55 protein-coding genes and 1 tRNA gene (1 of these 56 running past the window's edge) are annotated in these 55028 nt (G+C 66.8%); 32 read left to right on the top strand and 24 right to left on the bottom strand.

Annotated elements, in window-relative coordinates:
• Positions 1-265: 265 nt before the first annotated feature.
• Positions 266-973 carry a molybdate ABC transporter permease subunit gene (gene modB, locus L0976_RS24720; protein WP_234189624.1) on the top strand — a complete coding sequence of 236 codons (708 nt, stop codon included), beginning with the start codon at positions 266-268 and terminating at the stop codon, positions 971-973.
• On the top strand, positions 970-2043 hold the full coding sequence (modC, locus tag L0976_RS24725) for a molybdenum ABC transporter ATP-binding protein (RefSeq protein ID WP_234189626.1): 1074 nt from the start codon (positions 970-972) through the stop codon (positions 2041-2043). The genes modB and modC overlap by 4 nt, the downstream gene beginning before the upstream one ends.
• Before the next feature lie 3 nt (positions 2044-2046).
• Here modC and L0976_RS24730 read toward each other — a convergent pair whose 3' ends face one another.
• The gene (locus L0976_RS24730) at positions 2047-2406 is read right to left on the bottom strand and encodes a winged helix-turn-helix domain-containing protein (protein ID WP_203317962.1); all 360 of its coding nucleotides are present in this window, start codon (positions 2404-2406) and stop codon (positions 2047-2049) included.
• A 57-nt stretch (positions 2407-2463) separates the two neighbouring features.
• Complete coding sequence (locus L0976_RS24735) at positions 2464-3801, bottom strand: aspartate aminotransferase family protein (protein WP_234189629.1); 1338 nt, start codon at positions 3799-3801, stop codon at positions 2464-2466.
• Positions 3802-4040: 239 nt separating this feature from the next.
• On the opposite strand from L0976_RS24735, the gene L0976_RS24740 reads away from it, so the two are divergent.
• Positions 4041-4589: a cupin domain-containing protein gene (locus L0976_RS24740; RefSeq protein ID WP_203317964.1), complete on the top strand. Its 549-nt coding sequence runs from the start codon at positions 4041-4043 to the stop codon at positions 4587-4589.
• A 39-nt stretch (positions 4590-4628) separates the two neighbouring features.
• On the opposite strand, the gene L0976_RS24745 is transcribed toward L0976_RS24740, so the two are convergent.
• Positions 4629-4811, bottom strand: coding sequence for a YegP family protein (locus L0976_RS24745; protein ID WP_234189630.1), 183 nt, complete (start codon positions 4809-4811; stop codon positions 4629-4631).
• 98 nt (positions 4812-4909) lie between these two features.
• Positions 4910-4983: transfer RNA gene (locus L0976_RS24750), tRNA-Gln, on the bottom strand.
• A 237-nt stretch (positions 4984-5220) separates the two neighbouring features.
• Here L0976_RS24750 and L0976_RS24755 point away from each other — a divergent pair.
• Genes L0976_RS24755 through L0976_RS24765 form a run of 3 tightly spaced genes read left to right on the top strand, consistent with a single transcriptional unit; the run spans position 5221 to position 7879 of the window.
• Complete coding sequence (locus L0976_RS24755; RefSeq protein ID WP_234189631.1) at positions 5221-6768, top strand: Ppx/GppA phosphatase family protein; 1548 nt, start codon at positions 5221-5223, stop codon at positions 6766-6768.
• Positions 6765-7496 (top strand): RlmE family RNA methyltransferase, encoded by a 732-nt coding sequence (locus L0976_RS24760; protein ID WP_203317967.1) that lies wholly within the window; start codon positions 6765-6767, stop codon positions 7494-7496. The genes L0976_RS24755 and L0976_RS24760 overlap by 4 nt, the downstream gene beginning before the upstream one ends.
• Positions 7496-7879, top strand: a complete 384-nt coding sequence (locus tag L0976_RS24765; protein WP_203317968.1) for a VOC family protein — start codon at positions 7496-7498, stop codon at positions 7877-7879. The genes L0976_RS24760 and L0976_RS24765 overlap by 1 nt, the downstream gene beginning before the upstream one ends.
• Before the next feature lie 192 nt (positions 7880-8071).
• Here the strand turns inward: L0976_RS24765 and L0976_RS24770 are convergent, their stop codons facing one another.
• Positions 8072-9481 (bottom strand): DHA2 family efflux MFS transporter permease subunit, encoded by a 1410-nt coding sequence (locus L0976_RS24770; RefSeq protein ID WP_234189632.1) that lies wholly within the window; start codon positions 9479-9481, stop codon positions 8072-8074.
• Positions 9482-9673: 192 nt separating this feature from the next.
• Here L0976_RS24770 and L0976_RS24775 point away from each other — a divergent pair, with 192 nt between their 5' ends.
• From L0976_RS24775 to L0976_RS24795, 5 genes are all read left to right on the top strand, one after another.
• On the top strand, positions 9674-10669 hold the full coding sequence (locus L0976_RS24775) for an MBL fold metallo-hydrolase (protein ID WP_234189634.1): 996 nt from the start codon (positions 9674-9676) through the stop codon (positions 10667-10669).
• A 292-nt stretch (positions 10670-10961) separates the two neighbouring features.
• A complete protein-coding gene (guaB, locus tag L0976_RS24780) occupies positions 10962-12458 on the top strand; it encodes an IMP dehydrogenase (RefSeq protein WP_234189636.1) in 1497 nt (498 codons plus the stop codon).
• 146 nt (positions 12459-12604) lie between these two features.
• A complete protein-coding gene (locus L0976_RS24785; RefSeq protein ID WP_255696188.1) occupies positions 12605-12964 on the top strand; it encodes a hypothetical protein in 360 nt (119 codons plus the stop codon).
• Positions 12965-13066: 102 nt separating this feature from the next.
• Positions 13067-13486 carry an MAPEG family protein gene (locus tag L0976_RS24790; protein WP_234189638.1) on the top strand — a complete coding sequence of 140 codons (420 nt, stop codon included), beginning with the start codon at positions 13067-13069 and terminating at the stop codon, positions 13484-13486.
• 81 nt (positions 13487-13567) lie between these two features.
• Complete coding sequence (locus L0976_RS24795) at positions 13568-14443, top strand: dienelactone hydrolase family protein (RefSeq protein WP_234189639.1); 876 nt, start codon at positions 13568-13570, stop codon at positions 14441-14443.
• Positions 14444-14541: 98 nt separating this feature from the next.
• Here L0976_RS24795 and L0976_RS24800 read toward each other — a convergent pair whose 3' ends face one another.
• Positions 14542-15096, bottom strand: a complete 555-nt coding sequence (locus tag L0976_RS24800) for a GNAT family N-acetyltransferase (RefSeq protein WP_234189642.1) — start codon at positions 15094-15096, stop codon at positions 14542-14544.
• A gap of 11 nt (positions 15097-15107) precedes the next feature.
• Positions 15108-16061 (bottom strand): LysR substrate-binding domain-containing protein, encoded by a 954-nt coding sequence (locus L0976_RS24805; protein WP_203317975.1) that lies wholly within the window; start codon positions 16059-16061, stop codon positions 15108-15110.
• Between the two features lie 281 nt (positions 16062-16342).
• Here L0976_RS24805 and L0976_RS24810 point away from each other — a divergent pair, with 281 nt between their 5' ends.
• Positions 16343-16633 carry a DUF1127 domain-containing protein gene (locus L0976_RS24810; RefSeq protein WP_234189644.1) on the top strand — a complete coding sequence of 97 codons (291 nt, stop codon included), beginning with the start codon at positions 16343-16345 and terminating at the stop codon, positions 16631-16633.
• Positions 16634-16772: 139 nt separating this feature from the next.
• Positions 16773-17258, top strand: coding sequence for a GNAT family N-acetyltransferase (locus L0976_RS24815; protein WP_234189645.1), 486 nt, complete (start codon positions 16773-16775; stop codon positions 17256-17258).
• Between the two features lie 25 nt (positions 17259-17283).
• Here L0976_RS24815 and L0976_RS24820 read toward each other — a convergent pair whose 3' ends face one another.
• The 6 genes from L0976_RS24820 to L0976_RS24845 form a co-directional block, all read right to left on the bottom strand.
• Positions 17284-18126, bottom strand: coding sequence for a DUF937 domain-containing protein (locus tag L0976_RS24820; protein ID WP_234189646.1), 843 nt, complete (start codon positions 18124-18126; stop codon positions 17284-17286).
• A 92-nt stretch (positions 18127-18218) separates the two neighbouring features.
• Complete coding sequence (locus tag L0976_RS24825) at positions 18219-19592, bottom strand: glutamate--cysteine ligase (protein ID WP_234189649.1); 1374 nt, start codon at positions 19590-19592, stop codon at positions 18219-18221.
• 137 nt (positions 19593-19729) lie between these two features.
• Positions 19730-20467 carry a 16S rRNA (uracil(1498)-N(3))-methyltransferase gene (locus tag L0976_RS24830; protein WP_234189650.1) on the bottom strand — a complete coding sequence of 246 codons (738 nt, stop codon included), beginning with the start codon at positions 20465-20467 and terminating at the stop codon, positions 19730-19732.
• Between the two features lie 13 nt (positions 20468-20480).
• Positions 20481-21983, bottom strand: a complete 1503-nt coding sequence (locus tag L0976_RS24835; protein WP_234189651.1) for an inorganic phosphate transporter — start codon at positions 21981-21983, stop codon at positions 20481-20483.
• 173 nt (positions 21984-22156) lie between these two features.
• Positions 22157-22669 carry an NUDIX hydrolase gene (locus L0976_RS24840; RefSeq protein ID WP_234189692.1) on the bottom strand — a complete coding sequence of 171 codons (513 nt, stop codon included), beginning with the start codon at positions 22667-22669 and terminating at the stop codon, positions 22157-22159.
• Between the two features lie 81 nt (positions 22670-22750).
• A complete protein-coding gene (locus L0976_RS24845) occupies positions 22751-23545 on the bottom strand; it encodes a FadR/GntR family transcriptional regulator (protein ID WP_203317981.1) in 795 nt (264 codons plus the stop codon).
• A 146-nt stretch (positions 23546-23691) separates the two neighbouring features.
• Between L0976_RS24845 and L0976_RS24850 the strand changes: the two genes are divergently transcribed.
• Positions 23692-24969 carry a DUF3422 family protein gene (locus L0976_RS24850; protein WP_234189652.1) on the top strand — a complete coding sequence of 426 codons (1278 nt, stop codon included), beginning with the start codon at positions 23692-23694 and terminating at the stop codon, positions 24967-24969.
• 9 nt (positions 24970-24978) lie between these two features.
• Here the strand turns inward: L0976_RS24850 and L0976_RS24855 are convergent, their stop codons facing one another.
• Complete coding sequence (locus L0976_RS24855; protein ID WP_203317983.1) at positions 24979-25875, bottom strand: LysR family transcriptional regulator; 897 nt, start codon at positions 25873-25875, stop codon at positions 24979-24981.
• Positions 25876-26032: 157 nt separating this feature from the next.
• On the opposite strand from L0976_RS24855, the gene L0976_RS24860 reads away from it, so the two are divergent.
• From L0976_RS24860 to glcF, 3 genes are all read left to right on the top strand, one after another.
• Entirely contained in the window at positions 26033-27469 is a 1437-nt protein-coding gene (locus tag L0976_RS24860) for an FAD-linked oxidase C-terminal domain-containing protein (protein WP_203317984.1), read from the top strand.
• Positions 27466-28665: an FAD-binding protein gene (locus L0976_RS24865; RefSeq protein WP_234189653.1), complete on the top strand. Its 1200-nt coding sequence runs from the start codon at positions 27466-27468 to the stop codon at positions 28663-28665. The genes L0976_RS24860 and L0976_RS24865 overlap by 4 nt, the downstream gene beginning before the upstream one ends.
• Positions 28666-28843: 178 nt before the next feature.
• Positions 28844-30166 (top strand): glycolate oxidase subunit GlcF, encoded by a 1323-nt coding sequence (glcF, locus tag L0976_RS24870; RefSeq protein WP_234189654.1) that lies wholly within the window; start codon positions 28844-28846, stop codon positions 30164-30166.
• A 213-nt stretch (positions 30167-30379) separates the two neighbouring features.
• Here the strand turns inward: glcF and L0976_RS24875 are convergent, their stop codons facing one another.
• Genes L0976_RS24875 through L0976_RS24880 form a run of 3 tightly spaced genes read right to left on the bottom strand, consistent with a single transcriptional unit; the run spans position 30380 to position 32032 of the window.
• Positions 30380-31090 (bottom strand): L,D-transpeptidase, encoded by a 711-nt coding sequence (locus L0976_RS24875; RefSeq protein ID WP_203317987.1) that lies wholly within the window; start codon positions 31088-31090, stop codon positions 30380-30382.
• A 52-nt stretch (positions 31091-31142) separates the two neighbouring features.
• Positions 31143-31271, bottom strand: a complete 129-nt coding sequence (locus tag L0976_RS28670) for a hypothetical protein (RefSeq protein WP_255696189.1) — start codon at positions 31269-31271, stop codon at positions 31143-31145.
• 23 nt (positions 31272-31294) lie between these two features.
• Positions 31295-32032 (bottom strand): L,D-transpeptidase, encoded by a 738-nt coding sequence (locus tag L0976_RS24880; protein WP_234189655.1) that lies wholly within the window; start codon positions 32030-32032, stop codon positions 31295-31297.
• 215 nt (positions 32033-32247) lie between these two features.
• Between L0976_RS24880 and L0976_RS24885 the strand changes: the two genes are divergently transcribed.
• Together L0976_RS24885 and L0976_RS24890 are read left to right on the top strand one after the other, a co-directional pair.
• A complete protein-coding gene (locus tag L0976_RS24885) occupies positions 32248-32877 on the top strand; it encodes a DNA-3-methyladenine glycosylase I (RefSeq protein ID WP_234189656.1) in 630 nt (209 codons plus the stop codon).
• A gap of 154 nt (positions 32878-33031) precedes the next feature.
• A complete protein-coding gene (locus L0976_RS24890; RefSeq protein ID WP_234189657.1) occupies positions 33032-33250 on the top strand; it encodes a hypothetical protein in 219 nt (72 codons plus the stop codon).
• A 257-nt stretch (positions 33251-33507) separates the two neighbouring features.
• Here L0976_RS24890 and L0976_RS24895 read toward each other — a convergent pair whose 3' ends face one another.
• Positions 33508-33882: a DUF305 domain-containing protein gene (locus tag L0976_RS24895; RefSeq protein WP_234189658.1), complete on the bottom strand. Its 375-nt coding sequence runs from the start codon at positions 33880-33882 to the stop codon at positions 33508-33510.
• 58 nt (positions 33883-33940) lie between these two features.
• A complete protein-coding gene (locus L0976_RS24900; protein WP_234189659.1) occupies positions 33941-34267 on the bottom strand; it encodes a hypothetical protein in 327 nt (108 codons plus the stop codon).
• A 234-nt stretch (positions 34268-34501) separates the two neighbouring features.
• Here L0976_RS24900 and hisS point away from each other — a divergent pair, with 234 nt between their 5' ends.
• The 6 genes from hisS to L0976_RS24930 all read left to right on the top strand — a co-directional run bounded on the left by hisS (position 34502) and on the right by L0976_RS24930 (position 43341).
• Positions 34502-36016, top strand: coding sequence for a histidine--tRNA ligase (gene hisS, locus L0976_RS24905; protein WP_234189660.1), 1515 nt, complete (start codon positions 34502-34504; stop codon positions 36014-36016).
• A gap of 166 nt (positions 36017-36182) precedes the next feature.
• A complete protein-coding gene (locus L0976_RS24910; protein ID WP_234189661.1) occupies positions 36183-37316 on the top strand; it encodes an ATP phosphoribosyltransferase regulatory subunit in 1134 nt (377 codons plus the stop codon).
• Positions 37313-38008, top strand: coding sequence for an ATP phosphoribosyltransferase (hisG, locus tag L0976_RS24915; protein WP_234189662.1), 696 nt, complete (start codon positions 37313-37315; stop codon positions 38006-38008). Before L0976_RS24910 ends, hisG begins: the two co-directional genes overlap by 4 nt.
• 286 nt (positions 38009-38294) lie before the next feature.
• Positions 38295-39002: a glutathione binding-like protein gene (locus L0976_RS24920; protein ID WP_234189663.1), complete on the top strand. Its 708-nt coding sequence runs from the start codon at positions 38295-38297 to the stop codon at positions 39000-39002.
• A 139-nt stretch (positions 39003-39141) separates the two neighbouring features.
• Positions 39142-40359, top strand: coding sequence for an FAD-dependent oxidoreductase (locus L0976_RS24925; RefSeq protein WP_234189664.1), 1218 nt, complete (start codon positions 39142-39144; stop codon positions 40357-40359).
• A gap of 183 nt (positions 40360-40542) precedes the next feature.
• Positions 40543-43341, top strand: a complete 2799-nt coding sequence (locus L0976_RS24930; RefSeq protein WP_234189665.1) for an EAL domain-containing protein — start codon at positions 40543-40545, stop codon at positions 43339-43341.
• 33 nt (positions 43342-43374) lie between these two features.
• On the opposite strand, the gene L0976_RS24935 is transcribed toward L0976_RS24930, so the two are convergent.
• The 3 genes from L0976_RS24935 to groES form a co-directional block, all read right to left on the bottom strand.
• Positions 43375-43821, bottom strand: a complete 447-nt coding sequence (locus L0976_RS24935; protein ID WP_203317999.1) for a hypothetical protein — start codon at positions 43819-43821, stop codon at positions 43375-43377.
• A gap of 478 nt (positions 43822-44299) precedes the next feature.
• Positions 44300-45937, bottom strand: a complete 1638-nt coding sequence (gene groL / locus L0976_RS24940) for a chaperonin GroEL (RefSeq protein WP_203318000.1) — start codon at positions 45935-45937, stop codon at positions 44300-44302.
• 54 nt (positions 45938-45991) lie between these two features.
• Positions 45992-46288, bottom strand: a complete 297-nt coding sequence (gene groES, locus L0976_RS24945) for a co-chaperone GroES (protein WP_119254427.1) — start codon at positions 46286-46288, stop codon at positions 45992-45994.
• 319 nt (positions 46289-46607) lie between these two features.
• On the opposite strand from groES, the gene L0976_RS24950 reads away from it, so the two are divergent.
• From L0976_RS24950 to L0976_RS24975, 6 genes are all read left to right on the top strand, one after another.
• The gene (locus L0976_RS24950; RefSeq protein ID WP_234189666.1) at positions 46608-47456 is read left to right on the top strand and encodes a TIGR01459 family HAD-type hydrolase; all 849 of its coding nucleotides are present in this window, start codon (positions 46608-46610) and stop codon (positions 47454-47456) included.
• A 19-nt stretch (positions 47457-47475) separates the two neighbouring features.
• A complete protein-coding gene (locus L0976_RS24955) occupies positions 47476-48456 on the top strand; it encodes a bifunctional riboflavin kinase/FAD synthetase (protein ID WP_234189667.1) in 981 nt (326 codons plus the stop codon).
• Between the two features lie 7 nt (positions 48457-48463).
• On the top strand, positions 48464-48817 hold the full coding sequence (locus L0976_RS24960) for a hypothetical protein (RefSeq protein WP_234189668.1): 354 nt from the start codon (positions 48464-48466) through the stop codon (positions 48815-48817).
• Between the two features lie 265 nt (positions 48818-49082).
• Entirely contained in the window at positions 49083-51974 is a 2892-nt protein-coding gene (ileS, locus tag L0976_RS24965; RefSeq protein WP_234189669.1) for an isoleucine--tRNA ligase, read from the top strand.
• A gap of 176 nt (positions 51975-52150) precedes the next feature.
• On the top strand, positions 52151-52765 hold the full coding sequence (locus L0976_RS24970; protein WP_203318005.1) for a hypothetical protein: 615 nt from the start codon (positions 52151-52153) through the stop codon (positions 52763-52765).
• A gap of 3 nt (positions 52766-52768) precedes the next feature.
• On the top strand, positions 52769-53254 hold the full coding sequence (locus L0976_RS24975; protein WP_234189670.1) for a GNAT family N-acetyltransferase: 486 nt from the start codon (positions 52769-52771) through the stop codon (positions 53252-53254).
• Between the two features lie 5 nt (positions 53255-53259).
• Here L0976_RS24975 and L0976_RS24980 read toward each other — a convergent pair whose 3' ends face one another.
• Together L0976_RS24980 and L0976_RS24985 are read right to left on the bottom strand one after the other, a co-directional pair.
• Positions 53260-53556: a hypothetical protein gene (locus L0976_RS24980; protein WP_234189671.1), complete on the bottom strand. Its 297-nt coding sequence runs from the start codon at positions 53554-53556 to the stop codon at positions 53260-53262.
• The gene (locus tag L0976_RS24985; RefSeq protein WP_234189672.1) at positions 53556-54005 is read right to left on the bottom strand and encodes a nucleoside deaminase; all 450 of its coding nucleotides are present in this window, start codon (positions 54003-54005) and stop codon (positions 53556-53558) included. Before L0976_RS24985 ends, L0976_RS24980 begins: the two co-directional genes overlap by 1 nt.
• A 70-nt stretch (positions 54006-54075) precedes the next feature.
• Here L0976_RS24985 and L0976_RS24990 point away from each other — a divergent pair, with 70 nt between their 5' ends.
• Positions 54076-55028, top strand: partial view of a pseudouridine synthase gene (locus tag L0976_RS24990; RefSeq protein ID WP_234189673.1) — the 5' portion only. 859 nt of this gene lie beyond the right edge of the window; 953 of the gene's 1812 nt are visible here — the first part of the coding sequence; its start codon is at positions 54076-54078; the stop codon falls past the right edge of the window.

A 55028-nucleotide genomic window follows, 5' to 3' on the forward strand; every position in this document is an offset into this window, starting at 1 on the left:
AGCCGAAGATCGTCGCCATCGTCGCGACCATGCGAAAGCTCCTCACCATCCTCAACGCCATCATCCGGGACGGAAAACCATGGCAAAGCGCTTGACTGACAAGACAGTCGCTCTCCCCGCAAGCGGGGAGAAGGGATTTGTGGCGGGGGCGTGCCCGATCGGGTATTCGGAAAACAGTGCGGCACCTTCTCCCCGCTTGCGGGGAGAAGGTGCCGGCAGGCGGATGAGGGGCTGTCTGGCTCGGCTTCCGCCGCCATCTTGAGGAATGAGTGTGGACTGGTTTGCCTTGAGCGCTGAGGAATGGACGGCGATCCGGCTGAGCCTCAGGGTCTCGACCGTCGCGGTCCTTGTCAGCCTGCCGCTCGGCATTCTCGTCGCGCTGGCGCTGGCGCGCGGCCGCTTCTGGGGCAAGTCGCTTCTGAACGGCATCGTCCACCTGCCGCTGATCCTGCCGCCGGTCGTCACCGGCTTCATCCTGCTCATCCTGTTCGGCCGGCGCGGGCCCATCGGCTCGGTGCTCGCCGAATGGTTCGGCATCGTGCTCTCCTTCCGCTGGACCGGTGCGGCGCTTGCCTGCGGCGTCATGGGCTTTCCGCTCATGGTGCGCTCCATCCGCCTTTCCATCGAGGCGGTCGACCGCAAGCTGGAGGAAGCGGCCGGCACGCTCGGCGCCAGCCCCGCCTGGGTCTTCCTCACCGTCACCCTGCCGCTCATCCTGCCCGGCGTCATCGCCGGCATGATCCTCGCCTTCGCCAAGGCCATGGGCGAGTTCGGCGCGACCATCACCTTCGTCTCCAACATTCCCGGCGAGACACAGACGCTCTCGGCCGCCATCTACACCTTCACCCAGGTGCCGGGCGGCGATGCCGGCGCCATGCGCCTCACCGTCGTCGCCATCGCCATTTCCATGGTCGCGCTCATCGCCTCGGAAATCCTCGCCCAGCGCCTCGGCCGCAAGGTGAACCTCGAATGAGCCTGGTCGTCGAAGCACGCCACCGGCTCGGCACCTTCACCCTCGACGCCGCTTTCACTTCCGATGGCGGGGTCACGGCGCTCTTCGGCCGTTCCGGCTCGGGCAAGACCTCGCTCATCCGCATCATCGCCGGCCTGACGCGCCCGGCGGAAGGCGTCGTGCGCCTCGGCGGCGACGTGCTGGTCGATACGGCGCGCGGCATCTTCGTGCCGCCCCATCGCCGCCGCTTCGGCTACGTCTTCCAGGAGGCGCGGCTCTTCCCGCACCTGACGGTCCGGCAGAACCTCAACTACGGCCGCTGGTTCTCGCCGAAGGGCACGCGCCCGGAAAGCCCGGACCGTGTCGTCGGCCTGCTCGGCATCGGCGACCTCCTCGACCGCCAGCCGGCCAACCTTTCCGGCGGCGAGAAGCAGCGCGTCGCCATCGGTCGCGCGCTGCTCGCCGCGCCGCGCCTCCTGCTGATGGACGAGCCGCTCGCCGCGCTCGACGAGGAGCGCAAGGCGGAGATCCTGCCCTATCTGGAGCGCCTGCGCGACGAGGCAGGCATTCCCATCGTCTATGTCAGCCATTCCGTCGCCGAGGTCGCGCGGCTTGCCGACCGGGTCGTGCTGATGGTGGATGGCCGCGTCGAGGCGGTCGGGCCGGCCTCCGACGTGCTCGGCGGCCCGCGCCTTGCCTCCGCCGCCGACCGCCGCGAGGCGGGCAGCGTGCTGTCCGGCCGCGTCGAGGCGCGCGATGCGGCGCATGGCCTCGCCACCGTCCGCCTCGACGGCGGGGCGGCTATCCTGGTGCCCGGCGCCGCCGTTTCGCCCGGCGAGACGGTGCGCCTGCGCATCCCGGCCCGCGACGTCATGGTGGCGACGGTGCGGCCGGAGGGCCTTTCCGCGCTCAACATCCTCGAAGGCACGGTGGAGACCATCGAGCCGGACGGCGAGGGCATGGCGAGCCTGCGCATCGCCTGCGGCGGCGATCACGTCCGCGCCCGCATCACGGCATTCTCCGTCGAACGGCTCGGCCTTGCGCCCGGCCTGCCGGTGCATGCCGTCATCAAGACGGTGGCGCTGGAATAGGGATCAGTCCGCGAGGTTCGCGACCAGCCAGCCGATCTCCTCGGCAAGCGCCACGCGCGCCTTTTCCTCCATGGCATGGTAATGCGCGATCAGCGCCTCGCCGAAGGGCGTCAGCACCGCGCCGCCGCCCTGCTTGCCGCCGCGCTGGGATTCCACCACCGGCTGGCGGAACAGCCGGTTCATCTCGTCGACCAGCAGCCAGGCCCGGCGATAGGACATGTCCATCGCCCGCCCGCCCGCCGAGATCGAGCCCGTTTCCCTTATATGCGAGAGAAGCTCGATCTTGCCGCGACCGATGCGCCCCTCCGGCTCGAGCTGGATCCGGAAGATGATCTTCGGTTCGGTCTTGGCGACTGCTGACATGAAACTGGCCCGTATGGATACGGGCCAGTTATAACAGCGTTTTCCGCGGATTAAAGCTCAGGCTGCCCGCTTCAGCGCATCGCCGAGGATCGAGACGATGTCTTCGAAATGCTTCTTCTCGGCGATCAGCGGCGGCGAGAAGGCGATGATGTCGCCGGTGACGCGGATCAGCAGGCCCTTCTCGAAGCAGTCGACGAAGACGTCATAGGCGCGCGCGCCCGCTGCGCCCTCGCGAGGTGCCAGCTCGATGCCGGCGATGAGGCCGATGGTGCGGATGTCGATGACGTGCGGCAGGCCCTTCAGCGAATGCATCGCCGCATGCCATTCGTCCTGCAGCTCGGCGCCGCGGGTGAAGAGGCCCTCGTCGCGATAGATGTCGAGCGTCGCGATGCCCGCCGCGCAGGCCGCCGGATGGCCGGAATAGGTGTAGCCGTGGAAAAGCTCGATGGCGTTTTCCGGCCCATGCATCAGCGCGTCGTGCACCTTGCGGCTGGCGAAGACCGCGCCCATCGGGATCGCGCCGTTGGTGAGGCCCTTGGCGGTGGTCACGAGATCAGGCGTCACGCCGAAATAGTCGGTGGCGAAGGCGGCGCCGAGGCGGCCGAAGCCGGTGATCACCTCGTCGAAGATCAGCAGGATGCCGTGCCTGTCGCAGATCGCGCGCAGCTTTTCGAGATAGCCCTTCGGCGGGATGAGGACGCCCGTGGAACCGGCGACGGGCTCCACGATGCAGGCTGCGATGGTTTCCGCGCCATGCAGGGCGACGAGCCGTTCGAGATCGTCGGCCAGTTCCGCGCCATGCTCCGGCTGGCCCTTCACATAGGCGTTCTTGGAGAGGTCATGCGTGTGGCGCAGGTGATCCGAGCCGGCAAGCTGCGGGAAGACGCGGCGGTTGTTGACGATGCCGCCGACCGAGATGCCGCCGAATCCGACGCCGTGGTAGCCGCGCTCGCGGCCGATGAGGCGCGTGCGCGTGCCCTGGCCGATGGCGCGCTGGTAGGCGATGGCGATCTTCAGCGCGGTGTCGACCGATTCGGAGCCGGAGCCGGTGTAGAACACGCGGTCGAGCCTGGCGCCCTCGGGCCCGGGCGCGATTTCCGCGAGCCGCTCGGCGAAGTCGAAGGCGATCGGATGGCCCATCTGGAAGGACGGCGCGAAATCCATCTGCATCAACTGGCGCTCGACCGCGGCGGCGATCTGCCGGCGGCCATGGCCGGCGTTGCAGCACCACAGGCCCGCGGTGCCGTCGAGGACCGTGCGGCCGTCGGTGCTGGTGTAATACATGCCCTCGGCGCTGGCGAGCAGGCGCGGCGCGGCCTTGAACTGGCGGTTGGCGGTAAACGGCATCCAGTAGCTGTCGAGCACCGGCGCGTTGGGTTTGTTGTGGACGTTCATGGCAGATCTCCTCCCAAGGCAATTCCGGCAAAAGTGCGTAGCGGCTTTGCGTCCGGAATTGCGAAAAACGAAAAGGGTAGAGCGTTTCCGCAAGAAAGCGGAAATGCTCTGGCTGAGGGATTGACGCCATGATTTGCCATGCCGAACAAGTCCTTTTCTGGTTGACGTCAAGCGATTGAAAATAAAGGATGGAGGAGCAGCGGTTTTCGCTATTTCGAACATCTGAAACAGGAAATGCCATGTCGGTCGATATCGGAGGCAGGCTGCGCCATCTGCGCATGGCCCACAATCTCTCCCAGCGGGAACTGGCTAAGCGCGCCGGCGTCACCAATTCGACCATCTCGCTGATCGAATCGAATGCCTCGAACCCATCGGTCGGCGCCCTCAAGCGCATCCTCGACGGCATCCCGATCGGCCTTGCGGAGTTCTTCGCCTTCGAGCCCGACCGCCCGCGAAAGGCGTTCTACCGGGCGGATGAGCTGACGGAGATCGGCAAGGGCGGCATTTCCTACCGCCAGATCGGCGACAACCTCTTCGGCCGCAGCCTGCAGATATTGAAGGAGTGCTACCAGCCGGGCGCCGACACCGGAAAGGTGCCGCTGGTGCATGAGGGGGAGGAGGGCGGCATCGTGCTGTCCGGCCGCCTAGAAGTGACGGTCGATGACGAGCGCCGCATCCTTGGCCCCGGCGATGCCTACTATTTCGAAAGCCGCCGCCCGCACCGCTTCCGCTGCGTCGGCCCGGTGCCCTGCGAGGTCATCAGCGCCTGCACCCCGCCGACCTTCTGAAAGAAGAAAGCCCGCCGGGGGCGGGCTTTCGGGATGCGGTCAGGCCTTCGTATTGTCCTCGACGGGGGCGTCCGGCCCGTTCTTCTTGATCGAATCGATCGCGTTCTGCGCGCTCGCCTTGCTGGAATAGCCTTCCGTCGAGAACATCACTTCGCTGTTGTACTTGAAGCGGACCCGATATTCGCCGGCCTTGTCCCTGTAGATCTCGAACTTGTGCGCCATGAGCTTGTCCTCCAGGCAGATGTGAATCGACACATGCAGCGTGCCAGCAGCCGAACGCACTGACAAGGGAGGAGGATACCGGTTTTCGATAAGGAAATTGGCTGGGGAACCTGGATTCGAACCAAGATTAACGGAGTCAGAGTCCGCCGTTCTACCGTTGAACTATTCCCCAGCAGGGTGGTTCCGGCTTGGCCGGCGCCTGTGAGGCGGGCTTATAAACAAAAGGCGGCGCGTTGCAAATGGTTTTTTTGGAAAAAATCGCGCCGGCCTCGCGGCGCCGGCCGCTCTCGGCGCCCGCCGCAAAAAGAATTTGGCGAACGGGCCGGGCGCTGGTAATGTCGCCCCAACGAAGATCGAGAGAGCGCCTGCTTGCAGCTACAAGGCTTTGCGCGGCGCCATAGGCAGTAACGTGAACGACCCCGACAGCGGCGAGAAGCCGCCCGTTTCCGGGGCGCAAGATGCGGGCAATGCGGGGCGGCCGAAGCGGTCGCGCCGTCGCAAGGGAAAGCAGAAGGGCGCCATGAGTCCCTCTGCCGTTTCCCCGTCCGCAGGCCAGGCGGCCGGTTCGTCCGTGCCAGCCGAGCGCCCCCAGGCCGCACCAGGCGGCAACAATGCGCGCCGGAACAAGCGTCGCAGGCACGGCAGGATTCCGGGCGCCGAGAACGTGCGCCCGCTCGCCCCCGTCGGCCAGCGCGAAGCATCCCAGCACGAACCGCGCCAGGCGGACGGCCGCAAGAACCGCCGGAAGCATCGCGGCCGCAAATCGGGATCGCGCGCCCTTCCGTCCGCCGCCGAGGCCGTGGTCCTTTCGCCCGCCGCCGAGCCGGTTGCCGAGGCGCGGCCTGCACACCATGCGCCCGAGCCCCGCGGGGAGGCGCTCCCCGCGCCGCGTTTCGCCGAGCGCGACCAGTATGATGCGCCGCTTTATGCGGCGCTCGACCTCGGCACCAACAATTGCCGCCTTCTCGTCGCCCAGCCAACGCGGCCCGGCCAGTTCCGCGTCGTCGATGCCTTCTCGCGCATCGTTCGCCTGGGCGAGGGGCTCGGGGCCAGCGGCAGGCTTTCGGACGAGGCGATGGACCGCTCCGTCGAGGCGCTGAAGGTCTGCGCCGCAAAGCTCAAGCACCGCAACATCCGCCGCAGCCGCCTGATCGCCACGGAGGCCTGCCGCGCGGCGGAAAACGGCGAGACCTTCCTCCACCGCGTGCGCGAGGAGACGGGGCTGGAGCTCGAGATCATCAACCGCGAGACCGAGGCGCGGCTTGCCGTTTCCGGCTGCTCCTCGCTGGTCGGCCGCGAGGCGAAGTCCGTCGTGCTCTTCGACATCGGCGGTGGCTCTTCGGAAATCGCGGTCATCCGCATCGGCGAGAACCGCTCCAGCCGGCTGGCCAACCACATCACCCACTGGACCTCGCTGCCCGTCGGCGTCGTCACGCTCTCCGAGCGCCACGGCGGGCGCGACGTGACGCCGGAAAGCTTCGCGGGCATGGTCTCGGAGGTCGAGGGCATGCTGGCGAATTTCGATTGCCCGGGCGATATCGTCTATGCGCCGGAGGATTTCCACCTCATCGGCACGTCGGGCACGGTGACGACGCTCGCCGGCGTCCATCTCGACCTGCCGCGCTACGACCGGCGCCGGGTCGACGGCGTCTGGCTCTCGGACGACGAGGTGACCGCCATGCAGGCGCGGCTCCTGTCCTGGGATTTCTCCGCCCGCGCGGCCAATCCCTGCATCGGGCCGGACCGGGCTGACCTCGTGCTCGCCGGCTGCGCCATCCTGGAGGCGATCCGCAAGCGCTGGCCCTCGCGCCGCATGCGCGTTGCCGACCGCGGCTTGCGCGAGGGGCTGCTCACCGACATGATGGCCGATGACGGCGTCTGGCGCCGCGGCCGCCACCGCCGAAACCAGCGCGGCGGTCACCGCAACCCGGCAAAGCCCGAAGGACAGGCGTCATGACCAAGCCCCCCGTCGGCGGCAACCGCACCGGCCGCAAGCTCGGCCAGAAGGTCAGGAAGACGAAGCTCAAGGCCTCCTCGCGCCGCTGGCTCGAGCGCCACATCAACGATCCCTACGTGCAGCGCGCCAAGCTGGAGGGCTACCGCGCCCGCGCGGCCTTCAAGCTGCTGGAGATCGACGAGAAGCACAACATCCTTGCCGGCGCCAGGCGCATCATCGACCTCGGCGCGGCGCCCGGCAGCTGGTCGCAGATCGCCGCCAAGGTGACGGATTCGACGGATGCGGATCCGCGCGTCGCGGCCATCGACTTCCTGGAGATGGATCCGCTGCCCGGCGTCACCATTCTCCAGATGGACTTCCTCGATCCGGAGGCGCCGCACAAGCTCATCGAGGCGGTCGGCGGCACGCCGAACCTCGTCATATCGGACATGGCGGCGCCCACCACCGGCCACCGCCAGACGGACCACCTGCGCACCATGCACCTGTGCGAGGTCGCCGCGCACTTCGCCGTCGAGGTGCTGGCCGAAGGCGGGCATTTCCTGGCAAAGACCTTCCAGGGCGGCACGGAACGCGACCTCCTCAACATGCTCAAGCAGAATTTCAGGCAGGTCATCCATGTGAAGCCCGGCGCCTCGCGCGCCGAATCGGTCGAGATGTTCCTGCTCGCCAAGGGCTTCAAGGGCCGCAAGGCGCGAAGCGAGGCGGCGGAAGCGGACGAGGAGGCCTGATGCTTCTCTACGTGACGGTCGGCGCCAACGACCTGGACCGCGCCGGCCGCTTCTACGATGCGATCCTGCAGCCTCTTGGCTATTCGAGGCAGAAGAAAGCGGCCGGAGAGATCGGCTACGCTGCGGACGGCGACGTGCGCTGCCGCTTCTGGGTGGTCGAGCCCTTCGACCGCGAACCGGCGACCTTCGGCAATGGCGTGACGATCGCGCTCGTCGCCCCGAGCCGGGCCGCCGTCGATGCCTTCCATGCCGCGGCGCTTGCGGCGGGCGGGACGGACGAGGGCGCGCCGGGCCTGCGGCCGTTCCATGCCAGCTTCTACGCGGCTTTCGTGCGCGACCATGACGGCAACAAGCTGGCGGCCGTCTGCGAACAGCCGGAATGAATTGATTTTTTGAAGCGGGGGAGCCCTTCATCCCCCTGCCGGGACCTCCTCCCCGCAAGCGGGAGAAGGGGTGTCGTACCGTTTTCCCCCATAGGCTCAGGAATGCAGGGAAGCGCTGCGCCCAGCGCTCCTCGCCCCGCTTACGGGGGGAGGATGCCGGCAGGCGGGTGAGGGCCTATCCTCAACCCCTCGTCATTTCACCGTCACCGTTTCCTCGTCCCGGCCCGTCATCCTGTGGCCGGAAACGGTGGAGCCCGCATTCTTCGCCATGGCGATGAAGGGAATGACGGCGGCAAGCGTCAGCACCGAAATCACCATGAAGGCGATCTGGAAATCACGCAGTTCCAGCGGCGAGCCGGTGAGCGACGTCTCGACCTCCAGGATGGCGCCCGCCACCGCGACGCCCATGGCAAGGCTGATCTGCTGGAGCACGGCGCTCATCGAGGTCGCCTTGCTGGCGTCCGCATCGGGAATGTCGGCGAAGGACAGCGCGTTCACGCTGGTGAAGAAGAACGAGCGGGCAAAGCCCGCGACGAGCAGCACCCCGGACATGAACCAGAAGGGTGTCGCCGGGGTGAAGAGCCCGTTGACGAAGGTCAGCGCCGCGCCGCAGATGCTGGCCACGATCAGCGTCGTGCGGAAGCCGGCAAACGTGAGCACGCGCTTGGCGATGAACTTCGTGGTGATCGCCCCGATGGCGCCGGTGAAGGTGACGAGGCCCGACTGGAAGGGCGTCAGCCCGAAGCCGACCTGCAGCATCAGCGGCATCAGGAAGGGCACCGCGCCGACCGAGATGCGAAACAGCGTGCCGCCGATGGAGGCCGCCCGGAAGGCGCTGTCGCGGAAGAGCTTGAGGTCGAGCAGCGGCGTCGGGTGGCGCCTGGCGTGGCGCACGTAGAGGACGCCGCAGAGAAGGCCGATGACGGTGGCGACGATGCCGATCACCGGCGGCAGCGCCGGCAGGCTCACCACCGAGAGGCCGAACATCGTGCCGGACGCGGCGACCGCGCTGAGGAGGAAGCCGGTCCAGTCGAGCGGCGGCGGCGCGGCGGCGCGGATTTCCGGCAGGTAGATGCCGGACAGGATATAGCCGACGATGCCGACCGGCACGTTGATGAGGAAGATCCAGTGCCAGGAGAAATAGGTGGTGATGAAGCCGCCGAGCGGCGGGCCGGCCAGCGGACCGACCAGCGCGGGGATGGTCAGCAGCGCCATGGCCGAGACCAGCTCGGAGCGCGAGGTGCTGCGCACCAGCACGAGGCGCGCGACAGGCGTCATCATCGCCCCGCCCATGCCCTGCAGGAAGCGGGCGACGACGAAGGCGAAGAGGCTGTTCGCCACGGCGCAGAAGATGGAGCCGGCGACGAAGACGAGAATGGCAAGGCGGAAGATGCGCTTTGCCCCGAACCGGTCCGCCATCCAGCCGCTGAGCGGGATGAAGGTCGCGAGCGAGACCATGTAGGAGGTCAGCGCGAGCTTCAGCGTGATCGGCCCGACGCCGAGATCGGCGGCAATCGCCGGCAGCGAGGTGGAGATGACGGTGGAATCCATCTGCTCCATGAAGAGCGCGACGGCGAGTATGAGGGGAACGATACGGTTCATCGGCAGTTCACGATACGTGTCCTTGCGAAGGCCGGCCGACTTCTGCGCCCCTTGCCGGCATCTGTCAAATCGCCAGAAACCGTCTTTCGCATCACAAGCCCGTGATGCGGCGGGACCGCATCGTGACGGCGCCCTAGATTGCGCCGTGTCATCCTGCCGCCGATGCAGCCATTCACGAAAGAGGGTAGACCCATGCCAGACCATTCGACAATCTCGCGCCGGTCCTTGTTTCTCGCCGCGGGCGTGGGCACGCTGGCCGCGCCGCTGGTGCTGCAGCGCGCCGCGGCGCTTGCCCGGTCCGAAGTGGACGCCACCGACATGAGAGTGAGCCCCATCGAGACGCGCAGCCTCAAGCTGGGCAGCTTCCGCATCCTGGCCGTGCGCGACGGCATTCGCCCCTCCGGCGCGCCCAACGAGACCTTCGGCATCGGCCAGTCCGCCGACGCCGTCGCCGCCCTGCTGGAGGAGAATTTCCTGCCCGCCGACCGCTTCGTCAACAGCTTCACGCCGGCGCTCGTCGATACGGGTTCGGAAGTCGTGCTGTTCGACACGGGCATGGGCGAGGGCGGTCGCGACGCCGGCATGGGGCGCCTGCTGGAAGGGTTGAAATATGCCGGCTATACGCCGGACCAGGTGTCCGTCGTCGTCCTCACCCACCTGCATGGCGACCATATCGGTGGGCTGATGGAGGGCGAAAAACCCGCCTTCCCGAATGCGCGCTACGTCACCGGCCGCACCGAATACGATTTCTGGGTCAACCCGGAGCGCATGGGAACGCCCGCCGAGCAGGGCCACCAGGGCGTGCTCGCCAAGGTGCAGCCACTCGCCGAGAAGCTCACCTTCATCGAGGATGGCGGCGAGGTCGTACCCGGCATCACCGGTCTCGATGCCTTCGGCCATACGCCCGGCCACATGATCTTCCGCGTCGAATCGGAGGGCAGGGCGCTGATGCTGACGGCCGACACGGCGAACCACTTCGTGCTGTCGCTGCAGCGGCCGGACTGGGAGGTGCGCTTCGACATGGACAAGGCGCAGGCCGCCGCGACCCGCAAGAAGGTGTTCGACATGATCGCCACCGACAGGCTCGCCTTCATCGGCTACCACATGCCCTTCCCGGCCGCCGGCTTTATCGAGAAGGCGGGGGAGGGCTATCGCTTCGTGCCGGTGAGCTACCAGTTCGACGTGTGAGACGTCGCCAGCGGCGGCCGGCCACGACTGTCTTTGGCTAAGCGGTTAAGGCAAGGACCGCTCATCCGCCTGCGGAGAGAAGGTCGCGGCAGCGGTATGGGGGGCCATGCCTCGCCGTCGCTTGTCGACAAGCCGGCCGCCGAACCGATTCCGGGCTTTTTGCTATTTCCAATCCGTCATGAACGTGTTACCAGCCCTCGCCAACTTCCAAGAATTTCTTGCAAGCGACCGAGGCGGACAACTCCCAATGTTCCCCTTGGTGCGTGAGCTTTACCTTAAAGGAACTTGGCCCATGGCGCGCATCATTGAAACCGCAACCGGTCTCGAAGCCCTGACCTTCGACGACGTTCTCCTGCAGCCCGGCCACTCCGAGGTCATGCCGGGACAGACGAACATCGCCACCCGCATCGCCCACGATTTCGAGCTGAACCTGCCGATCCTCTCCTCCGCGATGGATACGGTGACGGAAAGCCGCCTTGCCATCGCCATGGCCCAGGCCGGCGGCCTCGGCGTCATCCACCGCAACCTGACGCCCGCCGAACAGGCCGAGGAGGTCCGCCAGGTCAAGAAGTTCGAAAGCGGCATGGTCGTCAATCCGGTGACGATCGGCCCCGACGCCACGCTCGCCGAAGCGCTGGCGCTGATGAAGGCGCACGGCATTTCCGGCATCCCGGTCGTCGAGAACGGCGGCAACGCCAAGGCCGGCCGGCTCGTCGGCATCCTGACGAACCGCGACGTGCGCTTCGCCTCCGACCCGGCCCAGAAGATCTACGAGCTGATGACCCGGGAAAACCTCATCACGGTCAAGGAGACCGTGGACCAGCAGGAAGCCAAGCGCCTCCTGCACCGCCACCGCATCGAGAAGCTGCTGGTGGTGGACGGCGACGGCCGCTGCGTCGGCCTCATCACCGTCAAGGACATGGAGAAGTCGCAGCTCAACCCCAACGCCTCGAAGGACGCGCAGGGCCGCCTTCGCGCCGCCGCCGCCATCTCGGTCGGCGACGACGGCTTCGAGCGCGCCGAACGCCTCATCGATGCCGGCGTCGACCTCATCGTCGTCGATACCGCGCATGGCCATTCGCAGCGCGTGCTGGATGCGGTCGCCCGCGTGAAGAAACTGTCGAATTCCGTGCGCATCATGGCCGGCAACGTCGCGACCTTCGATGGCACCAGGGCGCTGATCGACGCGGGCGCGGATGCCGTCAAGGTCGGCATCGGCCCGGGCTCGATCTGCACGACGCGCATCGTCGCCGGCGTCGGCGTGCCGCAGCTCGCCGCCATCATGTCGTCCGTCGAGGCGGCGCAGGCCGCGGACATTCCGGTCATCGCCGACGGCGGCATCAAGTTCTCGGGCGACCTTGCCAAGGCCATCGCCGCCGGCGCCTCGGCCGTCATGGTCGGCTCGCTGCTCGCCGGCACGGACGAGAGCCCGGGCGAGGTCTTCCTCTACCAGGGCCGCTCCTTCAAGGCCTATCGCGGCATGGGCTCCGTCGGGGCCATGGCGCGCGGCTCGGCCGACCGCTACTTCCAGGCGGAAGTGCGCGACACGCTGAAGCTCGTGCCCGAGGGCATCGAGGGCCAGGTGCCCTACAAGGGCCCGGTCTCGGGCGTGCTGCACCAGCTCGCCGGCGGCCTCAAGGCCTCGATGGGCTATGTCGGCGGCAAGGATCTCAAGGAGTACCAGGAGCGCGCCACCTTCGTGCGCATCTCCGGCGCGGGCCTGCGCGAAAGCCACGCCCATGACGTGACCATCACCCGCGAAAGCCCGAACTATCCGGGCGCCGTCTGACCGGCTCCGTCCTGGAGCGATACCTTCGAAATGCCCGGCCTTGCCGGGCATTTTCATCTTCCGGCCCCGTGATTCCGATTCCGTTTCCTCGCGCCGGTGCATAGGATGCCCCGCCGGCAATCTCGCCGGCTATTCGGGGGAACATCATGAAGACGATACTGGCTGGCGCCCTTCTGGGCCTGGGGCTCGTCGTGCCTGCGCAGGCGCAGACGGTCAACGCCGGCACCTATAATGTCGAGGGCACCAATCTCGACGGTTCGGCCTATGGCGGCACGGCGACGATCGAACTGACGAGCGAGACCACCTGCTCGATCGAATGGAACACCGGCTCGACCGCGTCCAACGGCATCTGCATGCTCTATGACAATGCGTTTGCCGCGGCCTACGTGCTGGGCGATGCCGTCGGCCTCGTCGTCTACGAGGTCAAGAGCGACGGATCGCTCGAAGGGGCCTGGACGATCAGCGGCAAGGACGGCTCCGGCAGCGAGACGCTGACGCCGCAGTAACACGTGACGTCTCCTTCGGCCTGCGGCGAAGGCCGTTTCCGGTTGAGGCTTTTGCCGGAAACACTTATGCAGGGTGCCTGAAACGCACGCCGAAGGATTGCCATGTCTCCCACGGAAGCCACGATCTGGCCGATGATCGCGCATGTCGCGCTCGTCTTCTTCCTCTATATCCTGCTCTCGACGCGCCGCGTCGGCGCGGTCAAGGACGGCCGCGCCCGGCCCGAGCAGTTCCGCGAGAACCGCGACGAGCCGGGCGAGTGCCTCGTCGTCAGGAACGCCATCGCCAACCAGTTCGAGCTGCCGGTGCTGTTCTATGCGGTCAGCATCCTTCTCTATCTCGTCGATGCCGACAATCCGGTGACGGTTGCCGGCGGCTGGCTCTTCGTGGCGCTGCGCTATGCCCATGCCTATGTGCATGTGACGTCCAACCGGCTGCGCTATCGCCGCCCGCTCTTCATCGCGGGCTTCGTCGTCCTCATGATGCTGTGGGTGTGGCTCGGCGCCTGGCTTGCCCTGACCTGAGGTGCGGTAACGCACTTGTGTTGGGCGGCCGTCCTTTCGAGGCCTATCTTGGTCTCCGGTTGGAAAACCGGAGGATCCGCCATGGACAAGCCGCACATCACGCAGGCGATGATCGACGCCTATGACGAATACACCCACCTGACGCTCGACCGGCGCCGCTTCATGGAGCGGCTGACGGCGCTCGCCGGTTCGGGCGCCGCCGCGGCCGCCATCGCGCCGCTGCTCGCCGCCGGTTCCGCGAGCGCCGAGACGGTCGCGTCGGACGACGCCCGCCTCCTGGCCAAGGAGGTCATCTATGGCGGCGGCTCCGGCGAGATGAAGGGCTATCTCGTACGCCCGAAGGAGATGGCGGCGCCGCTCGGCGGCGTCATCGTCATCCACGAGAACCGCGGCCTCAACGCGCATATCCGCGACGTTGCGCGGCGCATGGCGCTGGAGGGCTTCATCGCGCTCGCGCCCGATTTCCTCTCGCCCGCCGGCGGCACGCCCGACGACGAGGACAAGGCACGCGAGATGATCGGCAAGCTCGACGCGGCCGCCACGGTCGCCGATGCGCAGGCGAGCCTGCAGTTCCTGGCAGGGCTCGACGGGGCGAACGGCAAGGTCGGCGCGGTCGGCTTCTGCTGGGGCGGCGGCCTCGTCAATCGCTTCGCGACGAAATCGCCGGAGCTGAAGGCGGGCGTCGCCTATTACGGCGCCCAGCCGCCGGCGGAGGACGTGCCCGGCATCAAGGCGGCGATGCTGCTGCATTATGCCGGCCTCGATGCGCGCATCAACGCGGGCATCGACGCCTATCGCACGGCGCTGGAGGCGAACGGCAAGACCTTCGAGATCCACATGTACGACGGCGTCAACCACGCCTTCAACAACGACACCTCGGCCGCCCGCTACGACAAGGCGGCGGCCGACCTTGCCTGGCGGCGAACGGTGGATTTCCTGAAGACGAACCTTGCCTAGAGCAATTCCAGCAAAAGTGCGCAGCGGTTTTGCGTCCGGAATTGCGTAGAAACAAAAGGATGGAGCATTTTCGCGATTCGAAGAAAAGCGGAAAAGCTCTATTCCTTGATCGCCAGCCGCATGGCGCAGCGCGTGTCGCGCGGGAGCCCGTGCTCCGCCTCTTCGTCGAGCACGGCCGCAAGGCGCGCGGGAAGCTCCGCCTCATCCAGCGTGCAAAAGCCGAGCCGCTCGTAGAACGGGCAGTTCCAGGGAATGGTGCGGAAGGTCGTCAGCGTCACCGCGTCGAGCCCGTATGCGCCCGCCTGCTCGACGGCGTGCCGGATCAGCCGGCGGCCGATGCCGAATCCCTGGTGCAGGTGGTCGACGGAAATCTCCCAGATGTGCAGTTCCGGCCCCGCGATGTCAGCGCTGAGGAAGCCGACGGGCCAGTCGCCGTCGACGGCCGCCACCCAGTTCGTGCCCTTGCCGATGAGGTCGCGGTGGCGTTCGGCGCTCTGCACCTCGCCTGTCGCGATCCAGGAGAAGGCCTCGACCAGCCGGAAGGACTGCGCGGCCGAGCGCTCGATCCGGCACAGCGTCTCGATCTCGTCTTCGCGGGCAGGGCGGATCGTCACCCTGGACGGCCCGGCCTTGCCCGCGGGTGCGCCGTCCATGGGAATGAGTGTCACCATCCCGGAAGAATATGTCCCGGCCTCAGCCGCGGCATGCGCGGGAAGACCTTCACTTCCGCCTCGGGCAGGTCATCGGCCGCCGAGAGCGGCGTGATGTTGTCGAGGCAGGCGGTTATGTGGCTGGTGATGGCGTTGGAGAGCGAGGGCGAAAGGCCCGGCCGCCGCATGATGCCGATCTGCACCGGGGCGAGCGGCGGGAAGCCGTCCGCCTGCGTCAGCACCTTCATGCCGGGGCGCAGCGCCGATTCCGGCAGCACCGAGACCGCCATGCCCGCCATGACGGCCGCGGCGACCACGGTGGAGGACCAGCTCGTGAACAGCACCTGGTAGTCGCGCCCGACCGAATCGAGCGCCGCGCAGGCGATCTGCCGCCACTGGCAGTCCCGCCGGCCGACGGCGAGCGGCACCGGTGCGTTCTCCGGCAGCGGATGGTTGGCCGACATGACCCAGCAGAGCGGCTCCGTCCGCACCACGTCGGACTGGCGCTGGCGCGGATTGTGCGTGACGAGCGCGATGTCGAGCTCGCCCCTTGCCATCTTCTCGGCAAGGTCGACGGAGGGCTCGCAGACGATATAGAGCTCGACATTGGGATGCGTCTTGGCGAACCGCATGATGATTTCGGGCATGTAGCGGTCGGCATAGTCGTCCGGCGTGCCGATGCGCAGCATGCCTTCGAGGCGGTTGTCGTCGAAGGCGGCGATGGCCTCGTTGTTGAGGCGCAGCATCCGGCGGGCGAAGTTCAGCAGGCGCTCGCCCTCGGCGGTCAGCCGGTTGCCGCGCCCGTCCTTCATGAAGAGCTGCTTGCCGATGCGCTCCTCGAGCCGCCGCATCTGCATCGAAACGGCGGACTGGGTCTTGAAGACCCGGTCGGCGGCCCGCGTGAAGCTGCCCGTATCTGCAATCGCGACGAAGGTCTGGAGCTGGTCGATGTCTAGCGGAGCGGACATAACGGTACTCATAAGATTGTTTGATTGATAGTATTAGAAACATTCGTTGGACTGATCAATGTCTTTCTGCGAAAAAGCAATTGTTGAACGATGGCTTGTCCGCCGGCCGCCGTTCGACAGGATCTGCCGCTCTGCCCCGACCTCCCGGCAAGCGGCTCTTCTTGCAGTCCAGCCCCTGAACCGCCACCCGTTCCCTGCGGGCGGCGAACGATCACAGGTGCCGCGCGATCCCCGTCGAAAAGCGATGGTGCGCGGAGCCGGAAAGGAGAAATGCCATGCGCATGATCGACCGCAGAATGGAAATCGAGGCCCGTGCCACGCGCCGTCCGGCCCCGGGCCTTCTCGTGCTTGCCCGCAGCGCCGCCTCCCGCTTCGTCCGCGCGTGGCAGAACCGCCGCGTGATCAACCGGCTGAGCGAACTCGACGACCACCAGCTCCTCGACATGGGGCTGTGCCGGAGCGACGTCCACGAGGTCCGCGCCGCGTCCTTCTTCTCCGATGCCGGCCTGCACCTGACGATCGCGGCGCGCGAGCGCGCCCGGCGCCATGTGCGCAGCGGCCGCGCGGATTGATTTCTCCCGGGTGTCGCCCTACCTCCTGGGGCGACCCCTGACTTCCCCGCAGGGTGAGAGCCAATAACCCTGCCGCTTGCCCGGCGCGCGACTCCCAAGGTCCGCGTCGGGCTTTTTCAAATCGAATGCCCGAAACGAGATGATCGACGAAATCCTTGTTCGTCCCGCACGCCCGCAGGACTTTGCGGCCATGAAGGCCGTGCTGCGCGATACGTTCGAAAGCACCTGGCGACCGCAGATCACGGAAAACGCTGCCCGCCGTTACATCGAGACCGATATCGGCGGAAGCTTCATCGAGCGCTGCGGCGCGGCCATGCTCGTGGCTGAGGTCGATGGCCGGATCGCCGGCCTTGTCCATGGCATGGACGATTTCATCGATGCCCTGCATGTCCGTTCCGGTTTCCAGCGCAGGGGCGTTGGCCGCTGCCTGCTTTCGCGCGCCGAGCGTGTCATGGCCGGAAGAGGTTTCCGAAAGGCGCGGCTTGAAACGGATACGTTCAACCAGCAGGCCCGTGGATTCTATGCGGCGCTGGGCTATATCGAGACAGCGCAATATCCCGACGAGCAATGGCAGAGCGGCCTCACCACCGTCCTCATGGAAAAGGCGCTCGGCACCGAGGAATGAGAAACCTGCCGGGATTGCCTGACGCTCAGGCCTTCTTGCCGCCGTCGGCTTCCGCGCCGTTCCGCATGGTTTCGAAGATCGACTCGATCGTGCGCTGGTAGTCCTTCTGCATTTCGAGCCCGGTGTCGAACATCGTGTTGACGAGGCTTTTCAGCGACTCTGCCGGCGAGCCTTCGGACTCGCTGGGCTTTTCCGCCGCCGCCGGCTGGCCGGCCATGCCGGCCATCATCTCCTGGAAGGCCTTTGCGAAGGGATTGTCGGCAAAGGGATTGGCCGGCGCCTCCGTCTTCGTGCCGAAGAACGCCTGCGCGGCCTGCATGAAGGGGTTGTCGAAGGGGCTCGCCGCATCCGGTTTGCGGGCAAGGCCTGCTGCGCCTGCCCATTGCTGCATCATGTCGGCAAAGGGGTTGGCGGATGCCGCGCCGGCCTCTGCACCGTGAAAGAAGGGTGCGAGCGACTGCTTGAAGATGCCGCCCATCAGCGTGCTCGCCATCACGGGCAGCATCTGCTTGTAGATCTCCTGGCCGATGCCGGTCATCTGCGCCGCCTGCGCGGCGATGGCGCGGGAGACCTCCTTGTTGCCGAAGAGATGGCCGAGGATGCCGTTGCCTTCCGCCAGCCCCTGCGGCGTGAAGGCCTTGCTCATGTCCTCGAAATATTTCGCATGGTCGCCGGTCGTCAGCGCCTTCATGAAGGCGGCGAGGTCATAGGGGTTCGCGGCATTGCGCTTGAAGCCCTCGGAAAAGGCCGGCATCAGCGCGGCGACGGCCTTCGCCGCCTGCTCCTGCGCCAGCCCGAACTGCCGCGCCATGGTCTCGACGGCGCTGCCGTTCTGCGCCTGCATCATCATGTCGTAGAGCGAAAGCATGGCGGCTCCTTCCCGTTGGCAGGCCCATTGGCAAGCATGTGCCTGCACTATAACGGCAATTTCGACCGCGCAAACTGCTTTCTTGGGTGCCCTCAGTATTGATATTCGGCAAAGACCGGCTCGATGGAGCCGTTCCAGCGGCCATGATAGCGCGCCAGCATGTCCTCCGCGAGCGTCGCCTTCTTGGCCAGCACCTCGTCGAGCGGGGCGAGGAAGATCGTCTCGTCCACGCCCTCGCCGTTGGTGCGCGCGCGCGCGGCAAGGCCCTGGCGCGAGATCGACACGACCTCGCGGGCGATGTCGAGAAGCGGCTTGCCGCGGAAATCGGCCCTGAGGCCTTCCGCCGGCACCGCATCGCGCAAAGCCGTGACCTCCTCGACCGTCCAGTCGCCGGTCAGCGCCTCGGCGGCGTCGAGCGCGCCGTCATCGTAGAGAAGGCCCACCCAGAAGGCGGGCAGCGCACAGATGCGCCGCCAGGGCCCGCCGTCGGCCCCGCGCATTTCGAGGAAGCGCTTGAGGCGCACGTCCGGGAAGAGGGTGGAGAGATGGTTCGTCCAGTCGCCGAGGTTCGGTTCGAAGTCGGCGATCTCGCCCTTGAGGGCGCCGGCCATGAACTGGCGGAAGGTGATGTGCGTGCAGTCGTGGTACTTGCCGTCGCGCACGACGAAATACATCGGCACGTCGAGCGCCCATTCGACATAGTCGGCAAAGCCGAAATCGGGCGCGAAGGCGAAGGGGATGAGGCCGGCGCGGTTGTTGTCCGTGTCGCGCCAGATGTCGCCGCGCCAGGAAAGCAGGCCGTTCGGCTTGCCGTCGGTGAAGGGCGAGGAGGCGAACAGCGCGGTCGCCATCGACTGGAGCTTCAGCGACACCTGCATCTTGCGGCGCATGTCGGCTTCCGAGGAGAAGTCGAGATTCACCTGGATGGTGCAGGTGCGGTACATCATGTCGAGACCCTTGGTGCCGACCTTCGGCATGTAGCGGGTCATGATGTCGTAGCGGCTTTTGGGCATGCGCGGCGTCTCGGCAGACGTCCATTTCGGGCTGCCGCCCATGCCGAGGAAGCGGATGCCGAGCGGTTCGGCGATCTCGCGCAGCGTCGCAAGATGCTGGTTCGATTCCTTGCAGGTCTGGTGCAGGTTTTCCAGCGGCGCGCCCGAGAGTTCGAACTGGCCGCCCGGTTCCAGAGAAATGGCGCCCATGCCCGACGGCTCGGCAAGGCCGATGATGTTGCCGGCATCCATGATCGGCTCCCAGCCGGTCTTGGCCTGCATGCCGTTGAGAAGCGCTGAGATGCTGGCCGCGCCGGAATAGGGCACGGGGCTGTTGTCGGCCGTAAAGAAGACGAATTTCTCATGCTCCGTGCCGATACGGAACTTCTCCTTCGGCTTGCAGCCGTCGGCGAGGTATTCCGCCATGTCCGCAACGGAGCGGATAGGCGTCTGGTCGGTGGTATCACGGGCCATGGGCGTCTTCTTCTGAACGGATGGCGCCCGGCGGAAGCGCTGGGCCTTGGAGGGTGCTTGGACCGGAATTAAATGCGGTGCAAGCGAATTCCTTTCAAGGCAGATTCAAAAAATCCGAAGCGACTTTCTGCGGTGAACTATGTCCAATCCCCGACCGTGGCCTGGATGACCGCCATTGCCGCGACCGCCGCGGTATCGGCGCGCAGGATGCGCGGCCCGAGCGGAATGGGCGTCACGAAGTCGAGATTGCGCAGGAGCGTGCGCTCCTCGTCGGAGAAGCCGCCCTCCGGGCCGACAAGCAGCGCCAGCTTGCGTTCCCGTATCGCCTGCAGCACGGGCAGCGGGTTCTGGCTGCCATGGCCTTCGTCGCAGAAGATGATCCGCCGCTCGCGCGGCCAGTCTGAAAGCAGGTCCTCCAGCTTGCGCGGCGCGGCGACGTGCGGGATCGAAAGGATACCGCATTGTTCGGCCGCCTCGACGGCGTTGGCCTCCAGCCGCTCGAGGCTGGCGATCTTGCCCTGCACATGCCGGGTCATGACGGGCTGGAGCACGCCGGCCCCCATCTCCACCGCCTTCTGCACGAGATAGTCGAGCCGGCCCGCCTTCAGCGGCGCGAAGAGATAGTGAAGGTCCGACGGCGCCGGCTGCGGGCGCGTCTGCTCGACCGGCGTCAGCAGCAGGCGCTTGCGCGTCGGGAAGGAGAGGTCCGCATGCCACTCGCCGTTGCGTCCGTTGAAGAGCAGAACGCTTTCGCCCCCGGCCATGCGCAGCACGTTTGCCAGGTAGTGGAAATGCTCCTTCGACGCCTCGATGGCCTCGCCTGCCGCAAGGGCGTCGCCGACGAAAAGGCGCTGCATCCGGTAATTGGCACGCATGGTCGGCGGTCTCTCAGTTGAAAAGCGCGTTGAGGGCGAGGAAGACGAGCGCCGAGAGGGCCGCGGAAACGGGCAGCGTCACGATCCAGGCCGAGACGATCGTCATGAAATGCGAGCGGCGCACGAGATAGCGCCGGCTGGTCTCCTCCGGGTTCGCCGGGGGCTCCTCTGGCGCGATGCGGTTGCCGCGGGCGCGGATATAGTCGATGCGCCGGCGCGAGTTGCGCGTGTACCATTCGCGGAACAGGCCGACGCCGAACACCGCGCCGACGGCAATATGCGTCGAGGAGACGGGGATGGCGAAGACGGAGGCCGTCAGCACGGCGACCGCCGAGGAGAGCGCCACACAGAAGGCGCGCATCGGGTTGAGCTTGGTGATCTCGCTGCCGACGATGCGGATGAGGCGCGGGCCGAAGAGCAGCAGGCCGAGCGAGATGCCGAAGGCGCCGATGACCATCACCCAGAGGGGGATCGCCGTCGTGCCGGCGTTCAGGCCCGAGCGTAGCGCCGAGACGACGCCGTAGAGCGGCCCGACGGCGTTCGACACGTCGTTGGCGCCATGCGCGAAGGAAAGCAGGGCGGCCGAGCAGATCAGCGGAATGCGGAACAGCGTGCGCAGCGACTGGTTGCGGTTGTCGAGACCTTCCGCGTGGCGGCGGATCACCGGCCGGGTCAGGAAATAGACGAGGAGCCCGACGCCAAGGCCGATGGGCATCGCCTCGGCGAGGGGCAGGGTGTAGAAGCCGTTCGTGCCGCCATTGGCCAGGAACGCCGCGAAGGTGCCCGCCATCAGCGCGACGAGCACCGGCACCCAGGTCTTCGCCGCCGCGATCTTGTCGTCGCGGTAGATGATGGTTTCCTTGATGAAGTAGAGGAAGGCCGCGGCGATGACGCCGCCGAGGATCGGCGAGACCGTCCAGCTCACGACGATGAGGGCGATGGAGTCCCATTGCACGCTCTCGAAGCCGCTCGCGGCCGCGCCGGCGCCGATGACGCCGCCGATGATGGCGTGGGTCGTCGAGATCGGCGCATTGGCGAGCGTGGCGATGTTGATCCACAGCGCCGCCGAGACAAGCGCCGCCATCATGGCCCAGGCGAAGGTTTCCGGGTTCGGGAAGATCGACCGGTCGATGATGCCGGAGGCGACCGTCTCCGCCACGCCCTGGCCCGCCAGGAGCGCCCCGGCGATCTCGAAGATCGCGGCGATGACGAGGGCGACGCCCATGCTCATGGCGCGTGCGCCGACGGCCGCGCCGACATTGTTCGTCACGTCGTTGGCGCCGATGTTCATGGCCATGTAGGCCGCAAGCGCCGCCGTCACCGCGATGACGAGGACGCCCGGCGTGCCGAGGGCGAAGGAGCCGGCGACGGCCATGGCGATCAACAGGAAGACGAGCGAAATCCCGACGCCCGTCCAGGACCGCAGCACGAAATGCGTGGCCTGTTCGGTGAAGGTGAGTTTTTCAAGGTCCTTGTCCAGCGTCGGCTTGCGTAGCTGGACCTGAGAATTCGCCATTCATGCTGCTCCGTTTGGCCGGCGGGCACTAAAGCATGTCGCGCAAACGTGTGCAGCGGTTTTGCGATGACGACATGCGAGACATCCAGGAGCCGAGCGCAGGGAGCAAAGCTCGAAGATCGCGACGCGCTTTAGCGCCTCAGGGCACCGGCGGCAAGACGATAGCCGCGCCGTCAGGCGTCGGACGTGCCGTTTTTGACCGCCATTGCGCTCGCGGCGAGGATTTCCCCCTCGAAGGCGAGGATGAGCGTCTTCAGGCCGGGCTCCTGCACGCGGGCGGCCGCCTCCGCGCAATCGACCCATGAGGCGCGGCGCTCGCCCTTTTCCGGAAAGTCCTTGCAGACGTCGCCGACGACGAGCGGAAAGACGCGCACCCGGCAGTCGACCTTCAATCCGCCCGGCAGGCCCTTCATGTAGCGGTAGCTGCCGATCGCCTCCTCGCGGATCGTCCCCTTCACGCCGGCCTCTTCCCACGCCTCGCGCGCGGCGGCGGCCGAAGCGCTCCTGCCGTCCATCGGCCAGCCCTTGGGAATGACCCAGCGCCCGGTGTCGCGGCTGGTGATGAGCAGGATTTCGACCGCCGGACGCTTCTTCTTCAGCCGATAGCACAGCGCCCCATACTGTTCGCGGGCGGGCCTGCGGAACATGAGATGGACGTCGCTGACGATACGGTTGAGAATGTTCAAGGTCTTTTTCATTCCTTTTGCGGGGAAGCGCGCGTTGAGTCGTTATCGGCCATCTTGCTTGCGCGAGATTTGCGGCGCAAGTCAGGCTTGCGACGGCAGGCCGCGCTTTTGCATGCGAAGCTGGGAAATGCGCTGCCATTCGCCGCTGCGCTCGGCATCGCGGATCGCGGCGGCGATATAGTCCATATGCGCCTGGGCGGCACTGCGCGCCGCGTTGCCGTCGCCGGCCATGATGGCGGCATGGATCGCCTCGTGCTGGGCGAGCAGGTGCCCGCGCGCCTCCTGCGAGGAGAAGACGAGGTGGCGGTGGAAGAAGATCCCCTGCGCCAGCAGCCGGTAGCAGGCGCGCAGCGTATGCAGCAGCACGATGTTGTGCGCCGCCTCGCCGATGGCGTTGTGCAGCTCGACATCCGCCTCCAGTTCCGCGTCGAAGGAGCCGCTCGCATGGGCGGCGCGCATCGCCTCCATGATGCGCGTCAGCATCTGCCGGTCGTAGTCCGTCGCCCGGCGCGCGGCGAGCTCCGCGGTGATGCCTTCCAGCTCGCGCCGGTACTCGATGTAGTCCTCCGTCGCGCGCTGGTGGCGGGCGATGAGGTCGACGACGGGGCGCGAGAACACCTGTCCGATGATGTCGGCGACATAGGTGCCGCCGCCGTGCTGGCTGACCAGCAGGCCACGGTTCTCCAGTTCCTTCAGCGCCTCGCGCAGGATCGGGCGGGAAACGTCGAGGCGCCGGGAAAGCTCGCGCTCGCCCGGCAGCCGGTCGCCGTCGCGCAGCACCCCGTCGAGCAGCAAAAGCTCGATCTGCCGCACGACCTCGTCCGAGGTCCGGCTGTGGCTGATTCGGGAAAAGAGGTCGAAGCTGGTGTCGGTCACGCCGGAACACTACCAATGCGGGCGGAAACTGGTCAACAATCTTGTCCACTGCGAATTCGCCTGCCTGCGTCAATGCGCCCTATCTGCGCACCCATGACATTTGTTAAGAATATGCTGTTGCATCATGAGGGGGACGGGTGCAGGGCATGGCAAAGGGTAGTTTCGCCTTTCCGCAGTCGGTTGCGCGTGCGCAGGCGCTCGGGGAAATTCACGCACGACCATATGCGCTGGTGCCGTCGCCGCGCGTCATCTTCCAGCTCGCCTTCCTGACCGAGGGCGGCTCGGCGGTCGACCATGCGGTCATGGCGGAGCTGTCGCGCTCGCGCGGCATCTCGCCGCCCGGCCGCGATTCCAGCCACCACGCGCTGAGCTGGGGGCAGGGCACGCTGCGCTGGGAGCGGCACACCGAATTCTCGACCTATTTCTGGGATGCGCCCGTGCCGGAGAAGTTCGGCGGCGAGGTCGCCGTCCACCCCTTCGGCGACAGCTTCTCGCCGCCCGGCACGCTGATCTCCGGCATCCGCCTCGAAATCCGGCCGGATTCGCCCGAAACCCGCGAGGCGATCTCGGCCTTCGATCCGACGAGCCTCTGTTACAGCGAGATCAAGAACGGCCAGGGCGTCGTCCTCACCGACTTCCGCCAGGACGGCGACGGGCTGACGCAGATCCTCGTCATCGACCGTGGCATGACGGAGGCCGGGCGCGGCGCGCTCGTCCAGCGCCTGCTCGACATCGAGACCTACCGCACGCTGGCCATGATGGGCCTTCCCCTCGCCCAGTCGCTCTCGCCCGACATCCGCCGCATCGAGGATGGCCTCACCGGCATCACCAATGCGATGAAGCAGCACGCCCGCGACAAGGCCGACGAGCTGCTCACCGAGATCACCCGCCTTGCCGCCGAACTGGAGGCCAACGCCGCGCTCAGCCTCTACCGCTTCGGCGCGAGCCGCGCCTATTACGGCATCGTGCAGGAGCGCATCCGCACCCTGGCCGAAACGGCGGTGCCGGGCTATGAGACGCTCGGCTTCTTCCTGGAGCGCCGGCTGGCGCCGGCCATGCGCACCTGCCAGTCCGTCGAGGAGCGGCAGGCGAACCTCTCGCGCAAGCTCGCCCGCGCCACGGCGCTGCTTCGAAGCTGGATCGACGTCGAGCTGGAGCAGCTCAACTCGACGCTGCTCAACTCCATGGACCGTCGCGCGAAATTGCAGCTCCGCCTGCAACAGACCGTCGAGGGCCTGTCGGTCGCGGCGATCTCCTATTATGTCGTGGGGCTCTTCGGCTACATGGCCAAGGCGGCGCACGGGGTCGGGCTGCCGGTCAAGCCGGAGACGCTGACGGGCATCGCGGTGCCCTTCGTCATCCTCGGCATGTGGCTGCTCGTCCGCGCGATCCGCCGCCGCCATGCGGAGGAGGACCGCCATTGACGGGGCGTCCTACCGCTCCCAGTAGGGCACGGGGCCGTAGAGCTCGGCGAGGTAGTCGATGAACAGCCGCACCTTGACCGGCAGGAACTGCCGGCTCGGATAGACCGCCGAAAGCACCACGTTGCGCGAGCCCTCATAGGCCGGCAGCACCTGCATAAGCCCGCCGCTCTTCAGCGCCGCGCCGACATCCCAGGTCGAGCGCAGGGCGATCCCCATGCCGGAAAGCACGGCCTCGGTCACGACCTCGCTGGAATTTGTGTAGAGCGGCCCGTGCGGGCGATAGGTCACGTTGCCTTCCGGCCCTTCGAGCCGCCAGGTGTCCTGCGTGTGCGGCGGCAGGCAGACGTGATGCGCGAGATCCTCCAGCGAGGCCGGCATGCCGTGGCGGGCGAGATAGTCGGGCGCGGCGCAGAGCACGCGGCGCACCGGCGCCAGCCGTCGCGCGACGAGCGAGGAATCCGACAGTTCCCCGATGCGGATCGCAAGGTCGAAGCCGCCGCCGACGATGTCGGAGAAGTCGTCGGTGAGGACGAGGTTGACGACGAGATCCGGGTAGCTGTCCATGAAGCCCCGGAGATGGGAGGCGATATGCATGCGGCCGAAGGAGGTCGGCGCGGAAATGCGCAGCGACCCGCGCACCGCGCCGGAGCGACCGGAAACGAAGGCCTCCGCCTCCTCGATGCCGGCAAGAATGCCGACGATGCGCTCGTAGAAACCCTGTCCGGCCTCCGTCAGCGAGATCTGCCGCGTGGTGCGCTGGAAGAGCCGCGTGCCGAGCCGTTCCTCCAGCCGTTTCACGCGCTTGGAGACAACGGCCGGGGAGAGCCCGAGCGCCCGGCCCGCCGCCGACATGCTGCCCATGGCGATGACGCGGGAGAAGATTTCGAGATCGCCGAGATTGGTCATGCAGGCGGGGTCCACATTGGTGCCGAAACGGACAAAATGCTTAGCATTTGCACCATGCAATAGAAAGTGGTAAAGAAAACAGACCACTTTGCATGTTCCGGCGAACGGGGTAATGCTCCTGTCTGCGCGAGGCGAGACAGGGCATGGGAGGGAAGGCATGGATCAGATCGGTTTCCTCGAACCGCGGCCGGCGGTCCTGTCGCGTCGCCGCGAGATCGTCGCCGACCTCCTCGACCTCCTGCCGGAAGGCTGTCTCGTGCACGAGCCGCGCGAACTGGTGCCCTTCGAGACGGACGCCTTCGTCTCCTATCGCCGCCTGCCGCTCGCCGTCGCCCTGCCGGAAACGACGCAGCAGGTCGCCGCCGTCCTCAAATACTGCCATCGCTACGGCGTGCCCGTCGTGCCGCGCGGCGCCGGCACCTCGCTTTCGGGCGGGGCGATCCCGCAGGAGGATGCGGTCGTCATCGGCCTTTCCAAGATGGCGCGCATCCTCGATGTCGATTACGCCAACCGCACGGCGACGGTGCAGGCCGGCGTCACGAACCTCTCGATTTCCGATGCCGTCTCCGCCGACGGCTATTTCTATGCGCCCGACCCGAGCTCGCAGCTCGCCTGCACCATCGGCGGCAATATCGGCATGAATTCCGGCGGCGCGCATTGCCTGAAATACGGCGTGACGACCAACAACCTGCTCGGCGTCAAGCTGGTGCTCATCGACGGCACGATCGTCGATCTCGGTGGCAAGGCGCTCGATGCCGGCGGTCTCGACCTGCTCGGCGTCGTCTGCGGCGGCGAGGGCCAGCTCGGCATCGTCACGGAGGCGACGGTGCGCCTGATCGCCAGGCCCGAGGGCGCGCGCCCGGTGCTGTTCGGCTTCGACACATCGGAGGAGGCGGGCGCCTGCGTCGCCGACGTCATCGCCGCCGGCATCATCCCCGTCGCCATCGAATTCATGGACAAGCCGGCCATCGAGATCTGCGAGGCCTTCGCCCATGCCGGCTATCCGATGGATGTCGAGGCGCTGCTGATCGTCGAGGTCGAGGGCTCCGAGGCGGAGATGGACGCGATGCTCGCCAGCATCATCGAGATCGCCGGCCGGCACGGCGTCAAGGTCGTCAAGGAAAGCCAGTCCGCCACCGAGGCGGCGCTGATCTGGAAGGGCCGCAAGTCCGCCTTCGGCGCGACCGGCCGCATCGCCGACTATATCTGCATGGACGGCACGGTGCCGCTCGGCCAGCTTTCGCACGTCCTGCGCGGTACCGCAGAGATCGTCGCGAAATACGGCCTGCGCGTCGCCAATGTCTTCCATGCCGGCGACGGCAACATGCACCCGCTCATCCTCTTCAACGCCAACGACCCCGAGGATGCCGCACGCGCCGAGGCGGCGGGCAACGACATCCTGAGGCTCTGCGTCGATGCCGGCGGCTGCCTGACCGGCGAGCACGGCGTCGGCATCGAAAAGCGCGACCTGATGCGCCACCAGTACAGCGATGTCGACCTCGCGCAGCAGATGGCCGTGCGCGCCGCCTTCGATCCGCAATGGCTGCTCAACCCCTCCAAGGTCTTCCCGCTCGAAGGGCGCCCCGCCGCATGACGCCGATCCACGAACCGCTTTCCGAAGAGGCCGCCGCGCGCCTCGTCCAGGTCGCCGCGCTCTCCAAGACGCCTTTCGTCATCCGGGGTGGCGGCACGCGCAGCCTCCATCCGGCGCAGGAGGGGGTCGAAGTCCTTTCGACGCGCGGCCTCAATGGCATCGTCGCCTACAATCCCGCCGAAATGACCATGACGGCCCGCGCCGGCACGCCGCTGGAGCTGGTGGAGGCGGCGCTTGCCGAAAAGCGCCAGATGCTCGCCTTCGAGCCGAACGATCTGCGCGGCGTGCTCGGCACCTCGGGCCTGCCGACCATCGGCGGCGTCTTCGCCACCAATGCCTCCGGCCCGCGCCGTCTTACGGCCGGCGCGGCGCGCGACAGCCTCCTCGGCGTGCGTTTCGTCAATGGCAGGGGCGAGGTGGTGAAGGCCGGCGGCCGGGTGATGAAGAACGTCACCGGCCTCGACCTCGTCAAGCTGCTCGCCGGCTCGCACGGTTCGCTGGCGCTCCTGACGGAGGTCACCTTCCGGCTGCTGCCGGTGCCCGAAACCGCCGTCACCCTCGTCGTCTCCGGTCTCAACGACGCGGAAGCCGCCGCCGCCATGGCGACGGCCATGTCGATGTCGGTCGAGGTCTCGGGCGCCGCCCACCTTCCCGAAAGCGTGCGCGGCCGCTTTGCCGGCGGCGCGCTGCCGGATGGCGCCGCCACCGTGCTCCGTCTCGAAGGGCTGGCCGCCTCGGTCGCTGTCCGCGCGGAAAGGCTTGCTGCCGCCATGGCCGGTTTCGGCGCCGTCTCGCGGCTGGAGGCGGAAGCCACCCGCCGCCTCTGGCGCGAGATCCGCGACGGCGCGCCCTATGCCGACGGCACCCCGCGCCCGCTCTGGCGCGTCTCCGTCGCCCCCGTCGCCGGCCAGCAGCTCGTCGCCGCCCTCCGCCTCGAAACCGGCGTCGACGCCTTCTACGACTGGCAGGGCGGCCTCGTCTGGCTGCGCATGGAGGCTGATCCCGAGGAAGCGCTGCTGCGCCGCTACATCAAGGCCGTTGGCGGCGGGCACGCCACGCTGCTGCGCGCGCGGGCGGAGGCACTGGCGGCAAGCGAGGTCTTCCAGCCGCAGGCCGAGGCGGTCGCAATGCTTCAGGCGCGGGTGAAGGCGAGCTTCGATCCGGACGGACTGTTCCGGTCGCGGATGGTGGGATGAAGAGCATGATTGATGTTGACGCAGCCCTTCATCCCCCTGCCGGGACCTTCTCCCCGCGGGCGGGGAGAAGGAGCAAAACGGCGAGCCCCTCGTTCCTAGCCCCGTTTACGGGAAGAGGATGCAGTCAGGCAGACGGCGGACTGCGCCGTCCATGCCGGTATAGGAAGGGCGCCGACTGATGCAGACCAACTTCACCGCCGGGCAGCTCGCCGATCCCCATGTCGCGACATCGGAAAAGATCCTGCGCAAATGCGTGCATTGCGGCTTCTGCACGGCCACCTGTCCCACCTATGTGACGCTCGGCAACGAGCTCGACAGCCCGCGCGGGCGCATCTACCTCATCAAGGACATGCTGGAGAACGGCCGGCCGGCCGATGCGGAAGTGGTCACCCATATCGACCGCTGCCTCTCCTGCCTTTCCTGCGTGACCACCTGTCCCTCCGGCGTCGACTACATGCATCTCGTCGACCATGCGCGCATGCATATCGAGGAGACCTATAGGCGGCCCTTCTGGAACCGTCTGGCGCGCAGCGTGCTGGCGGCGGTGCTGCCCCACCCCGGCCGCTTCCGCCTGGCGCTGAGGGCGGCACATCTCGGCCGCCCCTTCGCCGGCCTCCTCAAGCGCTTCAAGCCGCTCGAACCCTTCGGCGCCATGCTGGACCTTGCGCCCCGCAGCCTGCCGAAAGCCGCCGACAGCGCAGGGCCCGGCACCCACCCCGCCGCCGGCCCGCGCCGCGGCCGGGTGGCGATCCTCTCGGGCTGCGCCCAGCCGGTGCTGAAGCCGGAGATCAACGCGGCGACGATCCGTCTGCTGACACGCTTCGGCGTCGAGGTCGTGGCGCCAGCGGGCGAGGTCTGCTGCGGCTCGCTCGTCCATCACATGGGCCGGGAGGCAGAGGCGCTGGAGGCGGCGCGGCGCAATGTCGACGTCTGGCTCGGCGAGGCCGAGAAAAGCGGGCTCGACGCCATCATCGTCACGGCTTCCGGCTGCGGCACGACGATCAAGGACTACGGTTTCATGCTGCGCCTCGATCCCGCCTATGCGGAAAAGGCCGCCCGCGTCTCGGCGTTCGCCAGGGACATCACGGAATATCTCGCCACCCTCGACCTGCCGCAGCAGGAGGCGAGGGGGCTGACGGTCGCCTATCATTCGGCCTGCTCCCTGCAGCACGGCCAGAAGATCACCATGCTGCCGAAGACGCTCCTGAAGAAGGCGGGCTTTGCCGTGCGCGATCCGGCGGAAGGGCACCTGTGCTGCGGTTCGGCCGGCACCTACAACATCCTGCAGCCCGAGATTTCCGGCAAGCTGAAGGCGCGCAAGGTGAAGAACATCGAGGCGACGAAGCCCGATCTCATCGCGACCGGCAATATCGGCTGCATCACCCAGATCGCCACGGGAACGGCGATCCCGATCCTGCACACGGTCGAACTGCTCGACTGGGCCTATGGCGGGGAAAGGCCGGCAGCGCTCCCGGCGCAGGATACGAAAATGCCGGCCTGAAGGCCGGCATCCAGGCTGCCGACAAAGTGTGAAACCCTCTCTTCCGTCATGCCCGGCCTGTCCCGAGCATCTGCAACGTCTCGATTTTTCAATGTGGTAGCGGATCCTCGGTACAAGGCCGAGGATGACGGCGTGGGCGAGGCGAGGTTTGTCAACACACAGAATGCCGGCCCGCAAGCCGGCATCGTCATCTGCCTTGAAGAACCGGCGGGATCAGCCGCCGAAGCCGAACAGCGTGCCGAGGAAGTCGATGCCCCGGTCGTTGTAGCTGATCGCGCCCTGCTTGTTGCCGGGGCCGACCACGATGACCTTGGTGCCGATGCCGGCGCGGGCATAGAGATGCTCCACGTCCTTGTTCATCATGCGGATGCAGCCCGAGGACATGTTCTGGCCGATCGTCCAGGGCTGGTTCGTGCCGTGGATGCGGAAGATCGTGTCGCGGCCGCCCTGGTAGAGGTAGAGCGCGCGCGCGCCGAGCGGATTGTCCTCGCCGCCCTGCTGCACGGCGGGCAGGATGCGGCCCTTCCTGGCCTCGCGGCGGCGCATCTCGGCCGGCGGCGTCCAGGTGGGCCACTCGGCCTTGCGGCCGACCTTCACCACGCCCGACCAGCCGAAGCCGTCGCGCCCGACGCCGATGCCGTAGCGCGTCGCGCGGTTCTTGCCCTCGACATAGTAGAGATACTTGTTGTTCGTATCGACGATGACGGTGCCCGGCGCCTGGTCGGTGACGAACCGCACCTTGGTGCGCTTGTATTTCTGCGCGACCTGCTTCCTGCTTTGCGGCTGTGCGACGAGCGTCACGCTGGAGGTCGTCTCGATCCGGTCGCCCGGAAGGGCGCCGGGGAAGGCGTTCGCCGACGTGGCCGGCATGACCGCGGTGGCGGCAAGCGCCGCCGCCAGCAGGATCGATGCGTATTTCCGCATGGTATAGTCCCTCTCACTCCTTGAATTTCGAGAGGCTAGCCGAGAGTCTTGATCAATTGCAAGCCGGCTTGCCGTCCACGGAACGTTTGTCGGCGCGGATTTCTTCGGGTTTTCCCAGCATCTGTTGCCGCAAAGCAAACATCTCCGGCCGCGCCGGCAGCCGGAGATGCTGGATTTGCATGGTCCTTGCCGGAAGCGGCGCCGTCAGATCACGATGACCTTGGTGCCGACCTTCACGCGCTCGTAGAGATCGACGACATCCTCGTTGCGCATGCGGATGCAGCCGGAGGAAACGCCGTAGCCGATCGTCCAGGGCGCGTTCGTGCCGTGGATGCGGTAAAGCGTGGAGCCGAGATACATGGCGCGCGAGCCGAGCGGGTTTTCCGGGCCGCCCTCCATGAAGGCCGGCAGGTAATGGCCCTTGGCCGCCTCGCGCTGGATCATCTCCTTCGGCGGCGTCCAGCTCGGCCATTCGGCCTTGCGGGTGATGGTATGCGCGCCGGCCCATTCGAAGCCCGGCTTGCCGACGCCGACGCCGTAGCGCCGCGCCTTGCCGTCGCCGAGCACGAGGTAGAGGAAGCGGTTGTTGGTATCGATGACGATCGTGCCCGCCTTGTGCTTGCTGTCGTAGGAAACGAGCTGCGGCAGGTAAGCCGGGTCGAGCTTCGAGCGGATCGGGTTCTGCGCGCGGCTCGTCACCGCGACCTGCTCGACGCGGGCGCCGTCGCGCCGGATGACGCGGCGCTGCTCCACCCGCTGGCGCTGGATGATCCGGCGGGTGTTGACGGCGGGCTGCACGCCCGCGCCGGTGAGTTGCATCAGCCAGGGGGCGGTGAGGTCGGGGCTCACGATGACGGGCGGCCGGCTCATGTAGCGGTCGCTCGCATAGGCGTTGGTCGTGGTGGCCAGGATGGTGGCTGCAAGAAGGATTCGTATCAACATCGGACGTACTCGCTACTGTTCGTCGCCGGGATGCGCCGGAAGGGGAGGAACGGCGCCGGTTCGCAAGGATGCTTGCACCCTTCGATGAAGCGAATGGTAAACGCCCGTTCATTCGACATGCGCGATGCGGATAAAGCTTTGAGTAGGGTTATTACCCGCTTTCCAAAAGTGGTTGATGAGTGGTAAACCGGAACAAAAAGGAAACGGAGACGGCGATGACGGAACGCGGACTGGTGGTGGGCGAGGACGGGCGCACGCGCTGCGCATGGCATGGCGGGCTGGACGACTATCGCCGCTACCACGACGAGGAGTGGGGCCGCCCGGTCACCAGCGATCACCGCCTGTTCGAGAAGATCTGCCTCGAAGGGTTCCAGTCCGGTCTTTCCTGGCTGACCATCCTGCGCAAGCGCGAGGGTTTCCGCGCCGCCTTCGCCGGCTTCGATTTCGACAGGGTCGCAACCTTCGACGAGACGGATGTCGCCCGCTGCCTTGCCGATCCCGGCATCGTGCGCCATCGCGGCAAGATCGTCTCGACGATCAACAATGCCCGCCGCGCGCAGGCTTTGCGCGACGAGTTCGGCACGCTCGCCCGCTATTTCTGGGGCTTCGAGCCGGGGCCGCAGGAGCGACCGGTGCGCGTGGACTGGGAGACGATCGCCGCCAACCCGACGACCCCCACCTCCGTGCGCCTGTCCAAGGACCTGAAGAAGCGCGGCTGGACCTTCGTCGGCCCGACGACGGTCTATGCCTTCATGCAGGCCATGGGTCTCGTCAACGACCATGTGGAGGGTTGCTTCTGCCGAGCGGAAGTGGAGGACAGAAGAAATCTGTTCGAACGGCCATAAATCGGGTATTGCCTGACGAATAGCTATTTGATTTTACAACGAATCATGTAGCTTAAGGTTGAGCGGCGAATTCATACATCGGAAGTTCTGGGGTTGACGTGCGCGTGCGTAGTCGCGTGCCGCTTTGTGCTGAATGATTTGGCATGAGGGGAACATGTCGCCAAAAGCAACTGCAATCGATGATTCTCGACTTGAACTCTGGGCCTGCGACAAGGCGCAGGAGATCATGCTTCGTGAAGGCTTTCGTCTGATCCGCTCCGCACGCAGCGGCAGCAATACCGAAATCCGCGAAACCAGCCTCATGATGGCCCGCGCCATCGCCGCCTCCCTTGTCGAGGCTTCGGCGGCCCGCGGCCTTTCCGCGGGCGAATAGGCATTCCGGGAACCCGCCGTTTCGGCGGGTTCTGCTTTTCGACGACGGTCGCGCCCCATGGTCGCGGCCGCCCGGGCCGGGCGCGGGGGCGACGGCGCGCGAGGAGGGCCGGGAGCGCCGGCGACGGTTCCGCATGCCGCACCGCCGGACGGTCCTTGCCTTACTCGCCCGCCGCCATTCCCGTGCCCGGCCCGGGGTTCACGTCCTTCGACCGGTCAGGCCCGCCTTTCGGCGGACCTGCTCGTATCCGGTGCGGCTCACCTGGCGTTCTTTGCCAGCCACTCCTCCATCATCCTGATCTCGCCCTCCTGGGCGCGGACGATCTCTTCGGCGAGCGTGCGGATGGCGGGGTCCTTGCCGTGCTCGAGCTCCACCTTGGCCATGTCGATGGCGCCCTGATGATGGGCGATCATGCCGCGCACGAAGTCCGCGTCGGCATTGCCGGTGAACTCGATCGCCATGCCCTTGTGCATCCGGTCGTTCGCGGCGGTGAAGGCCTTGGTGGAGGCGCTCTGGTCGACCGCCATGTCGCTTGCGCTCATGTGGCCGGAATGGTCGGCCTCCTGGGCCATTGCGGGCAGCGTGAAGGCGAGCGCCATGGCTGCGCCGAGAATCATGTTCCTTGCGTTCATTGTCTTGAATCCAGTTCTCAATACGGGTGATTGTCAGGGGCGGGACGCCCCGGATGGATCAAGGGATGCGGAACCGGGGAGGGGGATCGAGCGGCGGCGGCGTCAGGCCGGCAAGCTGCGCCACGGTGGCGGGAAGCAGGCTCGAAAGGGTCGCGCGACCGTCCGGCGGCTCCAGCCGCGTGGCCTCGATCGCAAAACAGGCCGAGCAGGCGAGGGGATGGGCGGCGGGCTTCGCCTTGCCGTGCTCGCCGCCATTCTCCTCCTGCATCCGGTGCATCGCGTGCATGCCGGCCGGCTGGGCGGCGGCCAGCGTTGCGGCAACCGCCGGTATCCAGCCGGAAAGCACGGCGCCGAGAATGGCGAGGACGAAGACGACCTGTCTCATGGAACGAGAGATAGGCGCCCGGCGCGCAAAAGAAAAGGCTCGGCTGGGGACGCATCGTCGCGGGCAGGCGACCCGCGAGGGCGCGCCGGTTCTCTCCATCATCTGCCAGCGGACGAAAGGCAGGGGGGCATTCTCCCTCGCGCCGTCATGATGCATGGCGCCTGCGCCCTTGCCGCTGCCCGCCCAATCCGCTAGGGAAACCCCAACGGAAATACAGGAATTTCGGGTATCCCGATGAGCGAAAAGCAGAAAAAACCGCAGAAGCTGAAAGCCCGCCTGCCGCGCGGCTTCGTTGATCGCGACGCCGCGGACATCCGCGCGGTGAACGAGATGACGGCAAAGATCCGCAAGGTCTACGAGCATTACGGCTTCGACCCCGTGGAAACCCCGCTCTTCGAATATACCGACGCGCTCGGCAAGTTCCTGCCCGATGCCGACCGGCCGAACGAGGGCGTCTTCTCGCTGCAGGACGACGACGACCAGTGGATGAGCCTTCGCTACGACCTGACGGCGCCGCTCGCCCGCCATGTCGCGGAGAATTTCAACGAGATCCAGCTTCCCTACCGCACCTATCGCGCCGGCTACGTCTTCCGCAACGAGAAGCCGGGTCCGGGCCGCTTCCGTCAGTTCATGCAGTTCGATGCCGATACGGTTGGCGCGGCCGGCGTGCAGGCCGATGCCGAGATGTGCATGATGATGTCGGACACGATGGAAGCGCTCGGCATCGCCCGCGGCGACTACGTCATCCGCGTCAACAACCGCAAGGTCCTCGACGGCGTGCTGGAGGCGATCGGCCTCGGCGGCGAGGACAAGGTCGGCCAGCGCCTCACCGTGCTGCGCGCCATCGACAAGCTCGACAAGTTCGGCCCCGAGGGCGTCCGGCTCCTGCTCGGCGCCGGCCGCAAGGATGAATCCGGCGACTTCACCAAGGGCGCCGGCCTCGATGCCGGCCAGATCGACAAGGTGCTCTTCTTCGTCGGCATCAAGGACTATGCGCAAAGCGCTGCGGACCTTGCCAAACTCGTCGAGGGCACCGCGAACGGCGCCGAGGGCGTCGAGGAACTGAACCAGATCGGCCACCTCGTCACCTCGGCCGGCTACGGCCCGGACCGCATCAAGATCGACCCGTCGGTCGTGCGCGGCCTCGAATATTACACCGGCCCCGTCTTCGAGGCCGAGTTGCAGTTCGCCGTCACCAACGAGAAGGGCGAGAAGGTCGTCTTCGGCTCGGTCGGCGGCGGCGGCCGCTACGATGGCCTCGTGTCCCGCTTCATGGGCCAGCCGGTGCCGGCGACGGGCTTTTCCATCGGCGTCTCGCGCCTGATGACGGCGCTGAAGAACCTCGGCAAGCTCGGTGAGGACGAGGTGCTCGCGCCCGTCCTCGTCACCGTCATGGATGGCGACGTCGAGAGCATGGGCCGTTACCAGCGCTTCACGCAGGACCTGCGCGCCGCCGGCATCCGCGCCGAGATGTACCAGGGCAACTGGAAGAAGTTCGGCAACCAGCTCAAATATGCCGACCGCCGCGGTGCGCCGGTCGCCATCATCCAGGGCGGCGACGAGCGCGCGGAAGGCCTCGTGCAGATCAAGGACCTGATCGAGGGCAAGCGCCTTTCCGGCGAGATCGAGGACAACATCGCCTGGCGCGAGGCGCGCGTCGCGCAGGTTTCCGTGCCCGAGGCCGAGCTGGTCGCCAAGGTCCGCGAAATCCTCGACGCGCAGGCCGAAGACCGGGCGCGGCAGGGGTGATGGACATCGTGCGGCAAGGCCCCCTCATCCGCCTGCCGGCACCTTCTCCCCGAGGGGAGAAGGGACATGCCGCTGCGTTTCGTTTTCCCTTCTCCCCCTGGGGAGAAGGTGGCCCGAAGGACCGGATGAGGCGGGCCTTTGCCGCCTCATGCCCGGAGCGCTTCCCATGCCCCTGACGAACCTGCCCGCCTTCGCATCCGATCTTGTCGCCGACCTTGAAGGGCTCGGCACGGAGCGCGTCGACACGCCGGTCATCCAGCCGGCCGAACCCTTCCTCGACATGGCGGGCGAGGACCTGCGCCGGCGTATCTTCATGACGGAGAGCGAGACCGGCAAGAGCCTGTGCCTGCGTCCCGAATTCACCATCCCCGTATGCCTGCGCCATATCGAGACGGCGACCGGCACGCCGCGGCGCTATTCCTACCTCGGCGAGGTCTTCCGCCAGCGCCGCGAGGGGGCGAACGAGTTCTACCAGGCCGGCATCGAGGATCTCGGCGAGCCGGACATTGCCCGCGCCGACGCGCGCATCGTGCGCGACGCGCTGCACGTCATCTCCAACCGCCTTCCGGGCACGCCGCTTTCCGTAACGCTCGGCGACCAGGGCGTCTTCGAGGCGGTCGTCGCCGCCTGCGGCCTTCCGGCCGGCTGGCAGAAGCGCCTCATCCACGCCTTCGGCAACCATGCGCACCTGCAGAAGCTGATCGCCGACCTTTCCGATCCCGCGCCGTCAGGCGTGTTCGGCCCGGAGGTCGAGCGCCTTGCCATCCTCGGCATGCTCGACGACGAGGCAAAGCTGATCGCCCATATCGACGCGACGATGGAGGCGACCGGCTATTCCACCAATGCCAGCCGCAGCCCCGCCGCCATCGCCCGCCGCCTGCGCGAGAAGATGGAACTGGCCAACACGCGGCTCGACAGCCGCACGCTGGCGCTGCTGAAGGAATTCCTGGCGCTGGAGATCAGCCTTGCCGAAGCCCCCGAGGCGCTCGCCGCCTTCGCGCGGAAGGCGGGGCTTGTCCTCGGCGCGGCGCTGGAGCGTTTCGAGAGCCGCGTTTCGGCGCTGCGAGAGGCTGGCGTCGATCCGGCGACGATCACCTACCGCGCCGCCTTCGGACGCCCGCTCGATTACTATACCGGCCTCGTCTTCGAGATCACGCCGGCCGGCGATGCCGCGGTGCTCGCCGGCGGCGGCCGGTTCGACCGGCTGCTGACGCTGCTCGGCGCAAGGGAGCGCATCCCGGCCGTCGGCTTCTCGCTCTGGCTCGACCGTATCGCAAGCGCCGGGGGAGCCGCCGCATGACCATCACCATCGGTCTTCCCTCCAAGGGCCGCATGAAGGAGGACAGCTCCGCCGTCCTCGCCCGCGCCGGCTTCACCGTCACCGCGGTCGGCAACGACCGGTCCTATCGCGGCCGCGTCGAGGGGCGCGACGATATCGAGATCGCCTTCCTCTCCGCCTCCGAGATTTCCCGCGAGATCGCGAGCGGCACCGTCGATTTCGGCGTGACCGGCGAGGACCTCGTGCGCGAGGGGCTGGCGGAGGCCGATGCCCGCGTCGAATTCTGCGCCCGCCTCGGCTTCGGCCATGCGGACGTGGTGGTCGCCGTGCCGGAGATCTGGCTCGACGTCGACACCATGGCCGACCTCGGCGATGTCGCCGCGGACTTCCGCGCCCGCCACGGCCGGCGCCTGACCATCGCCACGAAATACTGGCGGCTGACGCAGCAGTTCTTCTCCGGCAACCACGGCATCCAGCTCTACCGCATCGTCGAAAGCCTCGGCGCCACGGAAGGCGCGCCGGCCTCCGGCTCGGCGGACATCATCGTCGACATCACCTCGACCGGCTCGACCCTTGCCGCCAACCACCTGAAGATCCTGTCGGACGGCGTGATCCTCCGGTCCGAAGCCTGCCTCGTGCGCGCCCGGAAGGCCGAGCACAACGACAATGCGGTGGTGGCCGAGATCGTCGAGCGGGTGCGCGCGGTGCTGTAGAGGCAGATTTGCCCTCATCCCGCCGCCGCGACCTTCTCCCCGCAAGCGGGGAGAAGGAGACGCGCCGGACCGGTTTCCCGGCCTAACGCGCTTCCTCTCCAGCCTGCCTGGGATGGGAAGGAAAACGGTGCTGCATACCCCGCCCCGCTTGCGGGGAGAACGCGACCTGCAGGTCGGATGAGGGGCGGCCGCTTGCCGAAGCTCCACCGGAAATTTCCCGCCCGCACCCTGACATCGGCCGGCGCGCTGTCCTATCTATGAACCCTCACCCGCAAGGAGTCCGTCCATGGCAGACCTGTCGTCCTTCCCCATCACCAAGAAGTGGCCCGCAAGGAACCCCGACATCATCCAGCTCTATTCGCTGCCGACGCCGAACGGCGTGAAGGTATCGATCGCGCTGGAGGAACTCGGCCTTGCCTATGAGCCGCACCGCATCGAGTTCGGGCCGGAGGGCGTGAAGTCGCCGGAATTCGTGTCGCTCAACCCGAACGGCCGCATTCCCGCGATCATCGATCCGGACGGGCCGGGCGGCAAGCCGATCGGCCTCTTCGAATCCGGCGCGATCCTCGTCTATCTCGCGGAAAAGACGGGCAGGCTCATCCCCGCCGATCCCGCTGCCCGTTACGAGACCCTGTGCTGGGTGATGTTCCAGATGAGCGGCATCGGGCCGATGTTCGGCCAGTTCGGCCATTTCCACAAGTTCGCCGCCGACAAGGTCGCCAACAATTCCTATCCCGTGGAGCGCTACCGGGACGAATCGAAGCGCCTCCTGTCCGTACTGGAGGCGCGCCTCAAGGATCGCCCTTGGGTCATGGGCGACGAATACACCATCGCGGACATCACGACGTTCCCGTGGGTGCGCGGCGCGGACGTCTTCTATGGCGGCCGCGAGGCCCTGGACTATGCGGGCTTCCCCGCCGTCATGGCCTGGCTGGAGCGGTGCCTTGCCCGGCCGGCCGCACAGAAGGGCCTGGAGATCCCCGCCGCGTCCTGACGCAGACGAAGGATCCGGCGGCGTGGCGACGCGTTGACGCCGCGCGCCGGAGCGCGCTACCTCTTGGGCAGCGCGCGGCCGCTTTGCGTGCGGAAAACAAAATGCCCGAGGGCAGGGCGAGAGACGGGACGGAAGCATCGTGACGGGAAGACTGGTTGTTGTGGGCGGCGGTCAGGCCGCGTTTGCGCTCGTTGCCAAGCTGCGCGCGCTGAAGGACGAGCGGCCGATCACCATCCTCGCCGCCGAGGCGAGCCATCCCTACCAGCGCCCGCCGCTTTCCAAGAAATACCTGCTCGGCGAGGCCGACCTTTCCCGCCTGATGTTCCGGCCGGAGAACTGGTACGCTGAAAACAACGTCGACATCCGCCTGTCGACCGAGGTCACCGCGATCGACCGCGCGGCAAAGACGGTGAGCCTCGGCGACGGCTCCACCCTGCATTACGGCGTCCTGGCGCTCGCCACGGGCGCGACGCCCCGCCGCCTGCCGGCCGAGATCGGCGGCGACCTGGAGGGCGTCTTCACGGTGCGCGACTACCGCGATGCCGACCGCCTCGGCCTCGAAATGCAGGAGGGCCGCCGGGCGCTCGTCGTCGGCGGCGGCTATATCGGCCTCGAGGCCGCGGCCGTCGCGCGGGGCAGGGGGCTGCATGTCACCGTCATCGAGATGGCCGACCGCATCCTCGCCCGCGTCGCCTCGCCCGCCACGGCGACGATCCTCAAGGCCATCCACACCGCGCGCGGCGTCGACGTGCGCGAGAAGACCGGACTCGTCCGCCTCCTCGGCGAGAACGGCCGTGTGACCGGGGCGGAGCTCTCCGACGGCTTCGTGCTGCCGGTGGACGTGGTGATCGCCGGCATCGGCGTCGCCGCGAACGACCGGCTCGCCCGCGATGCCGGGCTGGAGGTTGCGAACGGCATCGTCGTCGATGCCCATGCCCGAACCTCCGATCCCTCCATCTTCGCGATGGGCGACTGCGCCGTGCTTCCCTTCGAGGGCAACCGCGTGCGGCTGGAATCCGTGCAGAACGCCGTCGACCAGGCGGAAGCGGCCGCCGCGGTCATCGCCGGCGGCGATGCGCCCTACGTGCCGAAGCCCTGGTTCTGGTCCGACCAGTATGACGTCAAGCTGCAGATCGCCGGCTTCTGCCTGGGCTTCGACGACACATTCGTGCGCCCCGGCCAGCGCGAGGGAGCTGTCTCGGTCTGGTATTTCCGGGGAGGAAAGCTGATCGCCGTCGATGCCGTCAACGACGCCAAGGCCTATGTCGTCGGCAAGAAGCTGATCGAGATGGGCCGCACGCCCGACCGCGCAGCCCTCGAAGACCCGGCGACGGACCTCAAGGCGCTGACGCTCTGAGGCTCCGCCGTGCCAGGGTTGAGCGGCTTTGCTGCTCTTGATGGAGACGGTTGTGTCATTTTGATATTTGTTAAGCATGGGCAGACGTAAGGTCGGGCATCGCCATCTCGAACTGGGGCGGTTTACGGATTTTTCAGGGGTGCCGGGATGTCTGGAGCCATCTTGCCCTCCCACCGGTGATCCATGTTCCGCATCCTTGCCTGCATTACCGTCGAGCACGACCTTCGCCTCGTCCTGCTCGCAGCCCTGATCTGCTTCCTGTCCTCTTACGTGGCGGTAGCGCTGGCGCAGCGCGCGCGGGCGGCTGAGAAGATGGCCCGCACCCTGTGGCTGGGGGCGGCGGGCACGTCGAGCGGCTTCGGCATATGGGCGACGCATTTCATCGCGATGCTCGCCTATGATCCCGGCGTGGTCGTCGGCTACGACATGAGGCTGACGCTGGTCTCGCTGGCCGTCGCCATCGTGGTCACGGCGATCGGCCTTGCGCTCGCCACCTATCTTGCGGGCCGCAGCGCCGTCGTCGCGGGCGGTCTCCTGCTCGGCGCAGGCATCGCCTCCATGCACTATATCGGCATGTCGGCGGTGGAGTTGCCCGGCACGCTTCACTGGAACCATGCCTATGTGGCCGCCTCCGTCGTCTGCGCCGGCCTTTTCGGCGCGCTGGCGCTGCTCGTCTGCATGCATCCCCGGCCGCGGGCGCGCGAGCGGGCGCTCGCCACGATCCTGATGGCATTCGCCGTCGTGTCGCTGCACTTCACGGGCATGGCGGCCGTCACCGTCGAGCCGGGCCTGATGCCCGTCAGCGACGACACGCTGATCTCGACGGGCCTCATGGTGCCGCTGATCGCGGCGGTCGCCTTCTCGCTGCTCTTCGCCGGCCTGACGGCGGCGGTCTTCGCCCGCCAGGCCGAGCTTGCGGCGACGGAGAGCACGCGCCAGTTCGCGATGATCGTGCAGGGCGTCAAGGACTATGCGATCTGCATGCTCGACCCCGAAGGCCGCGTCGCCAACTGGAACGAGGGCGCCGAGCGCCACAAGGGCTACAAGGCGCACGAGATCGTCGGCCAGCATTTCTCGCGCTTCTACAGCGCCGAGGACCGCGCGGCCGGCGTGCCGGAGCGCACGCTCCGCATCGCCCGCAAGGAAGGCAAGTGCGAGAGCGAGGGCTGGCGCTACCGCAAGGACGGCTCGCGCTTCTGGGCGAATGTCGTGCTCGATCCCATTCACGATGCCGACGGCGCGCTCGTCGGCTATGCCAAGATCGTCAAGGACGTGACGGAGGAAAAGGCGGCGGCCGACCGGCTCGCCGAGGTGACGAAGAACCTCGACCTTGCCCTGGAGAACATGTCGCAGGGCCTTTGCCTGTTCGACAAGGACGAGCGCCTGCTGCTCGCCAACAGGCGCTACAGTGAGATCTTCGGCTTCCCGGACGGCCACATCCGGCCGGGGATGACGTTGCGCGAGATCGTCGAGCAGGGTGTCGCCCACCTCTGCTCGGATCCCGAGGTCTGGCAGGCGAAGGCCCGCGACGTCCACGCCCGTCGCCGTGCCGCCATCCAGGCGAATGACGGCGGCGCGATCGTCGAGAAGCTGCCGAGCGGCGTCTCGGTCCAGTTGCGCTACCGCACCCTGCCGGATGGCGCATGGGTCGCGACCTATGAGGACGTCTCGGAGCGCCTGCGCTCGGAGGAACAGATCTCCTTCCTCGCCCGCCACGACAACCTGACGGGCCTGCCGAACCGCGCGAGCTTCAACAACCGGCTGGACGCCGACCTCGATGCCGCCCGCCGTTCCGGCTGCAAGGTCGCGGCCATCGGCATCGACCTCGACAAGTTCAAGGAAATCAACGATACGCGCGGCCACGCGGCCGGCGACGAGGTGCTCGTCACGCTGTCGCGGCGCATGCAGGCCTGCCTCGGCGCGGACGAGACGGTGGCCCGCTTCGGCGGCGACGAGTTCGCCGCGGCGAAGCGCTTCGAGGACATGTCGGAGCTGACCGATTTCCTCCAGCGCCTCGAATCCTGCCTCAACGCGGAAATCCGCATCGACGGCTACGACATCAAGCCGGGCGCCAGCCTCGGCGTGGCGATCTATCCGCAGGATGCCGACAATATCGAGGCCCTGCTCAACAATGCCGACCTTGCCATGTACCGTGCCAAGGAGGCGCTGACGGAGACGGTCTGCTTCTACGAGGTCTCGATGGACGAGGCCGCCCGTGATCGCCGCCTCATCGCCAACGATCTCTGGCAGGCGGTGGAGCGCAGGGAACTGCAGCTTCACTACCAGGTCCAGAAGGCGGTCAATTCCGGCGAGACGATCGGCTACGAGGTCCTGCTGCGCTGGCACCATCCGGTGCGCGGCACCATCCCGCCGTCCGCGTTCATTCCGATCGCCGAGGAATGCGGCGCCATCCTGCCGGTCGGCGAATGGGTGCTGCGCGAGGCCTGCCGCGAGGCCGCGACCTGGGACAACGACCACAAGATCGCCGTCAACCTGTCGCCCGTCCAGCTCGGCAACGCCGACGTCGCCGACCTCGTCCAGCAGGTTCTGCTGGAAACCGGCCTCGGCCCGCACCGCCTGGAGCTGGAGATCACCGAATCGACCATCATCGGCGACAAGGAACGCGCGCTGCAGACGCTGCGCCGCATCAAGGCGCTGGGCGTCACCATCGCCATCGACGATTTCGGCACGGGCTATTCGTCGCTGGAGACCCTGCGCGCCTTCCCCTTCGACAAGATCAAGCTGGACCGAAGCTTCATGAGCGAGGTGGAGGCGAGCGCCGAGGCGAAGGCGATCATCCGCGCCATCCTGGCGCTCGGCCGGACGCTGCGCGTGCCGGTGCTCGCCGAGGGCGTTGAGACGCGCAGCCAGCTCGACATCCTTCTCGACGAAGGCTGCGACGAGGCACAGGGCTACTTCCTCGGAAGGCCGGCGCCGATCGAGCGCATCCGGCCGGCCGGGCAGGCCAGCGAAGCCGCCTGAGGCGGGATCGGGGTGGCCGGATGGCGCGGGCGCCTACTGCCGCTTGAAGCGGCGCCCGGCAAGGTCGATCTGGAAGCGCGGAAAGATGAAGACGCCGATGATCGTGCCGGCGTATTTCTCCTCCAGGCCTGTCGATTCGCCGACGCAGAACACCGGCTGGCGCGGCGCGCCGTCGAGGTGGATCGTCGTGGAGAAGCAGAAGGACGAGGAGGAGGCGGCCGCCTGCTCGAAGAGTTCGAGCACCCGCGTGCGGTCGAGCGGCTCGTAGCATCGGATGAGGTTGAGAAGCCCGCAGGCGCGCTGCGGCAGGCCATGCGCCTGCGCCGCCTTCTCGCCGAGCGTGAAGAGGCCGTTGGAGAGATCGCCGGTCCAGCGCTCCGTCACGCAATATTGCGTGAGCAGTTCGTTGTCCGTCTCGTCGAAGCCCATCGAGCCCGGCAGAAAGGGCGCCGAGAGATCTGTCTTGATTATCTTGAACACCTACGACCCCAGGGCAGTTGCTCGAATTCGGACGGCACGTCCTCCCGCAAGGGGGCACGACATGCGCAAAAGACGCTCCGGCTGACATTTCTCGCGAAACCGCCGAACCATTTTCTCATGTACTGAACTGCGTCCGGCTTCCACGGCATGCGGATCGGACGTACGCGCGAAAAACCGCGGTCGACTTTCGTTCGGGTCTTCCGGCGGCTTTCTGGAATTGGGAGTTCGGCGGCACGGCCGACCGTTGCGTCAAAACCAGCACCTGAACCCCGGGTGAATCTTTAAAGTTCACTTGGGGCGCCTTTATAGTTGGTTTTTTGATGCCTTCAACGTCTTTTTGATAATTATTGTACAAATGGAAAAATTCTTTTCACGGCAACGATACAGATTTGGCCGCCGCGAAAATGCAGAAAGGGCGGCCCGAAGACCGCCCTTTCCGAACTGAACCGGTTTGGCTCGGATGCAGGACCCGAAGGTCTTACATCATGTCCATGCCGCCCATTCCGCCCATGCCGCCCGGCATAGCCGGAGCGTCCTTCTTGGGCAGTTCGGCGATCATGGCTTCCGTCGTGATCAGCAGCGAGGCAACCGAAGCGGCGTTCTGGAGCGCCGTGCGGACGACCTTGACCGGGTCGACGATGCCGAGTGCGATCAGGTCGCCGTATTCGCCGGTCTGGGCGTTGTAGCCGTAGTTGTCTTCGTTCTTGTCGAGGATCTTGCCGACGACGATGGAGGCTTCGTCACCTGCGTTTTCCGCGATCTGGCGAACGAGGGACTGGAGAGCCTTGCGCACGATGTTGATGCCGGCTTCCTGGTCGTCGTTCTCGCCCTTGGCGGCGATCTTCGTGGAAGAGCGGAGCAGGGCGACGCCGCCGCCCGGTACGATGCCTTCCTGAACGGCAGCGCGCGTCGCGTTGAGGGCGTCGTCGATGCGGTCCTTCTTTTCCTTCACTTCGACTTCCGTCGAGCCGCCGACGCGGATGACGGCAACGCCGCCGGCGAGCTTGGCAAGGCGTTCCTGCAGCTTCTCGCGGTCGTAGTCGGAGGTGGTTTCCTCGATCTGGGCCTTGATCTGCGCGACGCGGCCTTCGATTTCGGCCTTCTGGCCGGCACCGTCGACGATCGTCGTGTTTTCCTTGGAGATCGAGACCTTCTTGGCACGGCCGAGCATGTCGAGCGTGACGTTTTCGAGCTTGATGCCGAGGTCTTCGGAGATGACCGTGCCGCCCGTCAGGATGGCGATGTCTTCGAGCATGGCCTTGCGGCGGTCGCCGAAGCCCGGAGCCTTGACGGCAGCGATCTTGAGGCCGCCACGCAGCTTGTTGACGACGAGGGTCGCAAGGGCTTCGCCTTCGACGTCTTCAGCGACGATGACCAGCGGCTTGCCGGTCTGGACGACGGCTTCGAGAACCGGGAGCATGGCCTGGAGGTTCGAGAGCTTCTTCTCGTGCAGGAGAATGTAGGCGTCTTCGAGGTCGGCGACCATCTTTTCCGGGTTGGTCACGAAGTAGGGCGAGAGATAGCCGCGGTCGAACTGCATGCCTTCGACGACTTCGAGTTCGGTTTCGGCGGTCTTGGCTTCTTCAACCGTGATGACGCCTTCGTTGCCGACCTTCTGCATGGCTTCGGCAATGTCGAGACCGACCTGCTTGTCGCCGTTTGCGGAGATCGTGCCGACCTGGGCGACTTCTTCCGAGGTGTTGATCTTCTTGGCCTTGGCCTGGAGATCCTTGACGACTTCGGCGACGGCGAGGTCGATGCCGCGCTTCAGGTCCATCGGGTTCATGCCGGCAGCAACGGCCTTGTGGCCTTCGCGGACGATGGCCTGGGCCAGAACCGTCGCGGTCGTCGTGCCGTCGCCGGCGATGTCGTTGGTCTTGGAAGCGACTTCACGGACGAGCTGGGCGCCCATGTTCTCGAACTTGTCTTCCAGTTCGATTTCCTTGGCGACGGAAACGCCGTCCTTGGTGATGCGCGGAGCGCCGAAGGACTTGTCGATGACGACGTTGCGGCCCTTCGGGCCGAGCGTTACCTTGACGGCGTCTGCGAGGACGTCGACGCCGCGCAGCATCTTTTCGCGTGCGGTGCGGCCGAATTTGACTTCTTTGGCTGCCATTGTGAGAACTCCTGAAGAGGTATCAGCGAATTGGGGAAGGAATTATCGGCGAGATCAGCCGATGATGCCCATGATGTCGGCTTCCTTCATGATCAGAAGGTCTTCGCCGTCGAGCTTGACTTCGGTGCCGGACCACTTGCCGAACAGGACGCGGTCGCCGGCCTTGACGTCGAGTGCGACGACCTTGCCGGATTCGTCACGCGCGCCGGAGCCGACGGCGACGACTTCGCCTTCCTGCGGCTTTTCCTTGGCGGTGTCCGGAATGATGATGCCGCCCTTGGTCTTGGCTTCGGATTCGACGCGACGAACGACGACGCGGTCGTGAAGCGGGCGGAAGGTGGTGCTTGCCATTGTCTTATCCCTCGATCAAATGACATGACGGATCGCGATGCGGACCCGGTGGATTGATGTTAGCACTCGCCGTTAAGGAGTGCTAGCGGAGCCGAGATAGGCGCCCGCGCGTTTCGAGTCAAGAATGGACCATCGAAATTATTTCGGCCGGCATGGTTGCCGCAGCCGGCAGATGGGAGCCATGTCGCACGCCATCAAGGCAGCTTCGTGAATTTTCGCCCGTTTCCCTGTGGATGGGGCAAAATTGCGGGAAGAGGCTTGTTTTCTTGGCGTCGCTTTGCAATGTCAGCCGGGCTCGATCTCGACACGGGAATCCCTGATGGCTCAACGCATCCAATCCTTCCGCGACATCGCCGCGCAGTACGACGCGGTGCTCTGCGACGTCTGGGGCGTCCTGCACAACGGCGTCGAGGCCTTTTCCCACGCGTCCGAGGCGCTCGCCGAAGCCCGCGCGGCCGGTCTTGCGGTCGTGCTCATCACCAATTCCCCGCGTCCCCATCCCGGCGTGAAGGTGCAGATCCGCGGGCTCGGCGTTCGCGACGACGCCTATGACCGCATCGTCACCTCGGGCGACGTCACCCGTTCGCTGATCGCCGAAGGCCCGGGCAAGGTCTATTTCATCGGGGCCGAGAAGGACCTGCCGCTGCTGGACGGTCTCGATGTCGAGACGGTCGGGCTTAAGGAGGCCGGCATCGTCGTCTGCGCGGGCCTGCGCGACGACGAAGTGGAAGCCGTCGAGGACTATCGCGAGGAACTGGCGGCGCTCGCCGCGCGCGGCCTGCCCTTCATCTGCGCCAATCCGGACCTCGTCGTCGAGCGCGGCCACAAGCTCATCGCCTGCGCCGGCGCGCTTGCCGGGCTTTATGAAGAGCTCGGCGGCACGACCCGCATCGCCGGCAAGCCGCACCGGCCGATCTACGAGAAGTCGCTGGCCGAGCTGCGCGCGGTGCGCGGCGCCTTCGACATGGCCCGCGTGATCGCCATCGGCGACGGCATGCCGACCGATGTCCGCGGCGCGCAGGCCTATGGCCTCGACGTGCTGTACATTTCAGGCGGCATCCACGCGGGGCACTATGTGGAAGGCGGGCGTACCGACGAGGCAAGGCTCGCCGCCTTCCTCGCGACGGAGGATGCCCATCCGAAATGGTGGATGCCCCGGCTGCAGTGACGGGATGGAGACGGTCGGCATGACGGTATTTCACAGGAACGAGACCAGGGAGCCGCTGCCGGAGCCTCTGCGCGGCGGCGTCATCGCGATCGGCAACTTCGACGGCGTGCACCGCGGCCACCAGGCCGTGCTGCAGCGAGCGCTCGACATCGCGGCGGATCGCGCCATCCCGGCGCTGGTGCTGACCTTCGAGCCGCATCCGCGCACCGTCTTCCGCCCGGAGCGCCCCGTCTTCCGTATCACCCCGGCTCCGCTCAAGGCCCGCATCCTCGAAGGCATGGGCTTTTCCGCCGTCATCGAATATCCCTTCGACCGCAGCTTCTCCGAAATCTCCGCCCACGACTTCATCGGCTCCGTCCTCATGGACTGGCTGCACGCTTCCGAGGTCGTCACCGGCTTCGACTTCCATTTCGGCAGGGGCCGGGAAGGCGGCCCCGCCTTCCTGATGGCGGCCGGCCAGGACAACGGCTTCGGCGTCACGCTCGTCGACGCCTTCCGCGACGAGAATGCCTCGGTCATCTCCTCCAGCTTCATCCGCGCGCTGCTCGGCGAGGGGGAGGTCGCGGAAGCCGCCGGCCAGCTCGGCTACCGCTATACGGTCGAGGCCGAGGTGATCGGCGGCAAGCGGCTCGGCCGCACGCTCGGCTATCCCACCGCCAACATGCAGCTTCCGTCCGAGGTGGAACTGCGCAACGGCATCTACGCCGTGCGTTTCCGCCGCCCGGACGGCAGCCTCCACGACGGCGTCGCCAGCTACGGCCGCCGCCCGACCGTCGATGCGAACGGCGCCCCGCTGCTCGAAACCTTCCTGTTCGATTTCTCCGGCGACCTCTACGGCGAGGTCTGCGCCGTCTCCTTCTTCGGCCACCTGCGCGACGAATTGAAATTCGACGGCCTCGATGCCCTCGTGGTGCAGATGAAGCGCGACGAGGAGGAGGCAAGGGCCCTGCTTTCCGGCGTCAGGCCGCTCGGGGCCATCGACCGGCGTCTCTGTTTCTGAGGCCGCGATGAGCGGCGCGCATTGCCCCGTCCATCTCTTCCGTTCGGTGGGCTTTGCGCCTTCCGGCGATACCGTGGTCAGCATCGCGCCCATGGACAAGGTCGTCGCCGTCTATGGCGGCGGCGGAGCCTTCGATGCGGACGGGCTTTCGGCCGCCTTCGGCGGAGCGGCCGTTTTCAGGCACGAGGCGACGGGCGAGCTTTTCGCCGGTGTCTGGGGCACGCGCAATGCTTCCCGCTTTCGTCGCGAGATGCGTGAGCGCATGCCCGTCGTCGTCAGCCGCGAAATGCCGGAGGTGCGGCTGGTCGTGCGCAGCGCGGAAGGCAGGCGCCCCGTACGGCCGCCGCTTGCCGGGGATTAGCGGGCGTTCGTGCCGGCACGCGGTCGATTGCGGCGCTTGCAGGCTTTTCAAAACGCCGAAAAGGCCGTAAGACCGCGCGCATGATGCTCCACCGGCCGACCATCGATCTGCGAATTAGTGGCCCGGCCTTCCGCGCGCTCTGAGCGAGGCCGGAAGGTCCGGGATTTCGGGCGTTGCTGACGACGCCCCCGCCGTCATTGCCGGTGCATTGACCGATATTTCCCCGCATGCGCGAAAGACGCGCGACGAGACGATAGCCACACCCATGACCGATACAGCCGAAAAAGTCGATTATTCGTCCACCCTCTACCTGCCGCAGACGGATTTCCCCATGCGCGCCGGCCTGCCGCAGAAGGAGCCGGAAACGGTCGCCCGCTGGCAGAAGATGGAGCTTTACAAGAAGCTGCGCGCCTCCGCCGCCGGCCGCGAGAAGTTCGTGCTGCACGACGGCCCGCCCTATGCCAACGGCAACATCCATATCGGCCACGCGCTGAACAAGATCCTGAAGGACGTCATCAACCGCTCCTTCCAGATGCGCGGCTACGACGCCAACTATGTGCCCGGCTGGGACTGCCACGGCCTTCCGATCGAATGGAAGATCGAGGAAAAGTACCGCGAGAAGGGCAGGAACAAGGACGAGGTCCCGGTCAACGAGTTCCGCCAGGAATGCCGTGACTTCGCCAGCGGCTGGATCAAGGTCCAGACCGAGGAGTTCAAGCGCCTCGGCATCGAGGGCGACTTCGAGAACCCCTACACGACGATGAACTTCCACGCGGAAGCCCGCATCGCCGGCGAGCTCCTGAAGATCGCCAAGTCCGGCCAACTCTACCGCGGCTCCAAGCCGGTCATGTGGTCGGTCGTCGAGCGCACGGCGCTGGCCGAGGCCGAGGTCGAATATGCCGATGTCGAGAGCGACACGATCTGGGTGAAGTTCCCGATCGTCGAAGGCCCGGCCGACCTCCAGGGCAACTTCGTCGTCATCTGGACCACCACCCCCTGGACGATCCCCGGCAACCGCGCCATCGCCTTCTCCTCGCGCTTCCCTTACGGCCTCTATGAGGTCGAAAGCGCCCAGAACGACTTCGGCCCGCAGCCGGGCGAAAAGCTGATCTTCGCGACGCGCCTTGCCGACGAGGCCGCCGCCAAGGCGAAGCTTACCTTCAAGTTCGTGCGCGACGTGGCGCCCGAGGAACTGGCCGCCATCACCTGCACCCATCCGCTCAAGGACCTCGGCTACACCTTCCCCGTTCCCCTGCTCGACGGCGACCATGTCACCGACGATGCCGGCACGGGCTTCGTGCACACGGCGCCCAGCCACGGCCGCGAGGACTTCGACGCCTGGACGGCGAAGGCCCGCGAGCTGGAAGCGCGCGGCATCTCCTCGAAGATCCCGTTCCCGGTCGACGACGCCGGCTTCTATACCGCCGACGCCCCCGGCTTCGAGGGCGCGCGCGTCATGGACGACAACGGCAAGAAGGGCGATGCCAACGAGCGCGTCATCAAGGCGCTGATCGCGTCCAACACGCTCTTCGCCCGCGGCCGCCTGAAGCACTCCTATCCGCATTCCTGGCGCTCCAAGAAGCCGGTCATCTTCCGCAACACGCCGCAGTGGTTCGTCTACATGGACAAGGAACTCGGCGACGGCACCACGCTGCGCTCGCGCTCGCTTTCCGCCATCGACGACACCCGCTTCGTGCCCGCCGCCGGCCAGAACCGCCTGCGCGCCATGATCGAGGGCCGCCCGGACTGGGTGCTCTCGCGCCAGCGCGCCTGGGGCGTGCCGATCGCCGTCTTCGCCGACGAGAACGGCGAGGTGCTGGTGGACGACGCCGTCAACGCCCGCATCCTCGAAGCCTTCGAGAAGGAGGGCGCGGACGCCTGGTTCGCCGAAGGCGCCAAGGAACGCTTCCTCGGCAGGGAACATGACGCGGCCCGCTGGACGCAGGTCATGGACATCCTCGACGTCTGGTTCGATTCGGGTTCGACGCACACCTTCACCCTGGAAGACCGCCCGGACCTGAAATGGCCGGCCGACGTCTATCTCGAAGGCTCGGACCAGCATCGCGGCTGGTTCCATTCCTCGCTGCTGGAAAGCTGCGCGACGCGCGGCCGCGCGCCCTACAACGCCGTCGTCACCCATGGCTTCACCATGGACGAGAAGGGCGAGAAGATGTCGAAGTCCAAGGGCAACGTCGTCTCGCCGCAGGACGTGATGAAGGAATCGGGCGCCGACATCCTGCGCCTCTGGGTCATGACGACGGACTACTGGGAAGACCAGCGCCTGGGCAAGACGATCATCCAGACCAATATCGACGCCTACCGCAAGCTGCGCAACACGGTGCGCTGGATGCTGGGCACGCTCGCCCACGACACGGGCGAGGAGATCGCCCTTGCCGACATGCCGGAGCTGGAACGGCTGATGCTGCATCGCCTGTCGCAGCTCGACGTTCTGGTGCGCGAAGGCTACGACGCCTTCGATTTCAAGAAGATCACCCGCGCGCTCATCGACTTCTCCAACGTCGAGCTCTCGGCCTTCTACTTCGATATCCGCAAGGATGCGCTCTACTGCGACGCCCCGTCCTCGCTGAAGCGCCGCGCCGCGCTCTCGGTCATCCGCAAGCTGTTCGAGTGCCTCGTCACCTGGCTGGCGCCCATGCTGCCCTTCACGATGGAAGAGGCATGGCTTTCCCGCAAGCCGGATGCCGTCTCGGTGCATCTCGAACAGTTCCCGGCTGTCCCGGCCGAATGGCGTGACGATGCGCTGGAAGCCAAGTGGGAGAAGATCCGCGACGTGCGCTCGGTCGTGACGGGCGCGCTGGAGATCGAGCGCCGTGAAAAGCGCATCGGCGCCTCGCTGGAAGCCGCCCCCGTCGTCCATGTCGGCGACGCGGAGCTGCTGAAGGCGCTGGAAGGCCAGGACTTTGCGGAGATCTGCATCACCTCGGCCATCACGGTGGTTGCCGGCGAAGGCCCGGCCGGTGCCTTCCGCCTGGCTGAAGTCGCCAAGGTCTCGGTCGAGCCGAAGCTTGCCGAAGGCGTCAAATGCGCGCGCTCCTGGCGCATCACGACCGATGTCGGCTCCGACCCGGATTACCCGGATGTCTCGGCGCGCGATGCCGCGGCGCTGCGCGAGATCGGTTTCCGCCGCGCTGCCTGACCGCCTTGACTGTTGACGGCCGGTGCTTTCCGGCCGTCGATTTGCCCGGATGAATTGCGCTTCGGGGCATCATCCGGTAATGCTGCCTGAAAATGGTCGGATTGTTCCGCCATGGCACGGCGGACTTTTGCCGCGTGACAGGTTTTCGGCGTACCGGCTCTGCTGGAAGGGTATTCATGAGAATGACGCGAAATATTCGGGTGCGTACCGGCCTTCTCGGCCTTCTCGGCGGCAGCCTTCTCCTGACCGGCTGCATGGGCCCGACCTACGGCACGGACAAGACCGCCGGCGAACAGTTGATGGACGACCTCGGCAACGCCGTCATGATCCAGCCGGACAACAAGGACGCCAAGAAGATCCGCTACCAGCCGCGCGGCAGCCTCGTCGTGCCGAAGGACAAGACGGCTCTGTCCAGCCCGCAGCAGTCGGTGGCCGCCAAGGACAATCCGCAATGGCTGGAAAATCCCGAGGACATGCGCGAGCGCCTGCGTGACGAGGCGGATGCGAACACCAACAATCCGGGCTACCGCTCGCCGCTGGCCAGCCAGCACTCGAATGCCCAGCAGGTTGGCGTCGCGTCGCAGACGCAGGCCTATCGCGAGGCCCGCCGCCTCCAGGACGGCACCTATTCCGACAAGCGCCGCTACCTGAGCGATCCGCCGGTCGACTACCGCCGCCTTCCCGAGCAGGCACAGGCCGATCTCGGCGAACCCGAGAAGCAGAAGGAACGCCGCCGCAAGAAGGAGGCCAAGGCCGCCAAGCAGTCCGGCTCCTCCTGGTGGCCCTTCTGACGGATGACCGCCTATCGAATTCGCCCGGCGACCGTGGCGGATGCCGCGATCATCCTGCGCTTCATCCGCGAACTGGCTGACTACGAAAACGCCCTCGACGAAGTTGCCGCGACGGAAGAGACGGTCGCGGCCTCGCTGTTCGGCGAAGGCTCGGTGAGCTTCGCGGCGATCTGCGAGACCGAGGCGGGCGAGCCGGCCGGCTCCGCCGTCTGGTTCAAGACCTATTCCACCTGGCAGGCGAAGAACGGCCTCTATCTCGAAGACCTCTACGTGACGCCCGCCCATCGCGGCGCCGGGGTCGGCAAGATGCTGCTGCGCCACCTCGCGCGCATCGCGGTCGAGGAGGATTGCGCCCGTTTCGAATGGAGCGTCCTCGACTGGAACGAGCCGGCGATCCGGGTCTACGAGGCGATCGGCGCCGAGCCGCACAGGGAATGGGTCCGCTACCGCCTGACGGGCGACCGGCTGAAGCGTTTCGCCGAGGGCTGAAAGCCCTATCCGCCCCGCCGCGCCAGCAGGGCGAGGTGCAGCCCATGCATGCCGATGAAGGCGGCCGAGGCCGGCAGCATCGTCCCGAAGGTTTCGCCGCCGAACGCGAGGGCCAAGAGCAGGATGGCCGCGACGGCGGGAATGAAGGCGAGTGCCAGGGGCCGCGGCAGGCTCCAGTTCGGCTTTCCGTCCAGTCCCCACTGCATCGTCAGACGCGCCTTGCCCGGCGCGATGCGCCGCGCGCCGATGGCCGACATGAGGGCCATGACGGCGAGGGTGGCAAAAACGAGAAGCAGCGCCATCAGCCCTCGCGCCTTTCCTTGAAGAAATCCTTCAGGATGTCCGCGGCCTCCACGCCGCCGATACCGGAATAGACGTCGGGCGCATGGTGGCAGGTCGGCTGGGCGAAGAAGCGCACGCCGTTCTCCACCGCGCCGCCCTTCGGATCCTCGGCGCCGTAGTAGAGCCGGCGGATGCGGGCGAAGGAAATGGCGGCGGCGCAGAGCGTGCAGGGCTCCAGCGTCACGTAGAGGTCGGCGCCCGCCAGCCGCTCCTGCCCGAGCGTGCGGGACGCTTCGCGGATCACGGCGACCTCGGCATGGGCGGTCACGTCGTTCTCCGCGCGTGTGCGGTTTCCCGACCGCGCGACGACCGCGCCGTCCAGCACCAGCACCGCGCCGACCGGCACTTCGCCCCGCGCGCCGGCCGCCCGTGCTTCCTCGAGCGCGATCTCCATGAAGCGATTTGTCATGCGCGGCACGAATTCCTCTTAACCCCGGACGCCTGACCTGATAGGACACGGCAAAACGCAGGCAGCACAAATGACATCCAAAGACAAGCCAAAACGGCCGGGCGGCAAGCCCCCGGGCCGCGATACCAAGCCGCGTGGCGCCGCATCGGCGGCCACGGGCAAGAAATCCTTTGCCGCCGGCAAGCCCGCAGGCAAGAAGCCGGCCGGCAAGCCGCCCGCCGGAAAATCCGCGCCGCGCGATGCCGGGCCCGCCCGTGCCGAAAGGCCCGCTCCGGGCGTTGCGGCAGGTGCGGAGCTCGCCCCCGAGCGCATCTCCAAGCTGCTCGCCCGCGCGGGCGTCGCCTCGCGCCGCGACATCGAGCGCATGATCATGGAAGGCCGCGTCAGCGTGAACGGCACGGTGCTGGACACGCCCGTCGTCAACGCCACCTTCGCCGACCGCATCGAGGTCGACGGCATGCCGATCCGCGGCATCGAGCGCACGCGCCTCTGGCTCTACCACAAGCCGGCCGGCCTCGTGACGACCAATGCCGACCCCGAGGGACGCCCGACGGTCTTCGAGAACCTTCCCGAGGACCTGCCGCGCGTCATGTCCATCGGCCGCCTCGACATCAACACCGAAGGCCTGCTGCTGCTCACCAACGACGGCGGCCTCGCGCGCATGCTGGAGCTGCCGACCACCGGCTGGCTGCGCCGCTACCGCGTGCGCGCCCACGGCAAGATCGAGCAGGCCGATCTCGACAAGCTGAAGGAAGGCATTGCCGTCGAAGGCGTGCTCTACGGCGCCATCGATGCGACGCTCGACAAGGTGCAGGGCTCCAACGTCTGGCTGACGCTCGGCCTGCGCGAGGGCAAGAACCGCGAGGTCAAGAACGTGCTCGGCGCGCTCGGCCTCGACGTGAACCGCCTGATCCGCATTTCCTACGGACCCTTCCAGCTCGGCGAGCTGCCGGAAGGCCACGCGCAGGAAATCCGCGGCCGCACGTTGCGCGACCAGCTCGGTCCGCGCCTCATCGAGGAAGC

The organism is Shinella sp. NM-101 (assembly GCF_021401195.1).
Classification (GTDB): Bacteria; Pseudomonadota; Alphaproteobacteria; order Rhizobiales; family Rhizobiaceae; genus Shinella.

Excerpts from the sequence above, each read along its gene's own strand:
- L0976_RS24770 (WP_234189632.1), bottom strand. The coding sequence starts at position 9,481 with ATGAACCGTATCGTTCCCCTCATACTCGCCGTCGCGCTCTTCATGGAG.
- L0976_RS24745 (WP_234189630.1), bottom strand. The coding sequence starts at position 4,811 with ATGGCGCACAAGTTCGAGATCTACAGGGACAAGGCCGGCGAATATCGG.
- L0976_RS24765 (WP_203317968.1), top strand. The coding sequence starts at position 7,496 with ATGCTTCTCTACGTGACGGTCGGCGCCAACGACCTGGACCGCGCCGGC.
- L0976_RS24910 (WP_234189661.1), top strand. The coding sequence starts at position 36,183 with ATGCCCCTGACGAACCTGCCCGCCTTCGCATCCGATCTTGTCGCCGAC.
- guaB (WP_234189636.1), top strand. The coding sequence starts at position 10,962 with ATGGCGCGCATCATTGAAACCGCAACCGGTCTCGAAGCCCTGACCTTC.
- groES (WP_119254427.1), bottom strand. The coding sequence starts at position 46,288 with ATGGCAAGCACCACCTTCCGCCCGCTTCACGACCGCGTCGTCGTTCGT.
- L0976_RS24955 (WP_234189667.1), top strand. The coding sequence starts at position 47,476 with ATGACGGTATTTCACAGGAACGAGACCAGGGAGCCGCTGCCGGAGCCT.
- L0976_RS24775 (WP_234189634.1), top strand. The coding sequence starts at position 9,674 with ATGCCAGACCATTCGACAATCTCGCGCCGGTCCTTGTTTCTCGCCGCG.
- L0976_RS24800 (WP_234189642.1), bottom strand. The coding sequence starts at position 15,096 with ATGGACGGCGCACCCGCGGGCAAGGCCGGGCCGTCCAGGGTGACGATC.
- modB (WP_234189624.1), top strand. The coding sequence starts at position 266 with ATGAGTGTGGACTGGTTTGCCTTGAGCGCTGAGGAATGGACGGCGATC.
- L0976_RS24970 (WP_203318005.1), top strand. The coding sequence starts at position 52,151 with ATGAGAATGACGCGAAATATTCGGGTGCGTACCGGCCTTCTCGGCCTT.
- L0976_RS24785 (WP_255696188.1), top strand. The coding sequence starts at position 12,605 with ATGAAGACGATACTGGCTGGCGCCCTTCTGGGCCTGGGGCTCGTCGTG.
- L0976_RS24730 (WP_203317962.1), bottom strand. The coding sequence starts at position 2,406 with ATGTCAGCAGTCGCCAAGACCGAACCGAAGATCATCTTCCGGATCCAG.
- L0976_RS24920 (WP_234189663.1), top strand. The coding sequence starts at position 38,295 with ATGGCAGACCTGTCGTCCTTCCCCATCACCAAGAAGTGGCCCGCAAGG.
- L0976_RS24930 (WP_234189665.1), top strand. The coding sequence starts at position 40,543 with ATGTTCCGCATCCTTGCCTGCATTACCGTCGAGCACGACCTTCGCCTC.
- L0976_RS24805 (WP_203317975.1), bottom strand. The coding sequence starts at position 16,061 with ATGTCCGCTCCGCTAGACATCGACCAGCTCCAGACCTTCGTCGCGATT.
- L0976_RS24880 (WP_234189655.1), bottom strand. The coding sequence starts at position 32,032 with ATGTTGATACGAATCCTTCTTGCAGCCACCATCCTGGCCACCACGACC.
- modC (WP_234189626.1), top strand. The coding sequence starts at position 970 with ATGAGCCTGGTCGTCGAAGCACGCCACCGGCTCGGCACCTTCACCCTC.
- L0976_RS24865 (WP_234189653.1), top strand. The coding sequence starts at position 27,466 with ATGACGCCGATCCACGAACCGCTTTCCGAAGAGGCCGCCGCGCGCCTC.
- groL (WP_203318000.1), bottom strand. The coding sequence starts at position 45,937 with ATGGCAGCCAAAGAAGTCAAATTCGGCCGCACCGCACGCGAAAAGATG.
- L0976_RS24760 (WP_203317967.1), top strand. The coding sequence starts at position 6,765 with ATGACCAAGCCCCCCGTCGGCGGCAACCGCACCGGCCGCAAGCTCGGC.
- L0976_RS24855 (WP_203317983.1), bottom strand. The coding sequence starts at position 25,875 with ATGACCAATCTCGGCGATCTCGAAATCTTCTCCCGCGTCATCGCCATG.
- L0976_RS24960 (WP_234189668.1), top strand. The coding sequence starts at position 48,464 with ATGAGCGGCGCGCATTGCCCCGTCCATCTCTTCCGTTCGGTGGGCTTT.
- L0976_RS24875 (WP_203317987.1), bottom strand. The coding sequence starts at position 31,090 with ATGCGGAAATACGCATCGATCCTGCTGGCGGCGGCGCTTGCCGCCACC.
- L0976_RS24860 (WP_203317984.1), top strand. The coding sequence starts at position 26,033 with ATGGATCAGATCGGTTTCCTCGAACCGCGGCCGGCGGTCCTGTCGCGT.
- L0976_RS24850 (WP_234189652.1), top strand. The coding sequence starts at position 23,692 with ATGGCAAAGGGTAGTTTCGCCTTTCCGCAGTCGGTTGCGCGTGCGCAG.
- L0976_RS24820 (WP_234189646.1), bottom strand. The coding sequence starts at position 18,126 with ATGCTTTCGCTCTACGACATGATGATGCAGGCGCAGAACGGCAGCGCC.
- L0976_RS28670 (WP_255696189.1), bottom strand. The coding sequence starts at position 31,271 with ATGCAAATCCAGCATCTCCGGCTGCCGGCGCGGCCGGAGATGTTTGCT.
- L0976_RS24735 (WP_234189629.1), bottom strand. The coding sequence starts at position 3,801 with ATGAACGTCCACAACAAACCCAACGCGCCGGTGCTCGACAGCTACTGG.
- L0976_RS24885 (WP_234189656.1), top strand. The coding sequence starts at position 32,248 with ATGACGGAACGCGGACTGGTGGTGGGCGAGGACGGGCGCACGCGCTGC.
- L0976_RS24980 (WP_234189671.1), bottom strand. The coding sequence starts at position 53,556 with ATGGCGCTGCTTCTCGTTTTTGCCACCCTCGCCGTCATGGCCCTCATG.
- L0976_RS24890 (WP_234189657.1), top strand. The coding sequence starts at position 33,032 with ATGTCGCCAAAAGCAACTGCAATCGATGATTCTCGACTTGAACTCTGG.
- ileS (WP_234189669.1), top strand. The coding sequence starts at position 49,083 with ATGACCGATACAGCCGAAAAAGTCGATTATTCGTCCACCCTCTACCTG.
- hisG (WP_234189662.1), top strand. The coding sequence starts at position 37,313 with ATGACCATCACCATCGGTCTTCCCTCCAAGGGCCGCATGAAGGAGGAC.
- L0976_RS24740 (WP_203317964.1), top strand. The coding sequence starts at position 4,041 with ATGTCGGTCGATATCGGAGGCAGGCTGCGCCATCTGCGCATGGCCCAC.
- L0976_RS24795 (WP_234189639.1), top strand. The coding sequence starts at position 13,568 with ATGGACAAGCCGCACATCACGCAGGCGATGATCGACGCCTATGACGAA.
- L0976_RS24810 (WP_234189644.1), top strand. The coding sequence starts at position 16,343 with ATGATCGACCGCAGAATGGAAATCGAGGCCCGTGCCACGCGCCGTCCG.
- L0976_RS24900 (WP_234189659.1), bottom strand. The coding sequence starts at position 34,267 with ATGAGACAGGTCGTCTTCGTCCTCGCCATTCTCGGCGCCGTGCTTTCC.
- hisS (WP_234189660.1), top strand. The coding sequence starts at position 34,502 with ATGAGCGAAAAGCAGAAAAAACCGCAGAAGCTGAAAGCCCGCCTGCCG.
- L0976_RS24790 (WP_234189638.1), top strand. The coding sequence starts at position 13,067 with ATGTCTCCCACGGAAGCCACGATCTGGCCGATGATCGCGCATGTCGCG.
- L0976_RS24815 (WP_234189645.1), top strand. The coding sequence starts at position 16,773 with ATGATCGACGAAATCCTTGTTCGTCCCGCACGCCCGCAGGACTTTGCG.
- L0976_RS24975 (WP_234189670.1), top strand. The coding sequence starts at position 52,769 with ATGACCGCCTATCGAATTCGCCCGGCGACCGTGGCGGATGCCGCGATC.
- L0976_RS24895 (WP_234189658.1), bottom strand. The coding sequence starts at position 33,882 with ATGAACGCAAGGAACATGATTCTCGGCGCAGCCATGGCGCTCGCCTTC.
- L0976_RS24835 (WP_234189651.1), bottom strand. The coding sequence starts at position 21,983 with ATGGCGAATTCTCAGGTCCAGCTACGCAAGCCGACGCTGGACAAGGAC.
- L0976_RS24985 (WP_234189672.1), bottom strand. The coding sequence starts at position 54,005 with ATGACAAATCGCTTCATGGAGATCGCGCTCGAGGAAGCACGGGCGGCC.
- L0976_RS24830 (WP_234189650.1), bottom strand. The coding sequence starts at position 20,467 with ATGCGTGCCAATTACCGGATGCAGCGCCTTTTCGTCGGCGACGCCCTT.
- glcF (WP_234189654.1), top strand. The coding sequence starts at position 28,844 with ATGCAGACCAACTTCACCGCCGGGCAGCTCGCCGATCCCCATGTCGCG.
- L0976_RS24950 (WP_234189666.1), top strand. The coding sequence starts at position 46,608 with ATGGCTCAACGCATCCAATCCTTCCGCGACATCGCCGCGCAGTACGAC.
- L0976_RS24825 (WP_234189649.1), bottom strand. The coding sequence starts at position 19,592 with ATGGCCCGTGATACCACCGACCAGACGCCTATCCGCTCCGTTGCGGAC.